This window comes from Burkholderia sp. IT-111MI5 (genome assembly GCF_949752865.1).
GTDB lineage: Bacteria > Pseudomonadota > Gammaproteobacteria > Burkholderiales > Burkholderiaceae > Burkholderia > Burkholderia pyrrocinia_C.
Genome location: NZ_CATKIF010000018.1, coordinates 1 through 55,099, shown reverse-complemented (window position 1 = coordinate 55,099; position 55,099 = coordinate 1). Strand labels below are relative to the sequence as shown.

The following is a 55,099-nucleotide window of genomic DNA, read 5'->3' as shown; positions in this document are numbered from 1 at the left end:
AACGGTGCTGTTCCTGTCGGCGTTCCCGAGCGCCGCGCTCACCGGCCAGTCGGTCGTCGTCAGCCACGGCTGGTTCATGCAGTAACGCGGGCGCGGGCGGCGTAGCTGCCCGCTGCGATGAACGGCACAAAAAAACGCGCTCCGGGGAGCGCGTTTTTCATTTCGGCGGGGCCGGCGGCGGCTGCCGCCTGCCGGTGCCGAGTTACTTCAGCACGGCTGCGATTGCATTGGCGACCGCGTCGAGGTTGCGCGTGTTCAGCGCTGCGACGCAGATCCGGCCCGTGCCGACCGCATAGATGCCGAACTCGTCGCGCAGGCGATCGACTTGCGCCGAGGTCAGGCCCGAATACGAGAACATCCCGCGTTGCGCGTTGATGAAGCTGAAGTCGCGATCGACGCCGCTCGCCTTCAGGCGCTCGACGAGACCATTGCGCATCGCGCGGATGCGATCGCGCATTTCACCAAGCTCCTGCACCCACGAAGCGTGCAGTTCCGGCGATGCGAGCACCGCTGCGACCACCGCGCCGCCATGGGTCGGCGGGTTCGAGTAGTTCGTGCGGATCACGCGCTTCAGTTGCGACAGCACGCGCGTGGCTTCTTCCTTGCTCGACGTGATGATCGACAGCGCGCCGACGCGCTCGCCGTACAGCGAGAACGACTTCGAGAACGACGACGACACGAACGCGTTCAGGTCGGCCGCGGCAAACAGGCGCACGGCGGCCGCATCGGCCTCGATGTTCTCGCCGAAGCCCTGATACGCCATGTCGAGGAACGGCACGAGGTTGCGCGCCTTCACGACGTCGACGACTTGTTGCCATTGCGCTTCGGTGAGGTCCACGCCGGTCGGGTTGTGGCAGCACGCGTGCAGCACGACGACCGTGCCTGCCGCATAGCCGTTCAGCGCCGACAGCATGCCTTCGAAGTTCACGCCGTTGGTGGCGGCGTCGTAATACGGGTACGCGACGACTTCGAACCCGGCCGCTTCGAACAGCGCGCGGTGGTTTTCCCAGCTCGGATCGCTGATTGCGACCTTCACGTTCGGGTTCACGGTGCGCAGGAAATCGGCGCCGATCTTCAGTGCGCCCGTACCGCCCAGTGCCTGGGCCGTGACCACGCGGCCCGCTGCGATCAGCGGCGAATCGTTGCCGAGCAGCAGCTTCTGCACGGCCGCATCGTAGGCGGCGATCCCGTCGATCGGCAGGTAGCCGCGCGGCAGGCCGGCCGCGACACGCACCTTCTCTGCTTCGCGAACCGCGCGCAGCAGCGGAATCTTGCCTTCTTCGTTCGTGTACACGCCGACGCCGAGGTTGACCTTGGTCGGACGCGCATCGGCGTTGAAGGCTTCGTTCAGGCCCAGGATCGGGTCGCGGGGAGCAAGCTGGACAGCGGAGAAGAGCGACATGATGATTCGGCAGTAGTGAAAAGAGGGTCAGGCTTTCAGCCGGCGGGCGGGCGCAGCGAACCGCGCGCCAACGGGCGCGACGCCGGAAAGCGCAGCAGCCTGACATTGTAGCGAATTCGCGCTGGCGGGGGCGCGCGATTCGGCGGCGAATCGCGATTTCGGGCGGCCGTCGCGCGTCAGGAGCCGACAGCAGTTCGCGCGGCCGCGAAGCGCTAGAATGCTTTCTTTGCCCTCGCTCCGGCCGCATTCCATGTCCGAACATCATGCCGAAGTCGGCGACGCGCTCGACGAATCCAAATTCGTCACCTTCGAAGGGTCGCCGTTCCAGCTGTATCAACCGTATCCGCCCGCAGGCGACCAGCCGACCGCGATCGACACGCTCGTCGAAGGCATCGGCGACGGCCTTGCCTTCCAGACGCTGCTCGGCGTGACGGGTTCGGGCAAGACCTTCACGATGGCGAACACGATCGCGCGGCTCGGCCGCCCGGCGATCGTGTTCGCGCCGAACAAGACGCTCGCGGCCCAGCTCTATGCCGAGTTCCGCGAGTTCTTCCCGCGCAACGCGGTCGAGTACTTCGTCTCGTACTACGACTACTACCAGCCTGAGGCCTACGTGCCGCAGCGCGACCTGTTCATCGAGAAGGATTCGTCGATCAACGAGCACATCGAGCAGATGCGGCTGTCGGCGACGAAGAGCCTGATGGAGCGCCGCGACGTGGTGATCGTCGCGACGGTGTCGGCGATCTACGGTATCGGCAACCCGTCCGAATACCACCAGATGATCCTGACGCTGCGCACCGGCGACAAGCTCGGCCAGCGCGACGTGATCGCGCGGCTGATCGCGATGCAATACACGCGCAACGAGCAGGATTTCCAGCGCGGCACGTTCCGCGTGCGCGGCGACACGATCGACATCTTCCCGGCCGAACACGCGGAAATGGCCGTGCGCGTCGAGCTGTTCGACGACGAGGTCGAGACGCTGCACCTGTTCGACCCGCTGACCGGGCGTGTGCGGCAGAAGATTCCGCGCTTCACCGTGTATCCGTCGTCGCACTACGTGACGCCGCGCGACACCGTGATGCGCGCGGTCGAGACGATCAAGGACGAATTGCGCGAACGCCTCGAATTCTTCCACCGCGACGGCAAGCTCGTCGAGGCGCAGCGCCTCGAGCAGCGCACGCGCTTCGACCTCGAGATGCTGCAGGAGCTCGGCTTCTGCAAGGGCATCGAGAACTACTCGCGGCATTTCTCGGGCGCGGCACCCGGCGAGCCGCCGCCGACGCTCGTCGACTACCTGCCGCCCGATGCGCTGATGCTGCTCGACGAATCGCACGTGCTGATCGGCCAGTTGAACGGCATGTACAACGGCGACCGCGCGCGCAAGGAAAACCTCGTCAATTACGGGTTTCGCCTGCCGTCGGCGCTCGACAACCGGCCGCTCAAGTTCCCCGAGTTCGAACGCAAGATGCGCCAGGTCGTGTTCGTGTCGGCCACGCCGGCCGACTACGAGAAGCGCGTGACGGGGCAGGTCGCCGAACAGGTCGTGCGGCCGACGGGGCTCGTCGATCCGGAAATCGAAGTGCGGCCGGCGAGTTCGCAGGTCGACGACGTGCTGACCGAGATCAACGCGCGCGTGAAGGCCGGCGAGCGCGTGCTGATCACCGTGCTGACGAAGCGCATGGCCGAACAGCTCACCGAGTTTCTGGCCGACCATGGCGTCAAGGTGCGCTACCTGCACAGCGACATCGACACGGTCGAGCGTGTCGAGATCATCCGCGATCTGCGGCTCGGCACGTTCGACGTGCTGGTCGGGATCAACCTGCTGCGCGAGGGCCTCGACATTCCCGAAGTGTCGCTCGTCGCGATCCTCGATGCGGACAAGGAGGGCTTCCTGCGCGCCGAACGCTCGCTGATCCAGACGATCGGCCGCGCTGCGCGGAACGTGAACGGCAAGGCGATTCTCTATGCCGACACGATGACCGAGTCGATGAAGCGCGCGATCGGCGAAACCGAGCGGCGCCGCGCGAAGCAGATCGCGCACAACGAGAAAATGGGCATCACGCCGCGCGGCGTCGTGAAGCGCATCAAGGACATCATCGACGGTGTCTACAACGCGGACGAGGCGCGCGCGGAGCTGAAGGAAGCGCAGCAACGCGCGAAATTCGAGGACATGTCGGAAAAGCAGCTCGCGAAGGAAATCAAGCGTCTCGAGAAGCAGATGGCCGATTACGCGAAGAACCTCGAGTTCGAGAAGGCTGCCGCGACCCGCGACCAGCTTGCGCTGCTGCGCGAGCGCGTGTTCGGCGCGAACGTCGGCGACCACGTCAGCGGCGGCCGGTAAATCTTTCCAAACGTCACCAAAACCTGTCAGTAACCGGTCTGTAAGCCTTGTCGGATCAGGGGTTTACACGGTATCCGGTTTGTTCGGAAACAGGTTCGGTGCTAAACTCCGCTATTATTGAGAATAGTTCGCATTAACGTTCTTCATTGCGTTAGTGTTTTCAGCGAGCCGCCCCGGCGGCGGCTCGGATGTCGTCAAGATAGTCAGACAAATAACAAGGAGTGTCCATGTTGGGTTCTTCGTTCATCCGCACGACGGTTGCGGTAGCGGCGGCGCTTGCCGCGATGTCGGCCTCGGCGGCCGAATATCCGATCGGCAAGCAGCAGATCCAGGGCGGCATGGAAATCGGCGCGGTGTACCTGCAGCCGATCACGATGGACCCGGAAGGGATGATGCGCAAGGCGTCGGATTCCGACATCCACCTCGAGGCCGACATCCATGCGGTCAAGAACAACCCGACGGGTTTCGCCGAAGGCGACTGGATGCCGTACCTGCAGGTCGCGTACAAGCTGACGAAGCAGGGCGACACGAAGTGGAAGGCTGAAGGCGACCTGATGGGCATGGTCGCGAGCGACGGTCCGCACTATGGCGACAACGTGAAGCTGAACGGCCCGGGCAAGTACCACCTGACGATGGTCGTCAAGCCGCCGATGCAGTCGGGCCACATGGCGTTCGGCCGTCACGTCGACAAGGAAACGGGCGTGGGTGCATGGTTCAAGCCCATTACGCTCGAGTACGACTTCCCGTTCGCCGGTATCGGCAAGAAGGGCGGTTACTGATCGGCGGCATCACGAACGGCGCGCTTCGGCGCGCCGTCGGCGTAGAGAATCCAGAATGAAAACTCCCCAGAAAATCATCGCCGCAGCCGCTGCGTTGTGGCTTGCAGGCGCAGCGCACGCAGCCGATCTGCCGACGTTCAAGCTCGAGATGGCGGACGGCAAGCTGAATCCCGCCCGCATCGAAGTGCCGGCCGGCCAGCGTTTCAAGATCGAGATCAAGAACACCGGCAAGGGCGCGGCCGAATTCGAGAGCGTGCAACTGCGCAAGGAGAAGGTGCTTGCGCCGGGTGCCGATTCGTTCGTGGTCGTCGCTCCGCTGTCGCCGGGCGAATACAAGTTTTTCGACGATTTCCACCAGCAGGCACAGGGCGTGATCGTCGCGAAGTAACGCGTTTTATCTGCGCGCGGGCATACCAGTCCGTTGCTTCGCGCGTCAGGAGGTATCGATGGGTCAGATCTTGTTCATCGTCTGGCGGGAGAGCGTCGAAGCGCTGCTCGTCGTCGGCATTCTCTATGCATGGCTGAAGAACGGCGACGACGACGCGCGCCGCGGCCTGCCTTTTCTCTGGGCCGGCGTCGGCGTCGGCTTGCTGATGGCGGTCGGCCTTGGTGCCGCGCTGGTCGGTTTCACCGAAGTGCTGTCCGGCGACGCGCAGGACTACTTCCAGACCGCGATGGTGCTGATCGCATGCGTGCTGATCGTGCAGATGGTGCTGTGGATGCGCCGGCACGGGCGCACGCTGAAGCGCGACATGGAGCAATCGCTGCAGCAGAGCACGCGCGATTCGAACTGGTGGGGCGTCGCCGTGCTGGTCGCGCTTGCGATCGCGCGCGAAGGCAGCGAGACGGTGATCTTCCTGTACGGCCTCGGATTCGGCCAGTCGGGCCACGTCGACGGCAGCCAGATGCTCGCGGTCGTGATCGGCCTCGGTCTCGCGTTCCTCACGTTCTATCTGTTGCAGCTCGGCGGCAAGTACTTCTCGTGGCGGCATTTCTTCCGCGTCACCGAAGTGATGCTGCTGTTCCTCGGCGCGGGCCTGTTCCAGACCGGCGTCGACAAGCTGATCGACAAGGAAATCCTGCCGCTCGGCATCTCGCAGGTGTGGGACACGTCCGCGATCCTCGATGATTCGGGCACGTTCGGCTCGCTCGTCGCGACGCTCACCGGCTATCGCGCGCACCCGGCACTGACCAACCTGGTCGCCTATGCGGTGTACTGGGCGGTTGTCTGGCTGCTGATGAAGCGCGCGAGCCGTCGTCCGGCCGTTGCAGCAGGCCGCGCGGCATGAGCGTTGTCGCCGCAGCCAAGCCGGGCTGGCTCGCGCAGGCCGGCCAGTGGATGCAGCGCCACGGTGCGCTGATCCGCGGCATCCAGTGGGGCGTCGTCGCCGTCTACGCGTTCCTGATCATCGTGCCGGCGGTGTTGCCGCTGCCGGACGATTCCGCGCATCTGTGGAACAACCTCACGCTGATCGCGCAATTCGCGTTCTGGGGCATCTGGTGGCCGTTCGTGCTGCTGTCGATGGTGATGCTCGGCCGCGTCTGGTGCGGCGTGCTGTGCCCGGAAGGTGCACTCACCGAATACGCGAGCAAGTTCGGCCGCGGCGGCCCGATTCCGCGCTGGATCCGGTGGGGCGGCTGGCCGTTCGTCGCGTTCGGGATCACGACGATCTACGGGCAGATGGTGAGCGTGTACCAGTACCCGCTCGCGGTGCTGTTCGTGCTCGGCGGCTCGACCGTCGGCGCGATCGTGATCGGCGTGCTGTACGGCCGCGAGAAGCGCGTGTGGTGCAAGTACCTGTGCCCGGTCAACGGCGTATTCGGGCTGCTCGCGCGGCTCGCGCCGATGCGCTACAAGGTCGACGAGGATGCGTGGCGCCGTTCGTACAAGAATGGCGAGCATGGCCATCGCGTGATTCCGATCAACTGCGCGCCGCTCGTGCCGTTGCGCAGCATGAAGGGCGCCGCGGCGTGCCATATGTGCGGCCGCTGCAGCGGGCACCGCGACGCGATCTCGCTGTCGTCGCGCTCGCCGTCCGACGAGGTCGTGAACCTCGGCGCGCAGCAGGCGAACCCGTGGGATACCGCGCTGATCCTGTACGGCCTGCTCGGCGTTGCGATCGGCGCGTTCCACTGGACCGTCAGTCCGTGGTTCGTGCAGATCAAGCAATGGCTCGCGGGCTGGCTGATCGACCGTGACATCACCTGGCCGCTCGAAACCAACGCGCCTTGGTTCCTGCTCACGCATTATCCGGATCGCAACGACGTGTTCTCCTGGCTCGACGGCGGGCTGATCGTCAGCTATATCGTCGGCACGGGGCTCGTGTACGGCACGGCGCTGCTGGTGCTGCTGGCCGGCGCCACGCTGATGCTTGGCCGCTTCGATCGCGTGCGGCTGCATCACCTCGCGCAGGCGCTGATCCCGATCGCGGGCGCGGGCGTGTTCCTCGGGCTGTCGGCAACGACGTTGTCGTTGCTGCGTGCCGAACACGTGCCGCTCGGCTGGGCAACGGACGTGCGCATCGCGATCCTGGTCGGGGCCAACGCATGGAGTGCGTGGCTCGCGTGGAAAGTGACCGGGCGTTATGCGGCGTGGCCGCGCCGGCTCGCGGCATTCGCGTGGTTCGCCGTCGGGCTTGCGGTCGTCGACAGCGCATGGTGGTTGATGTTCTGGGGTTTCTGAAGCGGCTCGTGTGCGGCCTCGGCTGCGGTTTCGGCTGTGGTGCGAAGCCGCGAGGAAACAAGCGCGGTTCAGCTTTCGGCATGCGTTGAGCGACAACGAACGTGGGCGACTAGCTTCACGCATTGGTCGCTCAAACAAAAAAGCGACACGTCGTTCGACGTGTCGCTTTTTTTCTTCCTTGTGCGAGAACCAAAAAAAAGTGGCTTGGCTTGCTGCAACGGCTGCTTGAGTGTGTTTGCACGAAGGGGTCTAGATCTCGCGTGCAAGCCGTTACGCTGGCTAATGCCCAACACCTCTCAGGGAGGTGGTCCCCACAATACTCGGTCGTTACTTCGTCAGGATCAGTTTGCCGAGCCGTGTGGCACGCAACTGATAGGTCTCTCCGTTATGCGCGATGCTGATGTGGCTGTGGCCTTGCAGCAGCGCATCGCTGCTGACGACCCGCGTGCCTGCATCGCGGTTGCCGGCGGGCTTCGCCGGCGTCGTGACCGCTGCCGTCTTTTGACGGCTGCTGCCTGCGGTGCCGGTCGTGCGGCGCAAGGTCAGCGTGGTCGGGCGCATGGTGTCGGTCATTCGGTTGATCGGTGACTGTCGATACGATGGAATGAATTCTAAATGATAACTATTCCCATTTACAAAAACTCTTTATCGATCGAAGCGGTGGACTTGATAGTTTGAATCAAAGGGCGGCCCGCAGGCCGCCACCGGGTTCAGTGCAGCGGATCGGGATCCTTGCGGCCCTGTGCGTATTCACGGATCAGGCGGACCGTGTCGATATCCGACGTGCGGTACGCTTCCTTGACGATTCCGTGCGTCTGCCGTGCTTCTTCGCTGTCGTCCGAGACGGTCAGCGTCGTGCGGTATTCGAAACGCAGGAACAGCTCGTGGTCTTCGCGCTCCTCGATCGTCATCGTCAGCGAGCCGCCGATCTCGCCATCGGCCGCGCGGATGTCGTAGCGGACCTGCTGGTTCGGCGTGAACGTGACGTGGTCGCGTACGGTCGCGTGGCCGTAGTGCAGTTCGCGTTCGAGCGTCGTTTCCGTCCGTTCGTGGACGACGCAGCTATCGAGGCCGAGCACGAACAGCTGCGGCTGTTCGGCGCGCAACACGAGGCCTTCCCAGAGCTGGTCGCGGGTGAGGGTCGGCACGGCCGGATCATCGGAGTTGATCTGGATCAGGTGTTCGAAGTTCAAGGGTACGGATTCCTTCTGGTGGTGGGCGGCCACATGGTTCAAGAAGTTATTGTGACGCAAAACCATCCGTTTCGCGGCACCTGCCGCCCCCGATCGGGCGTCAGGCTTCGATGCGGCCCATGCGGCCGGTCTGGTAGTCGATGACGGCCTGCCGGATCTCTTCCTCGGTATTCATCACGAACGGGCCGTAGCGGACGATCGGCTCGTTGAGCGGCACGCCGCCGATCAGCAGCAGGTCGAGCGGCGTGTCGCCGGCGGCGAACGTGACCGTGTCGCCGTCGTCGCCGTATACGATCATGTGCCGTGCATCGACAGCCTGCCTGTCGGGCCCGTAGAGGCCCGTTCCGTCGATCGGATAGGCAAACACGCGATAGCCGGCCGGCACGGGCTGCGTGACCGTCGCGCCCGGTTCCAGCGTGAAATGCTGGTAGAGGATCGGCGTGCGCGTCTCGATCGCGGCACGGACGCCGAACGCTTCGCCGGCGATGACGCGCACGCGTGCGCGGCCGTCCGGCGACGTCGCGCTCGGAATGCGGTCGGCGGGGATCTCCTGATAGCGCGGCGCGATCATCTTGTCGCGGCGCGGCAGGTTGACCCATAGCTGGAAGCCGTGGGAGCGGCCGCCCGCCTGCGCGAACGCCGGATCGGGCATCTCGCTGTGCACGACGCCTGAGCCGGCCGTCATCCACTGCACGTCGCCGGGGCCGAGCGTGCCGGCATGGCCGGACGAGTCGCGATGGCGGAAGCGCCCGTCGAGTGCGTAGGTCACGGTTTCGAAGCCGCGATGCGGATGGTCGGGCGCGCCCACGGCTTCGCCGGGGGCGTAGTCGACGGGGCCCATTTCGTCGAGCAGCAGGAACGGATCGAAATCCATCAGCAGCCGGGTGGGGAACGGGCGGTGAACCACGAAGCCGCCGCCTTCGGTCGTGCGAAGCGCGGGGTAGGTGCGGTCAAGCGAGCGAGCGGTCGTCATGCGGAAGCCCTCGAAATCATCGGAATAGCGTTATTTTTGAAACATAGCGCTATTATATTGGGCGTTTAACCGTTCGATTTGCGGCGGTTCGCAATGGATTGTTCTGAAATTGGAACGATGACATGAATATCGATGCGCATAACCTGAACGACCTGATGTACTTTTCGCAGGTCGTCGAACATGGCGGTTTCTCGGCTGCGGAGCGCGTGCTGGGCATCTCGAAATCGCGCCTGTCGCGGCGCCTGACCGAGCTCGAGGCGGCGCTCGGCGTGCGCCTGCTGCAGCGCTCGACGCGCAAGCTCGCGCTGACCGAGGCGGGGGAACTGTTCTACCAGCATTGCCAGGCGATGCTCGCCGAAGCGCAGGCCGCGATGAACGCGGTGCAGCAGCTGCGCGCGTCGCCGCGCGGCTCGGTGCGGGTCAGCGTGCCCGTCACGCTGTCGCAGACGATGTTGTCGCGCATCCTGCCCGAATTCCTGCGTCGTTATCCCGAGGTGAAGGTGCACGTCCGCGTGACGAACCGCGTGATCGACCTGTTCGAAGATTCGGTCGACGTCGCGCTGCGAGTTCGCTCGGAACCGCCGCAGAACGCCAACATCGTCGTGCGGCCGCTGTGGCGCACCGAGCAGATGCTGGTCGGCGCGCCGAACCTGCTGAGCCAGAATGCGCCGCCGCTGGTGCCGGACGACCTGACTTACTTCGAGACGCTCGATACGCCGAGCGTCGACGGGCGGCATGTGTTCAACCTGATCGCGCCGGACGGTACGCGTCATGTGCACGAGCACGACCCGCGGCTCGTGACGGCCGACCTGATGACGATCCGCGAGGCCGTGCTCGACGGCCTCGGCATCGCGGCGCTGCCGGAGATGATGTACGGCAACGCGCTGCGTGCGGGCCAACTGTCGCCCGTGATGCCGGGCTGGACGCTGCCGGTGCCGCAACTGTATGCGGTGTTCGTGTCGCGGCAGGGGATGCCGCCCGCGGTGCGTGCATTCGTCGACTACCTGGTCGAGAAGCTCGATCACGGCGCCTACAAGGAGCCGGGTTGCCCTGAGCGCGAAAAGAACGAAGCAGCGGCCGATGCTTCGGCGACCTGAACACGACGCGCACGACGAGGCAAATTTGTTTTGTCATTGAAGCGTCGCCGGCAATCGCAAGTTTCAATCGCCGGAACCTTGAATGCACGGGCGGGCGGGCCTATATTGAAATCCCATTTCGTGAAGGAAGTTTCTGAGCGAAATCAGGTGGCCGCATATATTGCGAGCCAGATAGGGCAGAACGCGCAGTCCGTGCAGACCACGGTAGCCGCATTTGCGTTGCTCGAGGCGCAACCGATACCGCCGAAGAGCCCGCCGCCCGAAGGCGCCCGCGTGCGCATGAAAAAAGGCCTTCATCTGGCGATGAAGGCCTTTTACTTTGGGGGCGGCCGGCTAGGTACGCCCGGTCAGGGGCGGCCGGCGAGGTACGCCCGGTTAGGGGCAGCCGGCGAGGTGCACCCCGCGAGGTGCGAAACGCGCGTGCGTTACTTCGCTTTCGCGCCCGGCTCCGTCACGAAGCCGAGCTTCGTCAGGCCGCCGGCCTGCGCATCCGACATCACTTCGGCCACATGCTCGTATGCAACCTTGCGGTCCGCACGCAGGTGCAACTCTGGCTGCGGCGTGCGTTTCGCCGCTTCCGCGATGCGTGCCTGCAACTGTTCGCGCGTGACGGTGTGGTCGTCCCACAGGATCGTGCCGTCGCCCTGGATCGCGACGTCGACCGTCTGCGGCTTTTCGTCGACGGGCTGGCTGCTGGCGTGCGGCAGGTCGATCTTCACCGCATGCTGCATCGCCGGGATCGTCACGAGAAAAATGATAAGGAGTACGAGCATGACGTCGACGAGCGGCGTCATGTTGATCTCGCTCATCACGGCATCGTCGTCATCGTCGCTGAAACCGGTGTTCATTGCCATGGTTCACCTCGCCTCAGCTGGCGCGCGTCGCGAGACGCAGGCCGTCGCGCGTCGACGACGATGCGAGGCTCGCGCCCGTCACGAAGTACGCGTGCAGGCCGTGCGCGAAGCGGCGCAGCTTGCTGACGACACCCTTGTTCGCGCGGGTCAGCGCGTTGTAGCCGAGCACGGCCGGGATCGCGACGAACAGGCCGAAGGCCGTCATGATCAGCGATTCGCCGACCGGGCCTGCGACCTGGTCGATCGACGTCTGGCCGGTTGCGCCGATCGCGAGCAGTGCGTGGTAGATCCCCCAGACCGTGCCGAACAGGCCGACGAACGGTGCCGTGCTGCCGATCGACGCGAGGATCGCGAGACCGCTCTGCATGCGCGAGATGCCTTCGTCCATCGTGTCTTTCAGGCAGCGCGTGACCCAGTCCGACACGTCCATGCGATCGTGCAGGTGCGGTTGCGTCTGGTGGTGGTGATCGGCGGCTTCCTTGCCCGACAGCGCGAGTGCGAGGAACGGGTTGTCGTTCGGCGTCGATGCGGCGAGGCCGAGCTTCTTGACGCCGTCGTCGAAATTGTCCGAATGCCAGAACGCCTGTTCGGCGTTCTTCGTGAGGCGGTTCAGGCGAATCACGTTCCAGCCCTTGATGACGATCACGATCCACGACAGGACCGACATCACGAGCAGCGTGATCGCGATGGCGCGCGTGACGAAATCACCTTGCGCCCAGACGTGCGCGATACCGTAGCTTTGCATTTTTTTGTTTCCTTTGAATCTTCCGGATGAGGCAGGTTAGTCGGTGAGCCCGAAGCTGTAGGGCTGTGTGCGGGCGGCGCGGATCGCCTGGCCGTTCTCGATGTACGGACGGCAGGTGGTCGAACGCATCGCGTCGAGTGCGGCATCGTCGAGGCGCGGGTAGCCGCTGCTCTTCTGCAGATCGATGCTTTCGATCTTGCCGGTCACGCCGACGACGAAGTGAACGTAGGCCGTACCCGATTCGCCGCGGCGGCGCGACATCGACGGGTAGTCAGGTTTCACGAAGTTGCATTGGAGCGTCGGCACGTTCTTCGGCGCGCTGACTTGCATCGTCTCGCGAGCCGGGCCGGGCGCGGCGGCCGGTGCTGCTGGAGCGGGCGCGGCGGGAGCGGGCGTCGGATCGGCGGCTGCCGGAGCGGGTGTCGGCGACGGGGCCGGCGATTGCGTAACCGGCTGAGGCGTCGGCTTTGCCGCTTTCGGCACCGGCTTCGGCTCGACCTTCGGCTTGACGCGCGGCACCGGCTTCGGCGGCGCGGGCTGCGGGATCGATTCGGCCGCGACCTGCTGGGCGATCGGTGCCGGCGTGATGAGTTGCGCGGTGATCGTCTGGACCTCGACCGATTTCGGCGGCGGCGCGTTGCGATGCAGCCAGGCGGCAGTCAGCATGACCGCGTGTGCGGCAAGCACACCGACCGCGACGACGATCACTCGGGGATTCATACGTGGTGCAGCCGGCAAGACGCCGGCAGGAGCGGAATGCGAAGCCTGCATGTTAGCTTGAAAGAACGATGTCGCACCCGGGGCGCGGCGGGTGAATCGGCATCACTTGCGGAAGATCAGCAGCGAGATGCAAACGGTGGTCACGAATCCGATCAGCAATTCCATCACAGGCTCCTTGGCAGGTAAGCCGCTGGCTCGCGTAGACGGTGGCTTGCTGACGGTCAAAACAAAAAATGCGGCCGGGGCCGCATGTGCACACTCGGCGCCGGTCAGGCGGCCTTGCGTTCGTAGAACGTGACCGGGATCGGGTGAGCGTGATGCTCGACACCGCACCGGCTCGCGCAGACGCCTTGCTCGGCCATGAGGTCGCGTACGGACTCCTCGCACTTGCCGCAGCACGTGGCCACGCCGAGCTCGAACTGGAGTTCATCGAAAGAGTTCACGCCCTCAGCGAGGGACGCGCGAATCTTGCGATCGGAAACAGACTTGCACACGCAGACGATCATGATGAGTTGCGATAGCTAACGTTAATGCGAATTATTATCATTAATTTTGCTGACGTTGACAAGTCTGGGTCGGGCTTTTTTTAAGGTCATCGGACCCTTGAAACGGCGGGGGCGGCGCAGCCGCATCGGGAGAGGGTGTACCGGCCCGCGTCAGGCGGTCGCGCAGGCGCGCGCGTTCGGCGAGGAAATGGTGACGGATTCGACCGGCGCATCGAGGCCGAGCAGCGTCGACGCGAGCGCCTGCAATTGCCGGCCGTCGCCGGTCGAGCAGAAGCGGGGCGACGCGACGGGCGTGCCGGCGGGCGCGCGCAGGCCGTGCTGGTCGAGCACGCGCGCGAGCTGGAGCGCGATCGCGTCGCTCGTGTCGATGATCGCCATGCGGTCGCCGACAATGTCACGAATCGTTGCGGTGAGAAACGGATAGTGCGTGCAGCCGAGGACGACCGTATCGGCGCCGTCGTCCAGCATCGGCTGCAGATAGCTGTCGAGCAGCGCGCGCAGCGCGGGCGAACCCGTGTCGCCGCTCTCGATTGCCTGCACGAGCCCGTGGCCCGGCTGGCAGATGAAGCGGCAGCCGGCGCCGTGACGTTCGAGCAGCGCCTGGAAGCGCGCGCTGCGCAGCGTGGCCTGGGTGGCGAGCACGCCGGCGACGCCGCTCGCGGACTGCTGGACGGCCGGCTTGATGCCCGGCTCGACGCCGACGAGCGGGATTGCGAGATGCTCGCGTACCGCCGCGATCGACTGGGCGGTCGCCGTATTGCAGGCGACGACGAGCGCCTTCGCGCCCTGACGGACAAACCATTCGCCGATCGCGAGCGTGCGCTCGGTGATGAATGCGTCGTCGCGTTCACCGTACGGGATGTAGCGCGTATCGGCCGTATAGACGAACGATTCGCCGGGCAGGTGCGCGCGCACGGCGCGCAGCACCGACAGGCCGCCGAGCCCCGAATCGAAGATTCCGACAGGGGCGGCGGCGTGCATCGCGGGAGCGGCTGGCTGGTTCGTCATCGTCATGCGGACGGCGCGGGGGGGGCGGGGCGATTACTCGGCCGAACCCATCATCGTTTGCTGATAGTTCTGCAGGCCGACCTTGCCGATCAGGTCGATCTGCGTTTCCAGCCAGTCGATGTGCTCTTCGGTGTCGTCGAGAATCTTTTCGAAGATTTCGCGCGACACGTAGTCACGAACCGATTCGCAGTAGGCGATCGCTTCCTTGCACGTGGTCTGCGAGATCTGCTCGAGCTTCAGGTCGCATTTCAGGATCTCTTCCGTTTCCTCGCCGACGAGCAGCTTGTGCAGGTCCTGCAGGTTCGGCAGGCCGTCCAGCATGAACACGCGCTCGATCAGCCAGTCGGCGTGCTTCATTTCGCCGATCGACTCGTCGTACTCGTGCTTGCCGAGCTTGTCGAGGCCCCAGTGCTTGTACATGCGCGCATGCAGGAAGTACTGGTTGATCGCCGTGAGTTCATTCTTCAGTTGGGCGTTCAGATATTCGATGACTTTCTTGTCGCCTTGCATGGCTGTTCCTTGTTCAGTGGGGCTTCAGAAACCGAACGATAATCGCTCGAACGAGAAAAGCCAAGCCTCGAAGCCTTGTCGGGCCTGCCTTTTGCGTGTAATGAGAATCAGCCTTGAAGAACCGGCTGCGCACAATAATGAGAACGAGAAGCAAAAAGGCCGGACTCCCGTCCGGCCTTTCGTGCGATCGAGCTTAAGCGGCTGCGACCGGGATCTTGCCGATCTTCGCCTGCCACTCCTTCGGACCGGTCTGGTGCACCGACGTGCCCGACGAATCGACGGCGACCGTCACCGGCATGTCCTGCACGTCGAACTCGTAGATCGCTTCCATGCCGAGGTCTTCGAACGCGAGCACCTTCGCGCCGCGGATCGCCTTCGACACGAGGTAGGCCGCACCGCCGACCGCCATCAGGTAGGCCGCCTTGTGCTTCTTGATCGCGTCGATCGCGACCGGGCCGCGCTCGGCCTTGCCGACCATCGAGATCAGGCCCGTTTGCGCGAGCATCGTCTCGGTGAACTTGTCCATGCGCGTGGCCGTCGTCGGGCCGGCCGGACCGACCACTTCGTCGCGTACCGGATCGACCGGGCCGACGTAGTAGATCACGCGGTTCGTGAAGTCGACCGGCAGCTTCTCGCCCTTCGCGAGCATGTCGGCGATGCGCTTGTGCGCGGCGTCGCGGCCGGTGAGCATCTTGCCCGACAGCAGCAGCGTCTGGCCCGGCGTCCAGCTCGCGACTTCTTCCGGCGTCAGCGTGTTCAGGTCGACGCGCTTGCTGGTTTCCGTGTTCGGTTCCCACTGGACCTTCGGCCAGGCGTCGAGCGACGGCGCTTCGAGCTTGGCCGGGCCCGAACCGTCGAGCACGAAGTGCGCGTGGCGCGTGGCCGCGCAGTTCGGGATCAGCGCGACCGGCTTCGACGCGGCGTGCGTCGGTGCGGCCATGATCTTCACGTCGAGCACGGTCGCCAGGCCGCCGAGGCCCTGCGCGCCGATGCCGAGCGCGTTGACCTTCTCGTGCAGCTCGACGCGCAGTTCCTCGACCCAGTCCTTCGGGCCGCGCGCGATGATTTCCTGGATGTCGATCGGCTCCATCAGCGATTCCTTCGCCATCAGCATCGCCTTCTCGGCGGTGCCGCCGATGCCGATCCCGAGCATGCCGGGCGGGCACCAGCCCGCGCCCATCGTCGGGACCGTCTTCAGCACCCAGTCGACGATCGAGTCGGACGGGTTCAGCATCACGAACTTCGACTTGTTCTCCGAGCCGCCGCCCTTCGCCGCGACCTGCACGTCGACCTTGTCGCCCGGCACGATCTCGTAGTGGATCACGGCCGGCGTGTTGTCCTTCGTGTTCTTGCGGGCACCTTCCGGCGGGTTGACGATCGACGCGCGCAGCACGTTGTCCGGGTGCGTGTAACCGCGACGCACGCCTTCGTTGATCATGTCGGTGAGGCCCATCGTCGCGCCGTCCCAGCGCACGTCCATGCCGACCTTCACGAAGATCGTGACGATGCCGGTGTCCTGGCAGATCGGGCGCTTGCCTTCCGCGCACATGCGGCTGTTCGTGAGGATCTGCGCGATCGCGTCCTTCGCGGCCGGGCTCTCTTCCAGCTCGTACGCGCGGCCGAGTGCCTGGATGTAGTCGAGCGGGTGGTAGTAGCTGATGTACTGCAGCGAATCCGCGATGCTCTGGATCAGGTCTTCCTGTTTGATGACGGTCATGGCTGAGACTCTGTGAGGACAGTGGGGAATACGTTTTATGCGTTGACGGCTGCTTCGACCGGCTGGCGGGACGCGGCCGCGGCGGGCGCATGCGTCTCGTGGAAATGGGCCGGGTGCGTGTGGGTCGTCAGGCGGTCGACCCACGCCATCACGAGCGCCGACACGAGGAACGACACGTGGATGATCACCTGCCACATGATCGCGTGCGTCGTGTGCTGGTCGGGGTTGATGAAGGTCTTCAGCAGGTGGATCGACGAAATGCTGATCAGCGCCATCGACAGCTTGACCTTCAGCACGCCCGCGTTCACGTGGTCGAGCCATTCGGGCTCGTCGGGGTGGCCTTCGATGCCGAGGCGCGATACGAACGTTTCGTAACCGCCGACGATCACCATGATCAGCAGGTTCGAGATCATCACCACGTCGATCAGGCCGAGCACCGCGAGCATCACGCTGACTTCGTCGAGGCCGGCTGCATGCGACAGCAGGTGCCAGACTTCCTTCAGGAACAGGAACACGTAGACGGCCTGCGCGACGATCAGGCCCAGGTAAAGCGGAACCTGGAGCCAGCGGCTCATGAAAATCAGCGCGGGAAGCGGGCGAAGCGGGCGACGGGCGGGGCGGCCGGGCGAATGCGGGGCGGACATGATGGCGGTGCGGGCGCGGTGCGCAGGTATCGGGGGTAATCTTGAAAAGGCGCGCTATTGTAACGCGTCGGCCGGCGCGACTGCAGCGACGCGCCGGCACTGGCGGGGACCGATCAGGATGCGGCCGCCGACACGCGTTTCACGCGCAGGCTCGCGAGCACGATGCCGGCGACGACGCACGCGAGCGCGATGCCGTGCGCGAGCGTCGGGCGCTCGCCGAGGAATGCGATCCCGTACGCGGCCGCGGCGATCGGCAGCACCGCGCTGAACACGCCGGCGAGGCTGCCCGGCACGTGCCGGATGCCTTTCATCCACAACCAGAACGAGAAGATGCTGGCCGACAGGCCATACCAGACGACGAGCGCCCACGTGCCGGCCGGCACGCTTGCGTAATCGAAATGCCACAGCGCCGTCGCGCCGAGCGGCAGCATCAGGAACAGGCCGAACAGGTGCGTGTACGCGCAGATGTCGATCGGCGCGAGCGTCTGCGTGAGCCGGCGCGACAGGATCACGTAGATCGATTCGCAGCACACCGCGCCGAGGATCAGCAGGTTGCCGGTCAGCGAGCCGGATGCGTCGCCGTGGGCGCCGTGCGCGGCCGCGCTGCCGTTGGCGAGGTTGATCGTCACGACGCCGGCGATCGCGAGCGCGATCGACACGAGCGCACGGCCGTTCGGTTTCTCGCGCAGGATCAGCCATGCGAACAGTGCGACGATCGCCGGGATCGTGCTCGTGATGACGCCGGCCGCCACCGCGCTCGTGCGCTGCACGCCGTTGAGCATCAGCAGCGTGAACATGAAGGTGCCGAAGAACGCCTGCAGGAACAGGTTCAGCCATTCGCCGCGCTTGACCGCGCGCATCTTCACGGGGCTGAACAGCGGCCACAGCACGGCGATCGCGATCACGAAGCGCAGCGTGGCGAGGATGGCAACGGGGACGAATGCAACGATGGATTTACCGATACCGACGTTGCTGCCGACGAACAGCATCGACAGGATGAGGAAGAGGGCGTAGCGATTCAAGCTGGAATCCGGGGGGCGAGTTCAGTTAGGATTGTAGGGTCGCGGTCGTTACGGCGCAAAGCGCCGCCCGGCGTGCGAAACGGCCATGCCGCGTAAGTGACGGGTAAGTTGGAGCGCTTATCGTGGAAATTGCCGCGCCGCACGTTCATCGTCGTGTGACGTGGTGCGGTGCAGCATCGCGCGCAGCCTTCACGGCCGCGTGCGGGTGGTGGGAGACAGCGGCGCGGATGCGCCGGCCAAGACGCGCGGCGCGCACGATCGCGCCGCCATGCAGAGGATTCATGTTCACCAAGGGGTTGTCGATGTCTGCGATTGAATCGGTTCTTCACGAAACCCGCCAGTTTGCGCCGCCCGCGGCGCTCGAGCAGGCGGCGGCCATTTCCGGCATGCCGGCCTATCGCGCGCTCGTCGCCGAGGCCGAGCGCGATTACGAAGGCTTCTGGGCGCGCCTCGCGCGCGAGGGCCTCGCGTGGCACAAGCCGTTCACCAAGGTGCTCGACGAGAGCAATGCGCCGTTCTACAAGTGGTTCGACGACGGCGAGCTGAACGCGTCGTACAACTGCCTCGACCGCCACGTCGAAGCCGGCAACGGCGAGCGCGTCGCGGTGATCTTCGAGGCCGACGACGGCACCGTCACGCGCGTCACCTATGCCGATCTGCTGGCGCGCGTGTCGCGCTTCGCGAATGCGCTGAAAAAACGCGGGATCGGCAAGGGCGACCGTGTCGTCATCTATATCCCGATGTCGATCGAAGGCATCGTCGCGATGCAGGCCTGCGCGCGCATCGGCGCGACGCACTCGGTCGTGTTCGGCGGCTTTTCCGCGAAATCGCTGAACGAACGGCTCGTCGACGTCGGCGCGGTCGCGCTCGTCACCGCCGACGAGCAGGCGCGCGGCGGCAAGACGCTGCCGCTCAAGAGCATCGCTGATGAAGCGATCGCGATGGGCGGCTGCGAGGCCGTTAAGAGCGTGATCGTCTATCGCCGCACCGGCGGCAAGATCGACTGGCATACGGGCCGCGACCTGTGGATGCATGAGATCGCGGACGGCGAGTCGGATCGTTGCGAACCGGAATGGGTCGGCGCCGAGCATCCGCTGTTCATCCTGTATACGTCGGGCTCGACCGGCAAGCCGAAGGGCGTGCAGCACAGCACCGGCGGCTACCTGCTGTGGGCCGCGCAGACGATGAAGTGGACCTTCGACTGGAAGCCGACCGACGTGTTCTGGTGCACGGCCGACATCGGCTGGGTGACTGGCCACACGTACATCACGTACGGCCCGCTCGCATGTGGCGGCACGCAGGTCGTGTTCGAAGGCGTGCCGACCTACCCGGACGCCGGGCGCTTCTGGAAGATGATCGGCGACCACAGGGTCAGCGTGTTCTACACCGCGCCGACCGCGATCCGTTCGCTGATCAAGGCGGCCGACGCCGATGACAAGGTGCATCCGAAGAGCTATGACCTGTCGAGCCTGCGCATCATCGGCACGGTCGGCGAGCCGATCAATCCGGAAGCGTGGATGTGGTACCACAAGCACGTCGGCCAGGAGCGCTGCCCGATCGTCGATACGTGGTGGCAGACCGAGACGGGCGGCCACATGATCACGCCGCTGCCGGGCGCGACGCCGACCGTGCCCGGTTCGTGCACGCTGCCGCTGCCGGGCATCATGGCGGCCGTCGTCGACGAGACGGGCCAGGACGTGCCGAACGGGCAAGGCGGCATCCTCGTCGTCAAGCGCCCGTGGCCGGCAATGATCCGCACGATCTGGGGCGACCCGGAGCGTTTCAAGAAGAGTTATTACCCCGAGGAGCTCGGTGGCACGCTCTATCTGGCCGGCGACGGCACGGTGCGCGACAAGGACACCGGCTACTTCACGATCATGGGCCGGATCGACGACGTGCTGAACGTGTCGGGCCACCGGCTCGGCACGATGGAGATCGAGTCGGCGCTGGTGTCGCACGAGCTCGTTGCCGAGGCGGCCGTGGTCGGCCGGCCGGACGACACGACGGGCGAGGCGGTCGTCGCGTTCGTGGTGCTGAAGCGTTCGCGTCCGGAAGGCGAGGAAGCCGCGGCGCTCGCGAAGACGCTGCGCGACTGGGTCGGCAAGCAGATCGGACCGATCGCGAAGCCGAAGGACATCCGCTTCGGCGACAACCTGCCGAAGACACGCTCGGGCAAGATCATGCGGCGCCTGCTGCGCTCGCTCGCGAAGGGCGAGGCGATCACGCAGGACACGTCCACGCTCGAGAACCCGGCCATCCTCGATCAGCTCGCCGAAGTGCGCTGATCTCACCTGTCGTGCGCCACGCGCGCATGAGCCCCTGCGCGGCAATCCCGATTGTCCGCGCAGGGGCTTTTTGCTAAACAACGGCATGACCGTTCCGACCCGTCCGGCGCCTGTCGCGCCGCCGCCCGTTCCCGAGCCGCTCGCGCGTGCCCACGCGCGCTACTGGCGCTTCAACGTCGCGTTGATCGCGGTGCTGATGGCGATCGGTTTCTCGGTGTCGTTCATCGTGCCGTTCTTCGGGCCCGCGCTCGCCGGGGTCCGGTTCGCCGGCTTCAGCCTGCCGTTCTATGTCGGCGCGCAGGGTGCGATTCTCGTGTATCTCGTGCTGATCGTCGTCTACATAGGGCTGATGCAACGCGCGGACCGCACGCTGCGCCGCGCGTACGACGACCATGCGGCGCGCACCGGCAATGCGCACGGCGGGCGCTGATTCATGCTGACGCATCGACTGATACGCGCATACGCGCTCTACACGCTCGGTTTTCTCGGGTTCGTGCTGCTGATGTGGCGGATCGAGCGCGCAACCGGCTCCGGTGTCTGGATCGGCTACGTGTTCCTGTTCGTGCCGATCGCCGTGTATGCGGTGATCGGGCTGCTGTCGCGCACGTCCGATCTCGTCGAGTACTACGTGGCCGGGCGGCGCGTGCCGTCCGCGTTCAACGGGATGGCGACGGCGGCCGACTGGCTGTCGGCCGCGTCGTTCATCGGCCTGGCCGGATCGCTGTACTCAACCGGCTACGACGCGCTGGCGTACGTGATGGGCTGGACGGGCGGGTTCTGCCTCGTCGCGTTCCTGCTCGCGCCTTATGTGCGCAAGCTCGCGCGCTACACGATTCCCGATTTTCTCGGCACGCGCTTCTCGAGCACGGCCGTGCGCGCGCTGGCGGCCGGCGCGGCGATCCTGTGTTCGTTCGTGTATCTGGTCGCGCAGATCCAGGGGATCGGCTTGATCGCGACGCGCTTCATCGGCGTCGATTTCGCGATCGGGATCTTCTGCGGGCTCGCGGGCATTCTCGTGTGCTCGTTTCTCGGCGGGATGCGCGCGGTCACGTGGACGCAGGTCGCGCAGTACATCATCCTGATCAGCGCGATCCTGATTCCGGTGTCGCTGATCGCGATGAAGAACGGGCTCGGCCCCGTGCCGCAGTTCAATTACGGCAAGCTGATGGAGCGCGTCGCGGCGCGCGAGGCGCAGGTGCGCGATGCGGCCGACGAGCAGCAGGTGCGCGACGCGTACCGTCGGCAAGCCGCGGATATCCAGACGCGGCTCGACCGGTTGCCCGCGTCCTATGCGGACGCGCGCAGGCATCTCGCCGACCAGCTCGCCGACTTGCGACGCCACAACGGGCCGCTGCGCGAGATCAGCCAGCGCGAGCGCGAGCTGGCCGACTTCCCGCGCGATCCGGCGGCGGCACGCGTGGCGTGGACGCAGACGCGCGACGATCTGCTGGCCCGTGCCGAGCCACCCGTGCCGATGCACGAGCCGTTTCCCGCCGCGAGCGACGACGAACGCAAGCCGCGCGAGCGGAATTTCCTCGCGCTGCTGCTGTGCCTGTCGCTCGGCACCGCGAGCCTGCCGCATATCCTGACGCGCTACAACACGACCACGTCGGTCGCGTCGGCGCGGCGCTCGGTCGGCTGGACGCTGTTCTTCATCGCGCTGTTCTACCTGAGCGTGCCGGTGCTCGCGGTGCTGATCAAGTACGAGATCCTGGCGAACCTCGTCGGGCGGCCGTTCGCCGAATTGCCCGCGTGGGTCACGCAATGGCATCACTTCGAACCCGACCTGATCAGCGTCGTCGAGGTGATTCGCGACGGCATCGTGCACTGGTCGGAAATCCAGATGCAGCCGGACATGGTCGTGCTCGCCGCGCCGGAGATCGCGGGGCTGCCGTATGTCGTGTCGGGGCTGATCGCGGCCGGCGCGCTTGCCGCGGCGCTGTCGACCGCGGACGGGCTGCTGCTGACGATCGCGAACGCGCTGTCGCACGACGTCTATTACTGCATGGTCGCGCCGGACGCGTCGAGCCAGCGGCGCGTGACGATCTCGAAGGTGCTGCTGCTGGGTGTCGCGCTGTTCGCGTCGTATGTCGCGTCGCTCAATACCGGGAAGATCCTGTTTCTCGTTGGCGCGGCGTTCTCGCTGGCGGCATCGAGCTTCTTTCCGGTGCTCGTGCTCGGCGTGTTCTGGAAGCGCACGACGACGCGCGGCGCGATCGCCGGCATGGTGACGGGGCTCACGGTGTGCGTGTACTACATCGTGTCGACCTATCCGTACTTCACGCAGCTGACGGGGTTCGCGGGGCACACGTGGTTCGGGATCGAGCCGATCAGTTCGGGCGTGTTCGGCGTGCCGGCGGGGTTTGCGGTGGCGATTGCGGTGAGTTTGTGCGATCGGCGGCCGGATGAATATACGCGGGCGTTGGTGGATTACATTCGGCATCCGTGATGCGGGAGGATGGGGAGGGTGTCGGCGCCCCAAACGCCCAAAACGAAAAGCCCCTTGATTTATCGGGAAATCAAGGGGCTTCAGGCATTCTGGCGGAGAGAGGGGGATTCGAACCCCCGATAGGCGATTAACCTATACACGCTTTCCAGGCGTGCGACTTAAACCACTCATCCATCTCTCCGGAAGACCGAGAGTATAGCAAACTCTGGCGGCGGGCCGCCACTCCCTTGCACACCCGTCAGAATTCAGAAGGAACACCACATCATGTCGCTCTCCGCCTTGCTCGCCTTTGCCCTGATCCTGTCCGTCGGCGTCGCGACGCCCGGCCCGACGGTGTTGCTCGCGATGAGCAACGGCTCGCGATACGGATTGCGTCACGCGATGGTCGGCATGCTCGGCGCCGTCACGGCCGACGTCGTGCTCGTCGCGCTGGTCGGGCTCGGCCTTGGCGTGCTGCTCGACGCGTCGGAAACGGCGTTCGTGACGATGAAGCTGCTCGGCGCGGCTTGGCTCGCGTATGTCGGCATCCGGATGCTGGTGTCGAGCGGTCATTCCACCGCGGCGCAGGAACCCGAACCGCCGACGCCCGATCGCCGGACTGCATTCCTGAAGAGCTTTTTCGTTGCGATGAGCAACCCGAAGTACTACCTGTTCATGTCCGCGCTGCTGCCGCAGTTCGTCGACCGGTCGCACGCGATCGCGCCGCAATACGCGATCCTTGCGGCGACGATCGTCGCGATCGACGTCGTCGGGATGACCGGTTACGCGCTGCTCGGCGTGCATTCGGTGCGCGTATGGAAAGCGGCCGGGGAGAAGTGGCTGAACCGGGTCAGCGGGTCGCTGCTGCTGATGCTCGCGGGGTACGTCGCGCTGTATCGCAAGACCGCGAACTGATGCGGCGATGCATCGGGAAAGCGGCACGCTGAAGTCGGCGCGGCAATGAAGCCGGTCGAGCGCTTTACGCTCGAAACGCATGATGGTCCGTACGAATCGTGGCCGTCACGCACGCATGTGCTCGTGGATGGCGTGCGCTGCGATCTCGCCATTTCCGGCTACGTGCTGCTTCGCCAGTTCGAGATGCCGGCCGCATATCTGCTCGTCACCGACTACGACTGCCCGTTCGAGGAAGCCGTCACGTTCACGCTCGTGTCGAAGGATCCGCTGAAGGTGCGCGCGCAGCGCACGGTCGGTGCGATGTACGCGTCGTGCCATCTGGACGACATCACGTGGGCCGACGACCGGCATTTCAGCGCGACGTTCGTGGATATCGACGGGCGATGGGATTTCAAGATTCGTGACCGATCCGTGCCGTTCATCCTGCCTCGGCTGGGCATGCATCGCGTACAGGATCGGTAGTGCGCGATCGACTGCCGCGAGCGCGTCATGCGTGCGTGTGCACCGTCTGAAATCCGCCAGAACCGGCGGTTTCATTTTTCTTTCGCATTGATCAGACATGTAAGTTTCGGCGCGCGCTGATCTTGCATGGTCCGGACGTATGGCGGCAGGAACGGCGATGTTCGGGTATCGCGTCCGCACGCAACATTACAAAATGAATGGCAATTGAAAGAATTCCTTCCCTTGACGCGATGCGCCCGTGCCATTTATTGTCCGTCTGCCGCCGTGAGAGAGCACGGCGGTTATCGCGGATGTGCGCGTCGCGCGCACGACAACACGTAGCAAAAAGCAGAAAAGGAAACGTGGTAGCCACATGAAGCCGCTATTCGACGACAAGAAATCCGATGCGGTCAGCGATCGTCCTTCCACCCCGTCTTTGTCACCCGTCGCGGTGCCTGCCGCCGCCGTCGTGCCGGCAGCGCAGCCGACGGAGCACGCGCGCCTGATCACCGTCGACGAGATCGACCAGCTCGGCGCGACGCAGGGTACGCGGATCGCCGCCTTCTCCCAGCAGATACTCGCGAGCGTCCGTGCGTCGGATGCCGACCAGTTCGGTGACAAGCTCAACGAACTGATCTCGACCGCGAAAGGACTCGACCCGCGCGGTGCCGACAAGGGCGGCTTCATCACGCAAGTCACGCGGCTGTTCCGCTCGACCAAGGAAAAACTGCTGTCGCAATACGAGTCGGTGAGCAAGCGGATGGATACGCTCGTCGTCGAGCTCGAAAACCATGCGCAGCGCCAGAAGGCCGGCATCGACGAGCTCGAGCGGATGTACAACGACAACTACGCGCTGCACCAGGAGCTCGCGCAGTCGAAGGCGCACGGCGAAACGGCGCTCGCGACGCTGCGCGCGCATCTCGCGGCCGGCCAGCAGCCGGCGGACGACGCGTTCGCCGCGCAACGCCTGCTCGACGTGAAGCGCAAGGTCGACGCGCTCGAAAGCAAGCTCGACGACCTCGACCGCGCAATGCTGATGTCGAAGCAGCTCGCGCCGCAGATCCGGATGGAGCAGGACCAGAAACGCACGCTGACGTCGAAGTTCATGACGATCAAGACCGTGCTGATCCCCGCGTGGACCAACGCGTTCGCGCTCTACCTCGAGCAGCTCGGCACGAAGCGTGCGGCGGCGCTCGCGAACGCGACGTACGACGCGGCCGACGAGGCGATCCGCGCGCAGGCCGACCTGAATCGCCAGAACGCGCAGGAAGTCGCGAAGCTCGGCCAGCGCCCGGTGATCTCGACCGACACGTTCGAATATGCGCAGCAGCAGCTGTTCGGCGCATTCGACGACGTCACGCAGATCATTGCCGACGGCAAGCGCCAGCGTGAGCAGGACGCGCCGCGCCTGCGCCAGCTCGAACAGGACCTGATCACCCGATTCGCTCCGAAGCATAACTAAGGAACACCGCATGATTACGCTTGAGAAACGCGCGGCGAAGGTCGCGATCGTCCTCGAAAAACGCCAGATCCTGAAGCCGCCCGTCGTGCGTGTCGGCGCGGCGCTCGACATCTCGGGCTCCGCGAAGCCGCTTTACCAGTCGGGCGTGATCCAGGAGACGCACGACCGGATCCTCGGCATCGCACTGAAGTTCGACGACAACGGCGAAGTCGATACGTGGACCTTCACCGAAGGCTACGACCGCCTGCCGACCGCGACACCGGACAACTACGGCTCGTACATCTCCGATCACGTGCTCGAAGCCCGGATCGACAAGTGGGGCGGCACGCAGTACGCGCCGGTGATGAACGACATCGTCGACTTCTTCTTCCGCGCGCCGGAGCCGAAGCGCGAAGAAAAGCGCGGCTTCCTGAGCCGGCTGTTCGGCGGCGCGGACGAAGCACCCGCGCCGGCCGCCTCCGCGCCGGTGAACGGCCACCTGCCCGCATGGGTGCTGTTCGTCACCGACGGGCAGAACCCGAAGAACGACCGCAAGCGCGTGCGCCAGTTGATGGCCGAGTCGCAGCACTTTCCGCTGTACTGGTCGCTCGTCGGCGTCGGCGATCCGAACGAATTCGGCTTCCTCGCGGAAGTCGCGGACGAAATGCCGAACGTCGGGTTCCTGCATCTCGAGTCGCTCGATCTCAGCGACGAACAGATCTACGAACAGTTGATCACGCAGGAATTCTGCGACTGGGTGCGCGCGAAGTAAGCGCGGCCCGCATGCCCCTTTTTCAAAACTCGATTACCCCATCATGTTGAAAGACTTCAAGATCCCGCTGTCGCTCACGGTGCTCGCGCTGGTCGCGGCTTATTTCCTCGGCGGCGTAAAGGACATGCTGATCGTCGCGGTCCTGTGTGTGCTCGAAATTTCGCTGTCGCTCGACAACGCGGTCGTCAATGCATCGGTGCTCAAGAACTGGTCGGAGAAGTGGCGCAACCGCTTCATGGTGTTCGGCCTGCCGGTTGCCGTGTTCGGCATGCGGCTCGTGTTCCCGCTGCTGATCGTCGCGGTGATCGGCCACATCGGAATGTGGGATGCGTTGACGCTCGCGATCGAATCGCCGGAGAAGTACGCGGCGATTCTGACCTCCGCGCATCACCAGGTGTCGGCGTTCGGCGGCGCGTTCCTGCTGATGGTGTTCTTCAAGTTCATGCTCGACACCGAGAAGGACGAGCACTGGATCGGTTTCCTCGAAGGCCCGATGCGCCATCTCGGCCGCATCACGGCGCTGGAAGTGGCGCTGACGCTCGCGATCGTGATCGTCGCGTCGTTCTACGTGCCGGCGGCCGAGCAGGTCAGCTTCCTGCTCGCGGGCGCGTTCGGCGTGATCAGCTTCGTGATTGCGCACGGCATCGGCGACCTGATCGGCGGCGAGGACACCGGCACGCGCGTGGTGCGCGAAGGTGTCGCGGGCTTCATGTATCTCGAAGTGCTCGATTCGTCGTTCAGCTTCGACGGCGTGATCGGTGCGTTCGCGTTGTCGAACAACATCTTCCTGATCGCGCTGGGCCTCGGCGTCGGCGCGGCCTACATCCGGGAGATGACGCTCGTGCTGCTGAAGAAGGGCACGCTCGCGCAGTATCGCTTTCTCGAACACGGTGCGTTCTGGGCGATCGGTGCGCTCGCAACGATCATGTTCCTCGGCGTGAAGTTCGAGGTGCCCGAGGTCGTCACGGGCCTGATCGGCGCGGCGATGATCGCGGCGGCCGTGTGGTCGTCGATCGTCGTGCAACGCAAGGAAGACCGGACCGCCGTGGCGAGCAAGTAATACACGCGGCACGGAAACCATCAACGAGGGGCCGCGCACGGCGGCCCGGCATTGCCGCCGGCGCAATGGCGGTTCCAGCAGAAGAGGTTCAGATGATCAATTTGTCGAAAGGCGGTCGCGTCAACCTGTCGAAGGAAGCGCCCGGCACGCAGAAATTCCGCATCGGTCTCGGTTGGGACGCAAACGCGACGGACACGGGCACGGATTTCGATCTCGACGTGTCGGTGTTCCTGTGCAAATACGATGCGCAGACCAATCCGAAGCTGATCTCGGATCAGCACTTCGTGTTCTACAACAGCGAAGTGCGCACGATGGACCGCAACGAAACCTTCATCCAGCCGGGCGACGATTTCCCGAAGCGCGGGATGCCGGCGTCGAAGTGCATGGGCGTCGTGCATAGCGGCGACAACCGCACGGGCAGCGGCGGCGGCGACGACGAAGTGATTTTCATCGACATGACGAAGCTCGCGGCCGACGTCGAGGAAATCTCGGTGGTCGTGACGATCGACCAGGCCGAAGCGCGCCGCCAGAATTTCGGGCAGATTCGCAACAGCTACATCCAGATCGCCGACGAGGTGACGGGTGCGGTGATCGCGAAGTACGCGCTCGAGGAAGACTTCTCGATGGAGACGTCGGTGCAGGTCGGCAGCTTCTATCGCCGCGATGGCCACTTCATGTTCAAGGCGGTCGGCGCCGGCTACAACCGCGGCCTCGGCGACTTCGTTCGCGCGTACGGCGGCGCGGTCTGACTGGCGGCAGCCCGGCGTGCGGGAAACCGCCGCGCCGGGCAGGATGCGGCGATGACGAATCCGTCCGACGAGCCGAAGCGGCTCGAGTTCGATACGACGCCCGAGCGCACGCCCGGGCGTCTTGCGTTCGACGCGCCGCCTACGGCCGGTGTGCCGGCCGCGCGTGTGCCCGAGCGGCCGGCGCCGCAGGCGCTCGATTTCGGGCCGGCGCCCGACAAGGCCGTGCACGCGGCGCCCGCCGATGCGGTCGGCCGCGCGCTGTTCGGCGAATCGAATCACCCGCTGCTCGAATCGTGCTTCCGCGCCGCGCAGGCCAGCTTCCCGAATCTCTATCCCGACTACGCGCCGCGCATCGAGCGGCACATCCGGCAACTGGTGCCGCTCAAGCTTGCGACGGTCGCGACGATCGGCGACGGTGCGCTGGAGGCGGCGGGCAACCTCGTCGAAGCCGTCGCGGCGACGACGCGCGAATTCAACGAACTCGGCGCGGCCGACATGATGGCCGGCATGCTCGCGCAGGCGACGCGCAAGGCCGGCATGTTCGAACGCTGGTTCGGCGCGGCGTCGAGCCAGGTCGACTACCGCGCGGCGCTCGGCGCGCTCAAGCAGTCGCTCGGCTTCTTCCCGCGTCGCACCGAGGAGCTTGCCGCGAAGGTTCGCCATGCGGAAGAAAACCTCGTGGTCGTGCTCGCGGCGCTGAGCGCGGTGGCGGACGTCGTGCGCGTGCCGGACGACGCGGGCGTCGAGCGCACGCTGTTCGACCGCCGCAACATCGTCGGGCAGGCCGTCCAGCAGATCCGGATGCAGCCCGCGCAACTGCGCGGGCTCGACGAGCGCGTGACCGATCTGCTGTCGCGCGCCGACCACCTGATGAACGTCGTGCTACCTGCGGCACTGGCGGCGCGGCCGCAGCGCTGAGCGAACGGCACGACGGCCACGCGCGCTTCGGCGCCCGTGGTCGCTGCCTGGGCCACGCTTCGTCACGCCGTTTCGCGCGTGCCGCCGCGAGTCTGCTATCTTCCCGGGCATCTCATCGCTTTCCCGCCGATTCTCCATGACTGACCGCATCGTCGCCGCATTCGATTTCGACGGCACCATCACGACTACCGACAGCTTCCGCCATTTCGTCCGCTACGCGGTCGGCACGCCGCGCTTCGCGTGGGCCGGGCTGCGCGCACTGCCGTGGATCGTCGCGATGAAGGCCGGGCTGCTGTCGCGCGGCGACGCGAAGGCGAAGTTCGCGTGGTTCGCATTCGGGCCGGTTCGCGAGGACGCGCTCGACGCTCGGGCGCGCACGTTCGTCCACACGTATCTGCCGAACTTCGTGCGTCCGGAAATGCTCGAGCGGATTCGCGAGCATCGGGCGCGCGGGCATGAAGTCGTGCTGGTCAGCGCGTCGCCGTCGCTGTATCTGGAGAAGTGGGCGAAGACGGCCGGTTTCGACGCCGTGCTCGCGACGCGGCTTGCGTTCGAGCGCGGCGCGTTCGCCGGGCGGCTCGACGGCGAGAACTGCTGGGGGCCGCAGAAGGTCGTGCGGCTGCGCGGGTGGTGGGGCAACCGGCCGCCGAAGCAGTTGTTCGCATACGGCGACAGCCGCGGCGACAAGGAAATGGCCGAACTCGCGAACTGGTCGTGGATCCGCGGGCAGGGAGCGATGCCGCCGATCGGCGATTGATGCGGCGCGCTGCCGGCGCTGGTATTACGCGTCGACCTGCGCGTGACGCGTGCCGCGCGAAGGACGATAAGCACCCCAGCGATTCGCACGCGCGAACGTGCCGACGTCGTTGAAGCGCACGCCCACTTCGCGCAGCGCCGCATGCGCGGTTCGCGCGGTCAGTTGCCGGATGTAGAACGGGTCGCGCACGACGAAGTGATGGATCGCGTGCGTGCTGCCGAAGTTGAAGCAGAACAGCTGGAACGGCAGCATCCACCACGGGTTGAGTACCTGCGTCTGCTGGATCACGTTGCGCGAATCGATGTCGCCGAAGTAGTGCATGTTCGAGCTGACGAAGTTGATGCAGAAGCTGCGCACGAAGTTCGGCCCGAGCCACACGACCGCCAGGAAATCGACGACATCCATCACACGCTCGACCAGGGCCGGCACCGTCACCGCATAGCCGAACGCGTGCAGCGCGAACAGCCCGATGTGATAGACGATGAACGCATGCCACAGCGCGTAGTACACGTGACCGACCGGCATGTATGACGACACCTGCTCGACGCGCAACTGCATACGCTCGGCCGGATCCTGCACCGGCTGCGCGGCCACGTACTGCTTCACCTTGCGGCGCATCGCGGCCGGCCGCAGCACGACGGCGAGCATCCCGTCCGCGATCATCAGCAGGCGCTTCACGCCCCAGCGCTCGCCGTTGGTGATGCCGAATTCCTCGAGATCCGATTCGCCGCCCGACACCTTGTGGTGATGCAGGTGCATGCGCCGCCGCGTCCACGGGTTGATCGTGCCCGGCCGCGTGAGCCAGCACAGCGCCATCATCAGGTGATAGGCCCACGGCGTCTTCTTGAAGTACATCAGGTGGATCAGGTCGTGCTCGAGTTCGTGGATCAGCGACGTGACGAACGCGGCGAGCGGCAGCGCGACGTACCACGCGATCGTGCCGCGTGCATACAGCCACGCGATCGCGAGCATCGCGGCGACCGACACGGCCATCACGGTCGCGCCGACGAGGTTCTGGTTGTCGAGCAGCGGAAAGCGCGCGCGGATCGCATCGCTCGCGGCATTGACCTCGCGGCGGACGTACGCGACCTTGTCTGCGTCGTTGCGAAAGACGGCTCGTGCGGGTTGGCTCATCGACCGGAATCCGTGCGGAAAGAGTGGGGCACTGGGGGGCGTTATGCCGATGTGACAAGCATAGGCGGGCGCCGCACCGTACGCGAGGGCCGCCGGTGCCAATGGTGGTGTCATTTCGGGCCATGATGGCCGGCGAGCGGGGGCCCGATCGCGCGCCGCGAGGCTAGAGTCCCGCCGCGGTGTCATTGCGGGCCAGCGGCGCTACAATCCGCCGAAATCGCTCCGGAGTCCGCCGCATGGCCCTGTCCGCCCCGGATGCCGCGCGCCAGTTGAACAAGGCGACGGTGTCGTCCGCGTATGCGCTGTTCATGCTGATGCTGGCCGAGGAGCGCGGCATCGATAGCGGCCGCATTCTCGCCGGCTCGGGCGTCGAGCGCGAGCGGCTCGCGCAGCCCGATGCGCGCATCACGCCGCTGCAGCAGGCGGCGATCGTGTTCAACCTGCTCGACGCGACCGACGATCCGTCGATCGCGATCGAGATCGGCCTGCGCAGCAGCCTGACGAAAGCGGGGCTGATCGGTTTCGGGCTGATGAGTTGCGCGACGCTCGGCGAGGCGATCGCGCTCGGCATCCGCTATCTGCCGACGCGCGTGCCGTTCTTCTCGGTGCGGCTCGCGCAGCTCGACGGGATCGTCGACATCGACGTGCTCGAAGCGTTTCCGCTCGGCCGGCTGCGCCAGTTTGCAGTGGAGAACTTCCTGGTCGAGACCGCGATCCTGTTCAATTCGTTGCTGTATCCGGCGCCGGGGCGCACGCTGCAGTCGCGCGCCGAACTGCACTTCGAATGGCCCGAGCCGCCGTGGTTCGAGCGTTATCGCGCGCGGCTGCCGCGCTGTCATTTCGACGCGAGCGCGAACCGCATCCGTTGCGACGCCGCGCTGCTCGACGAGCCGATCGGCACCGCGAACGCACAGACCGCGCAGATGATCGTCCAGCAGTGCGAGGCCGAACTCGCGCGGCTCGGTTATGCGGAGAGCATCGTCGAGCGCGTGCGCAACCTGCTGATTTGCGGCGATGGCGGTTATCCGTCGGTCGACGACGTCGCGCGCGAGCTGCACGTGTCGGCGCGCACGCTCAAGCGCAAGCTCGCCGAGTACGGCGCGACCTATTCGGCGCTGCTCGACGAGATCAGGCTGCGCGATGCGCTGCGGCTGCTGGAGGGCACGCGGCTGCCGGTCGACGAGATTGCGGCGCGCGTCGGTTATACGGACCGCGCTAACTTCACGCGTGCGTTCAAGCGCTGGACGGGTGTTGCGCCGAGCGAGCGGCGCTGAGCGCGGGGTCGAACGGATCTTTGCTGCGGCCTTCCCGATCCTGCGCCCGGCGCCGCTTCGTCAGACGATCTCGACCCAGTTCGCGCCGCGCCCGCCTGCTGCACGCGCGTGCAGCGACAGCGCGCCGTCGTCCGGCGCGATCGCATACACCGACACGTATTCCGACTGCTCGCCGCACGCGACGAGCCAGCGCCCCGACGGATCGAGCGCGAACCCGCGCGGCTGTGTCTCGGTGGCCGTCGCGTGCGCGGGCTCGAACGTGCCGTCGGCGGTGCGGCGATAACAGAGCAGTTGGCTCGAAGTGCGTTCGCTGACATACGCGAAACGCTCGTCGGGTGTCAGGTGCAGGTCGGCGGCCCATACCGAAGGTTCGGCAGGCGCGGGCGGCCGCGCATGGCCTTGCGCGAGTTCAGCGACGGCCGGGTGGCGCGCGCTCACGTGCGCGTCGCCGAGCCGGCCGCTGTCGGGATCGCGCGCGAACGTCGCGAGCGTGCCCTGGAATTCGCTGACGACGACGAGCGCGCGGCCGTCGCGCGCGAATCGCAGGTGACGCGGGCCGAAGCCGGCCGGTACGCGCGTTTCGCCGTGTTCGGCCAAACGCGGGCCGGCCGCGTTCTCGACGAGCGCGAAGCTGAACACGCGATCCGAGCCGAGCGAACTGACGTACGCGAAACGATTGTCCGGCGACACGATCACTGCGTGCGCGTTCGCGATGCCGCCGGCCACCTGCAGCGGCGCGCCGTCGCCGTCGCGCACGCGCGCGGCATCGTAGAGGCTCAGCGAATGCCCGCCGTACGACGCACCGAGCAGCCAGCGGCCGCTGCGGTCGAGCGACAGGTACGCGTGGCTCGCATCGATCGCGGTCGCGCCGATGCGTGCGAGCGCGCCCGTGGCCGCGGCGACGCGGAACGCGACGATCGTCGGCTGCTCGCCGCGCGTCGCGACGTAGAGCCGCGCGCGGTCGGCCTGCACGGCGATCGGCATCGCGACGTCGGCGGCCGGGTAGCGGGCGAGCGGCGCGAGCGTGCCGTCGCTCGCGAGGGAGAACGTGGCGAGGTCGCCGTCGGCGGCATTCGAGACGACGACGGTGAAGCGGTCAGTGTTCGGCATGGCGGAGCATCGTGGCGTTCGTGAAGGACTCGTCGGCCGGCAGGCCGCGCGGCGGATCGCTGCGCCGGTGCGTGCGCGCGAACAGCGCGGCGACCGCGGCGACGAGGGACGCGATCGCGAGCGCATACAGCCCGCCCGTGATCGAACCCGTATGTTGCTTCAGATAGCCGAATGCCGTCGGCGCGACGAAGCCGCCGAGATTGCCGACCGAGTTGATCAGCGCGATCACGGCCGCGGCCACGCGCGTGTTGAGGTAACCCTGCGGGATCGGCCAGAACAGCGACGCAGCGGCCTTGAAGCCGAGCGCGGCGAAGCAGATCGACGCGAACGACCACACGGGATCGTGCGATGTCGACGCGAACAGCCCGCACGCGGCGAGCACGAGCGCGAACGCGAGCCAGCGCTGCGGATGCTTCCATTTCGCGGACAACACCGCGAAACCGTACATCGCGCCGATCGCGATCATCCACGGAATCGTGTTGTACAGGCCGACCTGGAAATCGCTGAGGCCGCCCATCTTGCGAATGATCGTCGGCAGCCAGAACGTGGCCGCGTAGATCGTCAGCTGGATCGAGAAGTACAGGAAGCAGAACAGCATGATCTGCGGATCGCGCAGCAGCGCGGTGGCGCGCACGGGCACGTTCGAGCGTACGTCGCGCGTCGCGCGCTCCTCGTCGAGCGCCGTTTCGAGCGCCGCGCGTTCGTCGGTGGTGAGCCACGTCGCGTCGCGGATGTGCGATTTCAGCAGCAGCCAGCTCGCGCCGCACAGCGCGACCGAGAACAGCCCTTCGATCAGGAACATCCATTGCCAGCCTTCGAGGCCGAAGCCGCGGATCGACAGCAGCGCGCCGGTGACGGGCCCGGACAGCACCGACGCGAACGCGGAGCCGCCGAGGAAGATCGCCATCGCCTTGCCGCGCTCCTGCGGCGGCAGCCATTGCGACAGGTACAGCACGACGCCGGGGAAGAAGCCGGCCTCGGCCGCGCCGAGCAGGAAGCGCAGCACGTAGAACGACGTGTCGTTCCACACGAACGCCATCGCGGCCGCGACGATGCCCCACGTCGCCATGATCCGCGCGAGCCACACGCGTGCGCCGTAGCGCTGCATCAGCAGGTTCGACGGCACTTCGAACAACGCATAGCCGACGAAGAACAGCCCGGCGCCGAGCCCGTACGCGGCCGCGCCGATGCCGATCGACGCTTCGAGGTGGCGATCGACGAAACCGACGTTCACGCGGTCGATGTAGTTCGCGATGAACATGATCAGCACGAGCGGCAGCACGTGCCACTTCACTTTCGAGACGGCGGACGCGAGCGGGTCGCGGCCGGGCAGCGTGGGCGGGTTCAACGGTGTCTCCGGTCGGTCGGCGAACGGGGCGGCAGCCCGCGTCGGCGTCTGGGTGGTGGCTTATGTAGTATGTCGTCGTATGACATGGTACGCCTGAGTGTTGATGGAGGCGTCACGGGTTTACCCGGAAATTTCCCGGATATTGGTGAATTTCATGAGATCGGTTGGATATTCGATCATGTCTGATGACGTATGACTGTCGTGGGCATGTGCGCTGCAAGCCATTTGCAGGTGAATCCGGCTACGCTGTATCGAGAGCGCGCGCGGTTGCGGCAAAATACCGGGCTCGCGCGCTCGGTGTGCATGGCATGTGCGCGAACGGCGGCGATTTCATGCTGAAGACGGAGCGACGGAACATGCAGGACAACCACCATGGACGGCACTTCTTCGCGTTCAACGGCGATGCGGACGGCCTGTGCGCGCTTCAGCAACTGCGGCTCGCGGAAGGCGTGCGCGGCACGCTCGTGACCGGCGTGAAGCGCGACATCCGGCTGCTCGAGCGGATCGATGCGCGGGCCGGCGATCGTGTCACCGTGCTCGACGTGTCGCACGATCAGAACCGCGACGCGTGCGCGCGACTGCTGCGCGAAGGGGCGACAGTCCGCTATTTCGATCATCACTTCGCAGGCGAGCTACCCGCCGATCCGGGCTTTCACGCGCATATCGACACGGCGGCTGATGTCTGCACGAGCGCGCTCGTGAACCGCCATCTCGGCGGCCGGCATGTGCGCTGGGCGATCGTCGCGGCATTCGGCGACGAACTGCCGGCGCTCGGCGACGCGCTCGCGCGCGAGCAAGGGATCGACGACGCCGAACGCTGCACGCTCGCCGAACTCGGGCTCTACCTGAACTACAACGCATACGGCGATTGCATCGGCGATCTGCACTTCGATCCGGCGGCGCTCGCCGACGCGATGTTGCCGTGCGTCGATCCGCTCGATTTCGTGCGCGGGACCGCCGTGTTCGCCGCACTGCGCGACGGCTACCGCGACGACATGGCGCGCGCATGCGCGCTTGCGCCGCTGCGCGAAGTGCCGGGCGCGACGTTAGTACGGATGCCTGATCAACCGTGGGCGCGGCGCGCGACCGGGATGCTCGCGAACGAACGAATGCGCAACGCGCCGCATGCGGCGCTCGCGGTGCTGTCGCCGCGCGCCGATGGCGGGCTCGTCGTCAGCGTGCGCGTGCCCGACGGCCGGCCGCTCGGCGCCGACGAGTTCTGCCGCGGCTTTGCGACCGGCGGCGGGCGCAAGCGCGCGGGCGGCATCAACCATCTGCCGGAAACCGAGTTCGACGCATTCGCCGCGCGTTTCGAGGCGGCGTTCCGGCTCGATTGACGAAGCGATCGGCGACGCGCGCGCCGTGGCCTGATCAGCCGAATCACCCGTCGCACCTGCGAACACGGCCGGCACGTACCGCGCATCGCGGTGCAGATGCACCCGACATCGAGCGTAGGCCGGCGGACGCGGCGAAGAATCGTCGGAATGGACTAACGCGTTTCACCGGGCACGCGACGCGGTGCGATGGCCGTCGCCGTCATCGGCACGTCGGCATGTCGAGCGTCGACACCGTGTGGCATAGCCGCGACAATACGCATCCTGTTCCGCTTTCCGCATCGAGGTGCCCGTGCCCGCCAAGTCGTCCGTTGCTCCCGCGATCGTCTGGTTTCGCGACGATCTGCGCGTGACCGACCAGCCCGCGCTGACGCGCGCGGTCGAGTCAGGCCGGCCGCTCGTGTGCGTGTTCGTCGACGATACGGGCGCCGGTTCGGGGCGCCCGCCGGGCGGCGCAGCGCGCTGGTGGCTGCACGGGTCGCTGGCCGGGCTCGACGCCGCGCTCGCGCGTCACGGCGGGCGCCTGCTGCTGTTGCGCGGCGACGCGCAGCGCGAGATCGAGCGCGTCGTACACGACACGGGCGCGGCCGCCGTGTACTGGAACCGCCGCTACGCGCAGCCGCAACGCGACGCCGACGCGGCGCTGAAGGCGTCGCTCAAGGCACGCGGCGTCAAGGTCGAGAGCAGCAACGGCAGCCTGCTGAACGAGCCGTGGGAGGTGCTGACGGGCAGCGGTGCGCCGTACCAGGTGTTCACCGCGTACTGGCGCGCGGTGCGCCGCGACCGCACGGTCGCCGCGCCGCTGCCGGAGCCGGAACGGATCGTGTTTCAACCATGGCCTGAAACCGTGCGTGGCCGTGCGCTGGCGCTCGACGCGCTCGCATTGCGCTCGCCCGTGCCGGACTGGGCCGGCGGCCTGCGCGACGCATGGCCCGCGCCCGACGAGGCCGGTGCGCATCAACGGCTCGACGCGTTCCTGACGGCGTCGCTTGCCGGCTACGCGGATGCGCGCGATCGTCCCGACCGGCCCGCGACGAGCCGGCTGTCGCCGTTCCTGCGCTTCGGCAACGTATCGCCGCGACAGGTGTGGCACGCGGTGCAGGGCGCCGCGAATGCAGGCGGCGCGGCGTACGTTGCGGGCGCCGACAAGTTCCTGAGCGAGCTCGGCTGGCGCGAGTTCAGCTACGCATTGCTGTATCACTTCCCGGCGCTCGCGACCGACAACTTCCGCGCGCAGTTCGACGCGATGCCGTGGCGTGACGATTCCGCGGCGCTGCGCGCGTGGCAGCGCGGCCGGACCGGCTATCCGCTCGTCGATGCGGGCCTGCGCGAGCTGTGGACGACCGGCTGGATGCACAACCGCGTGCGGATGGTCGTCGCGTCGTTCCTCGTCAAGCATCTGCTGATCGACTGGCGCGCGGGCGAAGCATGGTTCTGGGACACGCTGGTCGACGCCGATCCCGCGAACAACGCGGCGAGCTGGCAGTGGGTAGCCGGCTGCGGCGCCGACGCCGCGCCGTATTTCCGCATCTTCAATCCGGTCGCGCAGGGCGAGAAGTTCGACCCGGACGGCGCGTACGTGCGGCGCTGGGTGCCCGAACTCGCGGGCCTCGACACCGCGTCGATCCACGCGCCGTGGGAAGCGTCGCCGCTGCAGCTCGACGCGGCCGGCATACGGCCCGGCATCGACTATCCGGCACCGCTCGTCGATCACGCCGCCGCGCGCGTTCGCGCGCTCGACGCGCTGGCCGCATTGCCGAAACGTCGCTGATCGTCTGCCCGCGCGGCACGGTTCGCCGCGTCAGTTGCAGAACGCGACGCGTTCGAGCAGCGCGTACGCGATACCCGAATCGAAGTAGGCCGCGCCGCACCACGCGACGAACGCGAGCGTGCCGGCCGCCAGCGCCGCGCGGATCATGCCCATGCCGCGTTGCCCGATGCCGGGCGCGCGACACGCGCGTCGTCGATCGGCAGGTGCAGAAGCGCTGCGAGCACGCCGAGCGCGATCGAACCGATCCACAGCGGCAGGTACGAATGCGTCGCGTCGTACACGATCGCACCGAGCCAGACGCCGAAGAAGCTGCCGAGCTGGTGGCCGAAGAACACGAAACCGAACAACGTCGCGATGTAGCGCACGCCGAACACCTGCGAGATCACGCCGTTCGTCAGCGGCACCGTGCCGAGCCAGGTGAACCCCATCACGGCCGCGAACACGTAGACGCTCGCGGGCGACAGCGGCACGACGACGAACGCGGCCATCGCGAATGCGCGCACGAGGTACAGCACCGACAGCACGTACTTGCGCCGCAGCAGCCCGCCGAGATGCCCGCATGCATAGGTGCCGGCCACGTTGGTCAATGCGATCAGCGCGAGCGCGACGCTCGCGTGGCGCGCCGGCAGCCCGTGGTCGAGCAGGTACGCGGGCAGATGCGTCGCGATGAACGCGAGCTGGAAGCCGCACGCGAAGAAGCCCGCATTCAGCAGCCAGAAACCGCGATGCGCGAACGCCTCGCGCACTGCTTCGCCGATCGACTGGTCGGGGCCGGCGGCGGCGGCCGTATGCGCGGGCCGGTCGCGCAGCAGCACGGCGAGCGGTGCGAGCAGCGCCGCGACGAGCGCCAGCGCGACGAATGCGTGCCGCCAGCCGATACCGCTGATCAGTTCCTGCGCGACGGGCACCATGCAGAACTGGCCGAGCCCGCCGATCGCGCCGGCAACGCCGAGCGCCCAGCCGCGCCGGTCGGGCGGAAACAGGCGGCTCAGCGCGCCGTAGATCGACGCGAACGCCGAGCCCGACAGTGCGATGCCGATCACGAGCCCGGCGCCGACCGTGAACATGCCGGTCGACGCCGCGTGCGCCATCGTGACGAGCCCGGCCGCATACAGCAGCATCCCGGCGACGATCACGCGCACCGAGCCGAAGCGGTCGGCGACCATCCCCGTGAACGGCTGCGCGACGCCCCAGATCAGGTTCTGCAGCGCCAGTGCGAGCCCGAACGCTTCGCGCGACCAGCCATGGTCGAGCGATACGGGCGCGAGGAACAGGCCCTGCACATGGCGGATGCCGAGCGCGGCGCCCATGATCAGGCCGCCCGCCAGCACGGGCAGCCAGCGGCGCCGGACTTCCTGCTCGATCGGGGTCATGCGTGTCTCCGGATGTAGGCGCGCGGCGAAACGGCCGCGCTCGATCCGATTAGACGATCGGGTACGGCGTCGCTCAAGCGATCATTCGGTCAGGTTGGCATGCGTGTAGGGAATGTGACGGGGTGCGGCCGGGCGAGGTGGCGGCGGCCGGCCGTGGTCACGGTCATCCGGAAAGCCTGCGCCGGCTTACGTCGACGCCATGTCGTGCGCGCGCATCGCGGTAGCACATTCGGCCGCTTCGGCGAGCATCCAGTCGCGCACGTCGGCGACTTCGCGGCGCGGGGCCGGATCGTGCTGGAACAGCCAGTAGCCGTACGCATCCGACAGCGCTTGCGTGTGCGGCCCGAGCACCGCGAGCCGCCCGTCCGCGAGCATCGGCGAGACCAGCGCGAGCCGGCCGAGCGCGACACCCTGGCCCGCGATCGCGGCCTGGATCACCTGGTCGTACTGGTTGAAGCGCAGCACGCCTTTGGGGCGCGCGTCGCCGAGCCCGGCCGCGTGCAGGTGCGTGCGCCACTGCAATTGCGGTTGCGGCGGCCCGTCGAATTCGAGCAGCACGTGGTCGGCGATCGCGGCCGCGCTCGTGACCGGCCGCGCGGCGAGCGCGGGATGCGCGACCGGCACGACGATCTCGTCGAACAGGCGCAGCGCGCCGGCCGGCGCGCGGTCGCGCGGGCAATAGCGGATGCCGAGGTCGATGCCCTCGGCGCGCAAATCGAGTACCTTGTCGTTCGCGGCGACGCGCAGGTCGATCTCCGGCAGGCGCGCCTGCAGCCGCCCGAGTCGCGGCAGCAGCCACAGCGCGGTGACGCCGATGCTCGCGGTGATCGTGACGGGCTGGCGTTCGCGCGAGGCGGCGAGCGACGCGACGGTGTCCTGCAGGCTGTGCAGCGCCGCATCCGCGACGCGGAACAGCCGTTCGCCTTCCGGCGTGAACGCGATCTTCCGGTAGCCGCGCTGCAGCAGCACGACGCCGAGATGCGCTTCGAGCGCATGCACCTGGCGGCTGACCGCCGACTGCGTGACGCACAGGTCCTGCGCGGCGAGCGTGATGCTCATGCGGCGGCCGACGGCGACGAAACCGCGGACCAGGTCGAGCGACGGGAGACGGATGAGAGGCGTTGACATGCGCGTGACTCATGCGAACGGAGCAGGAAGATTGGTTGAGGACGCGGCACGCGTCAAGTTCAATGGAGGCTGGCCGATGGGCGCGGGCGGTGGCTCGCGCCGGCTCGGAGCGTGAAGCACGGGGCCGGAGCGGGCGCTGAAGCGCTGACTCTGGCCGACCGCAAAGCATGGGACCAGAGTAAGCGCTAAAGCGCTAACTCTGGTCGACCGCGAAGCATGGGATCGCAGTAAGCGCTAAAGCGCTAACTGCGATCGACAGGAGACAGGATGACGATTTCGAACGAAGGAGACGGAGCGGCACCGGGCAGTCGCGCGGCGGGCGCGTTGCCGCCCGAGCCCGTGACGCTGCGCGCGGCCGACGGTTATGCATTGCGCGGCCATGTGTGGCGCCATCGCGGCGGCGGTGCGGCGCGGCCCGTGACGGTCGTCAATTGCGCGACGTCGGTGCGCTGCGACTATTACTTCCGTTTCGCGGCCTGGCTGTTCGCGCAGGGGCGCGACGTGCTCGTCTACGACTATCGCGGCATCGGCGGGTCGCGCCCGGCGCGGCTCGCGAAGCTGCGCGCGAACTGGCTCGACTGGGGGCAGCTCGATTGCGAGGCCGCGCTGCAATACGCACGCGACGCGTTTCCGGGCCAGCCGATCGACGTCGTCGCGCACAGCATCGGCGGCTGCGTGCTCGGGCTCGCGGCATCGAACGTGCACGTGCGGCATGCGGTGACCGTCGGCGCGCAGTATGCGTACTGGCGCGATTACCTGCCGGCCGAGCGGCGGCGCATGTGGTGGAAGTGGCATGTCGCGATGCCGGCGCTCGCGGCCGTGTTCGGCTACGTGCCCGCGAAGCGGCTCGGCTGGATGGAGGACACGCCGCGCGGCATCGCGCTGTCGTGGGCGCGTTCGCGGCCGCGTTTCGAGGACGGCTACGTCGGCGGCCTGTTCGAGGACGGAGCCGTGAGCCGTGCGGCGCTGCCCGCGCGCTTCGCGGGGCTGTCGGCACCGATGCTCGCGATCGGTACCGATGACGACGCGTTCGGCACGATCGACGCGATCGAGCGGCTGGTCGGTTACTACACGGGCAGCGACGTCACGCACCTGCGGATTGCGCCGGCCGACATCGGCGTCGACGCGATCGGCCATTTCGCGTTTTTCCACAGCCGTTTCACCGACACGCTGTGGCCCGTCGCGCTGTACTGGCTGCAACACGGCGTGCTGCCGGCCGATGCGCCGGGCAGCGTGCACGCGCTGCATCCGGCGTCGCGTGCTCGGTTGACGGGTGGCGGCGTGCCGGGCGTTGCCGCGAACGGATGAAGCGGGGCGGCCGCGCAATGGGGTGCCTACGCGGCACGTTGTTGCGCGCGGCCTTCGAGTGTCGTTCGTGAAGCATCCGTCGTTCGGTACCGATCGCGAGCATCGGTGCCGACAGCCCCGCGAAGCGCGCGGGCAGCGCCGTGCGGCTCACGGCACCTTCCTCGAGCAGTTCGATGCGGGCGCGGCAATCCGCGCACATGCCGGTTCGTGCGCCGGCGCGATCGATTAACATCGGACGTTTCATTCCACAGCCCAGGCTGCCGCGTGCCGATGTCCATTCCGTCCGATTCCGCTTTCCCGGTCGACACCCCCCGTGCGTGGCGCATGCATGCGCTCGACGTGCCGGCCGCCGCGTCCCGCGCCGGCGTGCGGATCGCGCGCATCGATTTCGACTGGCGCGTGCCGCTGGCGTCGCCCGCGTATGCGGCGCTCAGCGATGCCGAGCGTGCACGGGCCGCACGCTTCATGCGGCACGAGGATGCGGTGCGCAGCGCCGCGACGCGCGCCGCGCTGCGCGACGTGCTCGGCGCGGCCCTCGGTGTCGCGCCGCACGCGGTCGCGATCGTCGTCGACGAAGCGGGGCGGCCGTCGCCGGACCCCGCGCATGGCACGACGCTCGATTTCAACGTGTCGCACGCGGGCGATCATGCACTGCTCGCGTGGGTGCCCGCGGGCCGTGTCGGCGTCGACATCGAATCCTGCAGCCGCACGACCGACTGGCGTGCGCTGACGAGCGAAGTCTGCGCGCCGGCCGAGGCCGCGTATCTCGACGGCCTGCCGCCCGACGCGCGCGCCGGCGAATTCATGCGAGTCTGGTCCGCGAAGGAGGCGCTGCTCAAGGCGCTCGGCACCGGCATCGGCGGCGGGCTGCGCGCGTTCGCGGTCGTGCCGCCGCGCGATGCGGCGACACCGGCGACGACGATCGTCGAGCCGGCCGCGCCCGCCGCCGGCGTCGCGGCGTTCGACGCGGCGTGGGTCGACGCGGCGCCCGGCTACGCGGCATGCGTCGCGTGGACGCGCGCGTGAACCGGCGTCAACGAGCGGCGTTCATTCGAGCGGCGTGTCGTTCGGCGCCGCGTAGCGCGCCCTGATCACGTCGCTCATCGGGAAGTCGAACGACAGCCCCTTCGGCGGCACCGGCTTCATGAACCACTTGTCGTACAGCGCGTCGATCTCGCCGCGCTTCATCAGTTGCACGAGCACGCCGTCGACGAGCGCCTTGAACTGCGGATCGTCCTTGCGCAGCATGAACCCGTAGGCTTCCGACGACTGCGGCGTGCCGACGATCTGCCAGTCGGCCGGCTTCGCGGCGAGCTGGCGCACGCCCGCGAGCAGCACGTCGTCCATCATGTACGCGGCCGCGCGGCCCGATTCGAGCGTGAGGCGTCCTTCGCCGTAGTCCTTCGCGCTGATGACCTGCATGTTCAGCTTCTTTTCCTCGTTCATCTTGCGCAGCAGGCGTTCGGACGTCGTGCCCTGGTTCGTCACGACCGTCTTGCCGGCGAGGTCGGGGAAGTCGCGGATGCCCGACGTCGTGCGCGTCAGCAGGCGCGTCGTCGCGACGAAGAAGGTGGTCGAGAACGCGACCTGCGCATGGCGCGCGGCCAGGTTCGTGGTCACGCCGCATTCGAGGTCGACGGTGCCGTTCTGCACGAGCGGGATGCGGTTCTGCGACGTGACCGGGATGAAGCGCACCTGCAGGTCGGGCTTGCCGGTGCGCGCCTTCACCGCGGCGATCACGCGGTCGCACAGGTCCTGCGAGAAGCCGATCACCTTGCCGCCCGCGTCGACATAGGAGAACGGCACCGACGTTTCGCGATGGCCGATCGAGATCAGGTTGCTCTGCCGGATCTTCTCGAGCGTGCCCGACAGCGGCTCGGCGGCGAGCGATGCGCCGCACGCGAGCGTGCACGCGGCGACGAGCAGGCTGCGGCGGAACAGGGCGGCGAACCGCGGTGGGAAGGTCATGGCGGGGCTCCTTGGCGAATGGTGATCCGTATGTTGCCAAAGACAAAATAATTGCAACATATGTTAATGCCCGGGTTCTTCGGGCGGCCCGTCAAGGCCACGCCGGACATCAGGGAAACTCCCAAGTCGAAATCGGCGAAAAACGGGTTGTCTAGACAAGTTTGGCTGGCTACACTTCAATCCATTCCGAACTTGTCTAGACAGGATTGCTCACATGATTACGTTGACCCCCGGCCATCTGACCCTCCCGCAACTGCGCCGGATCGCACGCGAATCCGTGCAACTGACGCTCGACCCGGCCAGCTTCGCGAAGATCGACGCCGGCGCGAAGGCCGTTGCCGACATCGCTGCGAAGGGCGAGCCGGCCTACGGCATCAACACGGGCTTCGGCCGCCTGGCCAGCACGCACATCCCGCACGACCAGCTCGAACTGCTGCAGAAGAACCTCGTGCTGTCGCACGCGGTCGGCGTCGGCGAGCCGATGGCGCGTTCGTCGGTGCGCCTGCTGATGGCGCTGAAGCTGTCGAGTCTCGGCCGCGGCCACTCGGGCATCCGCCGCGAAGTAATGGACGCGCTGATCAAGCTGTTCAACGCGGACGTGCTGCCGCTGATCCCGGTGAAGGGCTCGGTCGGTGCGTCGGGCGACCTCGCGCCGCTCGCGCACATGTCGGCCGTGCTGCTCGGCGTCGGCGAAGTGTTCATCCGCGGCGAGCGTGCCAGCGCGCTCGACGGTCTGCGCGTCGCGGGCCTCGCGCCGCTGACGCTGCAGGCGAAGGAAGGCCTCGCGCTGCTGAACGGCACGCAGGCATCGACCGCGCTGGCGCTCGACAACATGTTCTCGATCGAAGACCTGTATCGCACCGCGCTCGTCGCGGGCGCGCTGTCGGTCGACGCGGCAGCCGGCTCGGTGAAGCCGTTCGACGCGCGCATCCACGAACTGCGCGGCCATCAAGGCCAGATCGACGCGGCCGCGTCGTACCGCGACCTGCTCGAAGGCTCGCCGATCAACCAGTCGCACCGCGACTGCGACAAGGTGCAGGATCCGTACAGCCTGCGCTGCCAGCCGCAGGTGATGGGCGCGTGCCTGGACCAGATGCGCCATGCGGCCGACGTGCTGCTGATCGAAGCGAACGCCGTGTCGGACAACCCGCTGATCTTCCCGGACACCGGCGAAGTGCTGTCGGGCGGCAACTTCCACGCCGAGCCGGTCGCGTTCGCAGCCGACAACCTCGCGCTGGCCGCAGCGGAAATCGGTGCGCTGGCCGAGCGCCGCATCGCGCTGCTGATCGACGCGACGCTGTCGGGCCTGCCCCCGTTCCTCGTGCGGGACGGCGGCGTGAACTCGGGCTTCATGATCGCGCACGTGACGGCCGCCGCGCTGGCGTCGGAAAACAAGACGCTCGCCCATCCGGCGTCGGTCGACTCGCTGCCGACTTCCGCGAACCAGGAAGACCACGTGTCGATGGCGACGTTCGCCGCGCGCAAGCTCGCCGACATCGCGGACAACACGAAGCACATCCTCGCGATCGAACTGCTGGCCGCCGCGCAGGGCGTCGACCTGCGCGCGCCGTATCACACGAGCCCGAAGCTGGCGCCCGCGATGGAAACGATCCGCAGCAAGGTCGCGCACTACGAGCTCGACCACTACTTCGCGCCGGACATCGCGGCGATCGCGCAGCTGGTCGGCGAACGCGCGTTCGCGAAGATCAGCCCGTTCTCGTTCGCATCGGAACAGTAAGCCGATGAGCGCGCCGGTCTACCAGGAGATCAAGGATTTCATCCTGGGCCGCATCCACGCCGGCGAGTGGGAGGAGGGCGACCAGGTGCCGTCCGAGAACGAGCTGGCGCGCGAGTTCAAGGTTGCGCGCATGACCGTCAACCGCGCGCTGCGCGAGTTGACGGCCGAGCAGGTGCTCACGCGCATGAAGGGCGCGGGCACCTACGTCGCGCGGCCGAAGTACGAGTCGACGCTGGTGGCGATCCGCAGCATCTCGGAGGAGGTCGGCGCGCGCGGGCATGCGTATCACGCCAGCGTGCTCGGCCTCGAGACGATCCGCGCCGACGAGGCGCTCGCCGACGAGATGCAGGTGGCCGTGCGCACGAAGCTGTTTCATTCGCAGGTGCTGCACTTCGAGAACGACGAGCCGGTGCAGCTCGAAGAACGATGGGTGAATCCGGCGGTCGCGCCGGATTACGCCGAGCAGGATTTCACGAACACGACGCCGAACCTGTACCTGATGCGCGCGGCTCCGCTGCAGCGCGTCGAGTACCGGATCGAAGCGGCGGCGCCGGCGCCGGAGCGGCGCGAGCAGCTGCGGATGGACGACGTCGAGCCGTGTCTGGTTTTACATCGGCGCACCTGGTCGCAGGGCGTCGTCGCCTCGGTGGCGAATCTGTGGCATCCCGGCAGCCGTTATCGCTTCACCGGGCATTTCTGATTCCTATTTGATATTCATTTTCCTTCGGGAGCAGTCGTCATGAACCATCCGAAACACATCGATCCCCGTCTCGATCCGACGCGCACGATCCGCGCGCCGCGCGGCAGCGAGAAGACCTGCAAGACCTGGCTGGCCGAAGCGGCCTACCGGATGATCCAGAACAACCTGGATCCGGAAGTCGCCGAGCATCCGCACGCGCTCGTCGTGTACGGCGGCATCGGCCGCGCGGCGCGCAACTGGGAATGCTACGACCAGATTCTCGCGTCGCTGAAGGATCTCGAAGAGAACGAGACGCTGCTGATTCAATCGGGCAAGCCGGTCGGTGTGTTCCGCACGCACAAGGATGCGCCGCGCGTGCTGCTCGCGAACTCGAACCTCGTGCCGCACTGGGCGACGTGGGATCACTTCCACGAGCTCGACCGCAAGGGCCTGATGATGTACGGCCAGATGACGGCCGGCAGCTGGATCTACATCGGCAGCCAGGGCATCGTGCAGGGCACCTATGAAACGTTCTTCTCGGTGGCGAACCAGCACTTCAACGGCGATCCGTCGGGCCGCTGGATCCTGACGGGCGGCCTGGGCGGGATGGGCGGCGCGCAGCCGCTGGCCGCGACGATGGCCGGCTTCTCGATGATCGCGGTCGAATGCGACGAGACGCGCATCGACTTCCGCCTGAAGACGCGCTACGTCGACAAGAAGGCGACGACGCTCGACGAGGCGCTCGGCATGATCGACGAAGCGAAGCGCACGGGCAAGCCGGTGTCGATCGGCCTGCTCGGCAATGCGGCCGACGTGTTCGCGGAACTCGTCGAGCGCGGCATCACGCCGGATTGCGTGACCGACCAGACGAGCGCGCACGACCCGATCAACGGCTACCTGCCGCAGGGCTGGACCGTCGCGCAATGGCGCGAAGCGCAGAAGGTCGATCCGCAGAGCATCGTGAAGGTCGCGAAGCAGTCGATGGCCGTCCAGGTGCGCGCGATGCTGGCATTGCAGGACCGTGGCGCGGCGACGCTCGACTACGGCAACAACATCCGCCAGATGGCGCTGGAAATGGGCGTCGAGAACGCGTTCGACTTCCCGGGCTTCGTGCCGGCGTACATCCGCCCGCTGTTCTGCGAAGGCAAGGGCCCGTTCCGCTGGGTCGCGCTGTCCGGCGATCCGGAGGACATCTACAAGACCGACCAGAAGGTGAAGGAACTGATCCCCGACGATCCGCACCTGCACAACTGGCTCGACATGGCACGCGAGCGCATCGCGTTCCAGGGCCTGCCGGCACGGATCTGCTGGGTCGGCGTGAAGGATCGCTACCGCCTCGGCCAGGCGTTCAACGAGATGGTGAAGAACGGCGAACTGAAGGCACCGATCGTGATCGGCCGCGACCACCTCGACACGGGTTCGGTCGCAAGCCCGAACCGCGAGACGGAATCGATGAAGGACGGTTCGGACGCGGTCAGCGACTGGCCGCTGCTGAACGCACTGCTGAACACGGCAGGCGGCGCATCGTGGGTGTCGCTGCACCATGGCGGCGGCGTCGGCATGGGCTTCTCGCAGCACTCGGGCGTCGTGATCGTCGCCGACGGTACGGCTGAAGCGCACGAGCGTCTCGGCCGCGTGCTGCTGAACGACCCGGCGACGGGCGTGATGCGCCATGCGGATGCCGGCTACGAACTCGCGCAGCAGACGGCCCGCGAAGCCGGCCTGAAGCTGCCGATGCTCGGCCGCTGAGCATGACGGCGCTCGCTCAGGCGCCGGTGAACGCGACGCTGGCCGCCGCGATGATCCGCGCAGCGGATCTCGTCGCGTCGACGTGGAAGAACGGCGGCGGCGTGACGCGCGAGATCGGTGCATTCCCGCCCGGCGCCGCGCTCGACGCATTCGCGTGGCGCGTGAGCGTCGCGGACGTCGGCGCGGCCGGGCCGTTCTCGCGTTTCGACGGGATCGACCGCACGCTCGTGCTGCTGTCCGGCGCGGGCATGACGCTTGTCGAAGCGGGCGGTGCACGCCACGTGCTCGATACGCCGCTGGCGCGCGCGGATTTCGCGGGCGAGACGGCGATCGACGCGACGCTGCACGACGGCGCGACGCGCGACTTCAACCTGATGACGCGCCGTTCGGCCGCGCGCGGCGCGCTCGACGTATGGCGCGCAGGCGCGCATCGCATCGAGCGTGCCGATACCGTGCTGCTGTTTTGCGCGACCGGTGCCGTCGGCGTCGAAATCGACGGCACGCACTACGCACTGGAAGAAATGGACACGCTGCGGCTCGATGGGCCGCGGCGTGCGTTTGACGTCGTCGTGAGCGGGGGCGGCGCGCTGCTTGCCGTCTCGCTCGCCGTCGGCGAACGAGGCTGAACGCATGAAACCGACTGTCTGGCATCACCTGAGGCTGTGTCCGCACGGCCATCCCGACGAGACGATCGACGATGCGGCGATCGCCGTCGACGAAACCGGCACGATCGCCTGGCTCGGCGCGTTGTCCGCGCTGCCGCACGATCATGCGCACTGGCAGCGCGAGGATCTGCACGGCGCGTGGGTGACGCCGGGCCTCGTCGACTGCCATACGCACCTCGTATACGGCGGCACGCGCGCTGACGAATTCGCGCAGCGCCTCGCGGGCGTAAGCTACGAGGAAATCGCACGGCAGGGCGGCGGGATCGTGTCGACGGTGCGCGCGACGCGCGCGGCCGACGAGACGACGCTGTTCGTGCAGGCCGCCGCGCGCCTGCAGCCGCTGCTCGCCGAAGGCGTGACCGCGATCGAGATCAAGTCGGGCTACGGGCTCGACCTCGCGAGCGAGCGCAAGATGCTGCGCGTCGCGCGCCAGCTCGGCGAACGCTTCCCGGTCAGCGTCTACACGACCTTCCTCGGCGCGCATGCGCTGCCGCCCGAATATGCGGGCCGCGCGGATGCATACATCGACGAAGTGTGCGAACGGATGCTGCCGACGCTGGCCGACGAGGGGCTCGTCGACGCGGTCGACGTGTTCTGCGAACGCATCGGCTTTTCGCTCGCGCAGACCGAGCGCGTGTTCGAGGCCGCGACGCGGCGCGGGCTGCCGGTGAAGCTGCATGCGGAGCAACTGTCGAACGCGGGCGGCACGGCACTTGCCGCGCGCTACCGCGCGCTGTCCGCCGACCACCTCGAATTTCTCGACGAAGCCGGCATCGAGGCGATGAAGGCGGCCGGTACGGTCGCCGTGCTGCTACCCGGTGCGTATTACTTCATCCGCGAAACGCAAATGCCGCCGATCGAGCTGCTGCGCAAGCACGGCGTGCCGATCGCGCTCGCGACCGATCACAACCCCGGCACGTCGCCGCTCGAATCGCTGCTGCTGACGTTGAACATGGGCTGCACGCTGTTCCGCATGACGGTGCCCGAGGTGCTGCAGGGCGTCACGCGCCATGCGGCCGCGGCGCTCGGCCGCGCGGATCGGCACGGTGCGCTCGAGGTGGGGCGTCAGGCCGACTTTGCCGCGTGGTCGGTCGGTTCGCTGTCGGAGCTCGCCTACTGGATCGGCCGGCCGCTGTGCGAGCAGGTCGTGCGCGGCGGCGCGACCGTGTTTCGCCGGATGAACGGATAGATTTGCATGGGACCGGACCAGGCGCTGAAGCACGTGCGGTCCGGTCGACTGCAACGGGGCACGAGCCAGCGCCGATGCGCCGGCACCTGCCAACCGTGGAATGGGATCGGATCGAACGCTGGAGCGTCGATTCCGGTCAATGAGGACTCGCAATGACCGACACCATGTTGTTCGCGGACCATGCCTACCTGCCCGATGGCTGGCGCCGCAACGTGCTGCTGCGCTGGGACGCAGCCGGCACGCTGACCGAAGTGACGCCCGACACCGACGCACCGGCAGGCGTCGCGCGTGCGGCCGGGCCGGTGCTGCCCGGCATGCCGAACCTGCATTCGCACGCATTCCAGCGCGCGATGGCAGGGCTCACCGAATACCGCGCGAATCCCGCCGACAGCTTCTGGAGCTGGCGCGACCTGATGTACCGTTTCGCACTGAAGATCACGCCCGACGCGCTCGCGGCGGTCGCGCGCTGGCTGTATGTCGAGATGCTCAAGTGCGGCTACACGTCGGTGTGCGAATTCCACTACGTGCATCACGCGCAGGACGGTTCGCGCTATCCGCAGATCGCGGAACTCGGCACGCGCGTGGTCGACGCCGCGCGCTCGGCCGGCATCGGCATCACGATGCTGCCCGTGTCGTACCAGTTCGCGGGCTTCGGCAACAAGCCGCCGCGCGACGACCAGCGCCGCTTCATCAATACGCCCGAAGGCCTGCTCGAACTGCTCGACGCCATGCGTCGCGCCGCGCCCGAGCACGGCGGGCTGCGCTACGGCGTCGCACCGCACTCGCTGCGCGCGGTGTCCGAGAACGGGCTGCGCGCACTGCTCGACGGGCTGCCCGACGACGCGCCCGTGCATATCCATATCGCCGAGCAGACGGCCGAAGTCGACGACTGCGTCCGCACATACGGGGCGCGCCCCGTGCAATGGCTGCTCGATCGCTTCGACGTCGATGCACGCTGGTGCCTCGTGCATGCGACGCACATCGACGCGGCCGAAACCGCAGCGCTCGCGAAGCGTCGCGCGGTCGCCGGCCTGTGCCTGACAACCGAAGCAAACCTCGGCGACGGTGTGTTCCCGGCTGTCGACTATCTCGCGCAGGGTGGCGTGATCGGCGTCGGCTCGGACAGCCACGCATCGGTCGACTGGCGCGCGGAACTGCGCCTGCTCGAATACGGGCAGCGGCTCGTGCACCGCGCGCGCAACGTGCTGGCGAGCGACACGCAGGCGCATGTCGCCGATCGCCTGTTCGATGCATCGCTCGCGGGCGGCGCGCAGGCCAGCGGGCGGCGCGTCGGTGCGCTGCGCGAAGGCTGTCGCGCCGACTGGCTCGTGCTCGATCCCGATCATCCGGCGATCGCCGAGCACGGCAGCGCGTCCTGGCTGTCGGGCATCGTGTTCGCCGAGCAGGGCGAGACGCCCGTGCTCGACGTCTACACGGGCGGCGAGCGCGTCGTGAGCGGCCGCCGCCATCGCGACGAAACCGTCGCGTATGCAGACTACCGCGCCGCGCTGGCGCAACTGCTGCGCTGACGCGCGGCAACCGGCGCACGCCGCCCGCGTGCGCCGGCAGACTCTAACGGTGATGCGACATGACTGAACAACCGGCTGTAATTACGCTGAAGCAGGGCACGCTGCCGCTGCTGATCTCGATTCCGCACGCAGGCACGCACATCCCCGACGACATCGCCGCGACGATGACGCCCGACGCGCGCTTCGTCGACGATTGCGACTGGCATCTCGAGCGGCTGTACGGGTTCGCGGCGGGCCTCGGCGCGTCGATCCTCGTGCCGTCGCATGCGCGTTACGTCGTCGACCTGAACCGTCCGCCCGACAACGAGAACCTGTATCCGGGGCAGGACACGACGGGGCTCGTGCCGGTCGATACGTTCGACAAGGCGCCGCTGTATCCGGCGAACGCGCTGCCCGGCAACGACGAGATCATGCGTCGCCGCGACCGCTACTGGCGTCCGTATCACGACGCGCTGCAGGGCGAAGTCGCGCGCCTGAAGCGCGAGCACGGCCGCGTGCTCGTGTGGGAGGCGCATTCGATCCGCTCGCACGTGCCGCGCTTCTTCGAAGGCCGCCTGCCGGACTTCAACTTCGGCACGTCGGGCGGCGCGAGCGCAGCACCGGGCCTCGCGGAGGCGCTGGCCGAGCGCGTGCTCGCACATGGCGGTTATACGGCCGTCGCGAACGGGCGCTTCAAGGGCGGCTACATCACGCGTCACTACGGCGTGCCCGACACCGGTGTAGAAGCCGTGCAGCTCGAGCTGTCGCAGATCACCTACATGGAAGAGACGCGTCCGTACGCGTACGACGAAGCGCGTGCAGCGCGGATCGTGCCGCTGCTGCAGACGCTCGTCGAAACCGCGCTCGCGTATCGCTGAGCACGGCCCGCCCGCTTGCGGCGGCGCGGCGGCGCGGCGGAGCAGCGGGCGACAGCCCGCCGGCGCGCAGTATCCGCGCCGACGCAATGCACAACACGGCATCGATCCCGGCGATCGATGCCGTTTTTTTGTCTGATCGATATCGTCATCGGGACCTGAAAATTTGACGCAATTTTTAGGTGATATAAGCTGAATGTCAGGAAGTCGTCTCGCACGCGCACCGGCGGCGGAGCCATCGATCATGGTTGCACCGTGCCGGAATCCGTTGCGAGACACCTTGCCGACGTGTCGCCGCGCGGCATTGCCGCATGCGCTTCATCGCGACACGTGTCCTGCATCCGTCAGTCAGTCGAGTACGATCGTGAAAGCCGCCAGCCCTTCGATACGCCGGATCCGAAGTCCGTCGGCGGGCGCGCCGCCTCAGGCCGGGTCGATCCGGCATGCTGATCGCGGCACGCGTGCCGCCCCTTTACGCGAGCCTCGTTTCTTCGCTGTTTCCCATCGCGGCCTGCGCCGCTACAACCTCGTGACCGCGCAAGTGTTCAGCGCGGTGCAGTGCGACGGCAGCGCATCGTTGTTGCCCTAGCGTCCTTTTCCGCTTTCGTCCCGGGCCGCATCGCCTGTTGCCGCATCGTCCGCGCGGCGGGATCGCGCATGCCCATGCGTCGCGTCGTGGTGCGCGCGTGCGGTGCAACCGCGGACCCTTGTCGTCCCGCGCGCGAACGAGTTGCGCACGATCACCGGAGAAACGCCCATGCGTGTGCGCCCGATCGTAGCCGTCACCGCCGACCGCATCCTGCGCGGTGCGCATCCGAATCACACGGCGGGCGAGAAGTACCTTGCCGCGCTCGTCGACGGCGCAGGCGCGCTTGTGTTCGTGCTGCCCGCGCTCGGCGCGCGCCAGCCGGCCGATGCGATTGTCGCGGCGGTCGACGGGCTGCTGTTTACCGGCAGCTACTCGAACGTCGAGCCGCATCATTACGGCGGCACTGCGAGTGCGCCCGACACGCTGCACGATCCCGCGCGCGATGCGACCGCGCTGCCGCTGATCCGCGCGGCGATCGACGCGGGCGTGCCGGTGCTCGCGATCTGCCGCGGCATGCAGGAGCTGAACGTCGCGTACGGCGGCACGCTGCATCAGCGGCTGCACGCGACGACCGGCTTCGACGACCATCGCGAGCGGGCGGCCGATCCGCTCGAACGGCAGTACGGCCCCGCGCACGTCGTGCAGCTCGCGCCGGGCGGCCTGCTGCAGCGGGTCGCGCGCGGCGCGCACGAGGCGACGGTCAATTCGCTGCACGACCAGGGCATCGAGCGTCTCGGCGCGGGGCTCGTCGTCGAAGCGAGCGCGCCCGACGGACTGGTCGAGGCCGTCAGCGTGCGCGGCGCGCGCGCATTCGCGCTCGGCGTGCAGTGGCATCCCGAATGGCGTTTCGCGGAACAGCCGCTGTCGCGCGACATCTTCGCGGCATTCGGCGCGGCGTGCCGCGCGCGCATGACGCATCGCATTCATGCGGCCGGCGGCGCGACGCCGTCGCCGGCCGCATCCGACGTCGACTGAAAGAGGCCGATCATGCAACCCGAACTGAGCGAATTCCTGCGACAACACCGCATCACCGAGGTCGAGGCGATCATTCCCGACATGGCCGGCATCGCGCGCGGCAAGATCATCCCGCGCAACAAATTCGAATCCGGCGAATCGATGCGGCTGCCGCAGGCCGTGATGGTGCAGACCGTCACCGGCGACTATCCGGAGGACGGCTCGCTGACCGGCGTGACCGATCCCGACATGGTGTGCGTGCCCGATCCGTCGACGATCTGCCTGATTCCGTGGGCTGTCGATCCGACCGCGCAGGTGATCCACGACTGCGTGCACTTCGACGGCTCTCCGGTCGAGATCTCGCCGCGCTACGTGCTGCGCCGCGTGCTCGAGCTGTACGACGCGAAGGGCTGGAAGCCCGTGGTCGCACCGGAACTCGAGTTCTATCTGGTCGACATGAACGCCGATCCCGACCTGCCGCTGCGTCCGCCGGTCGGCCGTACGGGGCGCGCGGAGACCGGCCGCCAGTCGTATTCGATCGAGGCCGTCAACGAGTTCGATCCGCTGTTCGAGGACATCTACGAGTACTGCGAGATGCAGGGCCTCGATATCGAGACGCTGATCCACGAAGTCGGCGCCGCGCAGATGGAGATCAACTTCGTGCACGGCGACGCGCTGCCGCTGGCCGACCAGGTGTTCCTGTTCAAGCGCACGGTGCGCGAGGCTGCGCTGCGGCACAACATGTACGCGACGTTCATGGCCAAGCCGATGGAAAACGAGCCGGGGTCCGCGATGCATATCCACCAGAGCCTTGCCGATGCGCGCACGGGGCGCAACCTGTTCGCCGACGAAGACGGCGCCGTGTCGCCGCTGTTCCACAGCTATCTCGCGGGGCTGCAGAAATACACGCCGGCGCTGATGCCGATCTTCGCGCCGTACATCAACTCGTATCGCCGGCTGTCGCGCTTCATGGCCGCGCCGATCAACGTGCAGTGGGGCTACGACAACCGCACGGTCGGCTTCCGCATCCCGCAGTCGAGCCCGGTGGCGCGACGCATCGAGAACCGGATTCCGGGCGTCGACTGCAACCCGTACCTCGCGTTCGCGGCGACGCTCGCCGCCGGTTATCTCGGCATGACGCAGCAGCTCGCACCGACCGAGCCGATCGCATCGGACGGTTACGACCTGCCGTACCAGCTGCCGCGCAATCTCGAGGAGGGCATCTCGTTGATGGCCGCGTGCGAGCCGCTCGCCGGCATCCTCGGCGACAAGTTCGTGAAGGCCTACCTGGCGTTGAAGGAAACCGAATACGAAGCGTTCTTCCGCGTGATCAGCTCGTGGGAACGCCGCCATCTGCTGCTGCACGTATGAGCGTGCGGCACTGCTTTACGGAGGAAACATGACCGACCGAAACGAAGCCGTTTCACCGCGACCGGCCGCGCACA

General features: G+C 67.0%; 51 protein-coding genes, 1 tRNA gene and 1 pseudogene. 32 read left to right on the top strand and 21 right to left on the bottom strand.

Translation table 11 applies throughout. The features are described from left to right. Positions 1–85 (top strand): annotated as a pseudogene (locus ACM6JT_RS17660) (3-hydroxybutyrate dehydrogenase); the annotation flags it as partial. Between the two features lie 117 nt (positions 86–202). On the opposite strand, the gene ACM6JT_RS17655 reads toward ACM6JT_RS17660, so the two are convergent. After that, the gene (locus tag ACM6JT_RS17655; protein ID WP_414856934.1) at positions 203–1,402 is read right to left on the bottom strand and encodes an amino acid aminotransferase; all 1,200 of its coding nucleotides are present in this window, start codon (positions 1,400–1,402) and stop codon (positions 203–205) included. Between the two features lie 250 nt (positions 1,403–1,652). On the opposite strand from ACM6JT_RS17655, the gene uvrB reads away from it, so the two are divergent. The 5 genes from uvrB to ACM6JT_RS17630 all read left to right on the top strand — a co-directional run bounded on the left by uvrB (position 1,653) and on the right by ACM6JT_RS17630 (position 7,205). Beyond that, entirely contained in the window at positions 1,653–3,743 is a 2,091-nt protein-coding gene (gene uvrB, locus ACM6JT_RS17650; RefSeq protein ID WP_175750381.1) for an excinuclease ABC subunit UvrB, read from the top strand. A gap of 227 nt (positions 3,744–3,970) precedes the next feature. Beyond that, positions 3,971–4,522, top strand: a complete 552-nt coding sequence (locus ACM6JT_RS17645) for an iron transporter (RefSeq protein ID WP_034183484.1) — start codon at positions 3,971–3,973, stop codon at positions 4,520–4,522. Between the two features lie 55 nt (positions 4,523–4,577). Beyond that, positions 4,578–4,910, top strand: coding sequence for a cupredoxin domain-containing protein (locus ACM6JT_RS17640; RefSeq protein ID WP_034183485.1), 333 nt, complete (start codon positions 4,578–4,580; stop codon positions 4,908–4,910). 58 nt (positions 4,911–4,968) lie between these two features. Next, positions 4,969–5,811: an FTR1 family iron permease gene (locus tag ACM6JT_RS17635; RefSeq protein ID WP_027784952.1), complete on the top strand. Its 843-nt coding sequence runs from the start codon at positions 4,969–4,971 to the stop codon at positions 5,809–5,811. Then, positions 5,808–7,205 (top strand): 4Fe-4S binding protein, encoded by a 1,398-nt coding sequence (locus ACM6JT_RS17630; RefSeq protein WP_034183486.1) that lies wholly within the window; start codon positions 5,808–5,810, stop codon positions 7,203–7,205. Before ACM6JT_RS17635 ends, ACM6JT_RS17630 begins: the two co-directional genes overlap by 4 nt. A 327-nt stretch (positions 7,206–7,532) precedes the next feature. Here ACM6JT_RS17630 and hemP read toward each other — a convergent pair whose 3' ends face one another. From hemP to ACM6JT_RS17615, 3 genes are all read right to left on the bottom strand, one after another. Continuing rightward, positions 7,533–7,778, bottom strand: a complete 246-nt coding sequence (gene hemP, locus ACM6JT_RS17625; RefSeq protein WP_034183487.1) for a hemin uptake protein HemP — start codon at positions 7,776–7,778, stop codon at positions 7,533–7,535. Between the two features lie 137 nt (positions 7,779–7,915). Continuing rightward, positions 7,916–8,398 (bottom strand): SRPBCC family protein, encoded by a 483-nt coding sequence (locus tag ACM6JT_RS17620; protein ID WP_034183488.1) that lies wholly within the window; start codon positions 8,396–8,398, stop codon positions 7,916–7,918. A 100-nt stretch (positions 8,399–8,498) separates the two neighbouring features. After that, positions 8,499–9,371 carry a pirin family protein gene (locus tag ACM6JT_RS17615; protein ID WP_414856933.1) on the bottom strand — a complete coding sequence of 291 codons (873 nt, stop codon included), beginning with the start codon at positions 9,369–9,371 and terminating at the stop codon, positions 8,499–8,501. Positions 9,372–9,493: 122 nt separating this feature from the next. Between ACM6JT_RS17615 and ACM6JT_RS17610 the strand changes: the two genes are divergently transcribed. After that, positions 9,494–10,468, top strand: a complete 975-nt coding sequence (locus tag ACM6JT_RS17610; RefSeq protein WP_105391869.1) for a LysR family transcriptional regulator — start codon at positions 9,494–9,496, stop codon at positions 10,466–10,468. 425 nt (positions 10,469–10,893) lie between these two features. Here ACM6JT_RS17610 and ACM6JT_RS17605 read toward each other — a convergent pair whose 3' ends face one another. The 9 genes from ACM6JT_RS17605 to ACM6JT_RS17565 all read right to left on the bottom strand — a co-directional run bounded on the left by ACM6JT_RS17605 (position 10,894) and on the right by ACM6JT_RS17565 (position 18,194). Beyond that, positions 10,894–11,322 (bottom strand): ExbD/TolR family protein, encoded by a 429-nt coding sequence (locus ACM6JT_RS17605; protein WP_006478310.1) that lies wholly within the window; start codon positions 11,320–11,322, stop codon positions 10,894–10,896. A gap of 13 nt (positions 11,323–11,335) precedes the next feature. Next, a complete protein-coding gene (locus ACM6JT_RS17600; protein WP_131945917.1) occupies positions 11,336–12,067 on the bottom strand; it encodes a MotA/TolQ/ExbB proton channel family protein in 732 nt (243 codons plus the stop codon). A gap of 36 nt (positions 12,068–12,103) precedes the next feature. Further along, the gene (locus ACM6JT_RS17595) at positions 12,104–12,838 is read right to left on the bottom strand and encodes an energy transducer TonB (RefSeq protein ID WP_034183492.1); all 735 of its coding nucleotides are present in this window, start codon (positions 12,836–12,838) and stop codon (positions 12,104–12,106) included. A 218-nt stretch (positions 12,839–13,056) separates the two neighbouring features. Next, positions 13,057–13,293, bottom strand: coding sequence for a bacterioferritin-associated ferredoxin (locus ACM6JT_RS17590; RefSeq protein ID WP_039370093.1), 237 nt, complete (start codon positions 13,291–13,293; stop codon positions 13,057–13,059). A 150-nt stretch (positions 13,294–13,443) separates the two neighbouring features. Continuing rightward, positions 13,444–14,307, bottom strand: coding sequence for a glutamate racemase (murI, locus tag ACM6JT_RS17585; RefSeq protein ID WP_034183494.1), 864 nt, complete (start codon positions 14,305–14,307; stop codon positions 13,444–13,446). A gap of 27 nt (positions 14,308–14,334) precedes the next feature. After that, positions 14,335–14,811, bottom strand: coding sequence for a bacterioferritin (gene bfr / locus ACM6JT_RS17580; protein ID WP_006762677.1), 477 nt, complete (start codon positions 14,809–14,811; stop codon positions 14,335–14,337). Between the two features lie 193 nt (positions 14,812–15,004). Then, entirely contained in the window at positions 15,005–16,528 is a 1,524-nt protein-coding gene (locus tag ACM6JT_RS17575; protein ID WP_034183495.1) for a fumarate hydratase, read from the bottom strand. A 35-nt stretch (positions 16,529–16,563) separates the two neighbouring features. Then, a complete protein-coding gene (locus ACM6JT_RS17570; protein ID WP_034183496.1) occupies positions 16,564–17,172 on the bottom strand; it encodes a TIGR00645 family protein in 609 nt (202 codons plus the stop codon). Positions 17,173–17,285: 113 nt separating this feature from the next. Further along, complete coding sequence (locus ACM6JT_RS17565) at positions 17,286–18,194, bottom strand: DMT family transporter (protein WP_414856932.1); 909 nt, start codon at positions 18,192–18,194, stop codon at positions 17,286–17,288. Positions 18,195–18,496: 302 nt separating this feature from the next. On the opposite strand from ACM6JT_RS17565, the gene acs reads away from it, so the two are divergent. The 3 genes from acs (at position 18,497) to ACM6JT_RS17550 (ending at position 22,928) form a co-directional block, all read left to right on the top strand. Beyond that, positions 18,497–20,479: an acetate--CoA ligase gene (gene acs, locus ACM6JT_RS17560; RefSeq protein WP_414856931.1), complete on the top strand. Its 1,983-nt coding sequence runs from the start codon at positions 18,497–18,499 to the stop codon at positions 20,477–20,479. Positions 20,480–20,564: 85 nt separating this feature from the next. Beyond that, positions 20,565–20,909, top strand: a complete 345-nt coding sequence (locus tag ACM6JT_RS17555) for a DUF4212 domain-containing protein (protein WP_034183498.1) — start codon at positions 20,565–20,567, stop codon at positions 20,907–20,909. Positions 20,910–20,912: 3 nt separating this feature from the next. Next, positions 20,913–22,928 carry a sodium:solute symporter family protein gene (locus tag ACM6JT_RS17550; RefSeq protein ID WP_105391871.1) on the top strand — a complete coding sequence of 672 codons (2,016 nt, stop codon included), beginning with the start codon at positions 20,913–20,915 and terminating at the stop codon, positions 22,926–22,928. Positions 22,929–23,018: 90 nt separating this feature from the next. Here ACM6JT_RS17550 and ACM6JT_RS17545 read toward each other — a convergent pair. Continuing rightward, positions 23,019–23,109, bottom strand: a tRNA-Ser gene (locus ACM6JT_RS17545). 83 nt (positions 23,110–23,192) lie between these two features. Between ACM6JT_RS17545 and ACM6JT_RS17540 the strand changes: the two genes are divergently transcribed. The 8 genes from ACM6JT_RS17540 (at position 23,193) to ACM6JT_RS17505 (ending at position 29,960) form a co-directional block, all read left to right on the top strand. Beyond that, positions 23,193–23,822 (top strand): LysE family translocator, encoded by a 630-nt coding sequence (locus ACM6JT_RS17540; RefSeq protein ID WP_243564732.1) that lies wholly within the window; start codon positions 23,193–23,195, stop codon positions 23,820–23,822. Between the two features lie 45 nt (positions 23,823–23,867). Continuing rightward, on the top strand, positions 23,868–24,284 hold the full coding sequence (locus ACM6JT_RS17535) for a hypothetical protein (protein ID WP_243564731.1): 417 nt from the start codon (positions 23,868–23,870) through the stop codon (positions 24,282–24,284). A gap of 352 nt (positions 24,285–24,636) precedes the next feature. Beyond that, complete coding sequence (locus ACM6JT_RS17530; RefSeq protein ID WP_407970735.1) at positions 24,637–25,725, top strand: toxic anion resistance protein; 1,089 nt, start codon at positions 24,637–24,639, stop codon at positions 25,723–25,725. Between the two features lie 10 nt (positions 25,726–25,735). Beyond that, positions 25,736–26,476 (top strand): VWA domain-containing protein, encoded by a 741-nt coding sequence (locus ACM6JT_RS17525; RefSeq protein WP_034183503.1) that lies wholly within the window; start codon positions 25,736–25,738, stop codon positions 26,474–26,476. Between the two features lie 43 nt (positions 26,477–26,519). Beyond that, positions 26,520–27,536 (top strand): DUF475 domain-containing protein, encoded by a 1,017-nt coding sequence (locus ACM6JT_RS17520; protein WP_034183504.1) that lies wholly within the window; start codon positions 26,520–26,522, stop codon positions 27,534–27,536. Between the two features lie 92 nt (positions 27,537–27,628). Next, positions 27,629–28,285: a TerD family protein gene (locus tag ACM6JT_RS17515; RefSeq protein WP_243564730.1), complete on the top strand. Its 657-nt coding sequence runs from the start codon at positions 27,629–27,631 to the stop codon at positions 28,283–28,285. 51 nt (positions 28,286–28,336) lie between these two features. Continuing rightward, the gene (locus tag ACM6JT_RS17510; protein WP_243564729.1) at positions 28,337–29,203 is read left to right on the top strand and encodes a hypothetical protein; all 867 of its coding nucleotides are present in this window, start codon (positions 28,337–28,339) and stop codon (positions 29,201–29,203) included. Between the two features lie 136 nt (positions 29,204–29,339). Continuing rightward, positions 29,340–29,960 (top strand): HAD family hydrolase, encoded by a 621-nt coding sequence (locus tag ACM6JT_RS17505; RefSeq protein ID WP_034183507.1) that lies wholly within the window; start codon positions 29,340–29,342, stop codon positions 29,958–29,960. 24 nt (positions 29,961–29,984) lie between these two features. Here ACM6JT_RS17505 and ACM6JT_RS17500 read toward each other — a convergent pair whose 3' ends face one another. Continuing rightward, the gene (locus ACM6JT_RS17500; RefSeq protein ID WP_407970734.1) at positions 29,985–31,094 is read right to left on the bottom strand and encodes a fatty acid desaturase; all 1,110 of its coding nucleotides are present in this window, start codon (positions 31,092–31,094) and stop codon (positions 29,985–29,987) included. A 236-nt stretch (positions 31,095–31,330) separates the two neighbouring features. On the opposite strand from ACM6JT_RS17500, the gene ACM6JT_RS17495 reads away from it, so the two are divergent. Continuing rightward, entirely contained in the window at positions 31,331–32,368 is a 1,038-nt protein-coding gene (locus ACM6JT_RS17495; RefSeq protein ID WP_217589329.1) for an AraC family transcriptional regulator, read from the top strand. Positions 32,369–32,428: 60 nt separating this feature from the next. On the opposite strand, the gene ACM6JT_RS17490 is transcribed toward ACM6JT_RS17495, so the two are convergent. Further along, positions 32,429–33,478 (bottom strand): lactonase family protein, encoded by a 1,050-nt coding sequence (locus tag ACM6JT_RS17490; RefSeq protein WP_414856930.1) that lies wholly within the window; start codon positions 33,476–33,478, stop codon positions 32,429–32,431. Beyond that, positions 33,465–34,826, bottom strand: coding sequence for an MFS transporter (locus ACM6JT_RS17485; RefSeq protein ID WP_414856929.1), 1,362 nt, complete (start codon positions 34,824–34,826; stop codon positions 33,465–33,467). Before ACM6JT_RS17485 ends, ACM6JT_RS17490 begins: the two co-directional genes overlap by 14 nt. A gap of 356 nt (positions 34,827–35,182) precedes the next feature. Here ACM6JT_RS17485 and ACM6JT_RS17480 point away from each other — a divergent pair, with 356 nt between their 5' ends. Further along, complete coding sequence (locus tag ACM6JT_RS17480; RefSeq protein WP_217589334.1) at positions 35,183–36,163, top strand: acetyltransferase; 981 nt, start codon at positions 35,183–35,185, stop codon at positions 36,161–36,163. Between the two features lie 289 nt (positions 36,164–36,452). Continuing rightward, entirely contained in the window at positions 36,453–37,931 is a 1,479-nt protein-coding gene (locus tag ACM6JT_RS17475) for a cryptochrome/photolyase family protein (protein WP_414856928.1), read from the top strand. 30 nt (positions 37,932–37,961) lie between these two features. Here ACM6JT_RS17475 and ACM6JT_RS17470 read toward each other — a convergent pair whose 3' ends face one another. The 3 genes from ACM6JT_RS17470 to ACM6JT_RS17460 form a co-directional block, all read right to left on the bottom strand. Next, complete coding sequence (locus ACM6JT_RS17470) at positions 37,962–38,084, bottom strand: hypothetical protein (RefSeq protein ID WP_034183512.1); 123 nt, start codon at positions 38,082–38,084, stop codon at positions 37,962–37,964. Further along, positions 38,075–39,304 carry an MFS transporter gene (locus ACM6JT_RS17465; RefSeq protein WP_258170567.1) on the bottom strand — a complete coding sequence of 410 codons (1,230 nt, stop codon included), beginning with the start codon at positions 39,302–39,304 and terminating at the stop codon, positions 38,075–38,077. The genes ACM6JT_RS17470 and ACM6JT_RS17465 overlap by 10 nt, the downstream gene beginning before the upstream one ends. 186 nt (positions 39,305–39,490) lie before the next feature. Beyond that, a complete protein-coding gene (locus ACM6JT_RS17460) occupies positions 39,491–40,432 on the bottom strand; it encodes a LysR substrate-binding domain-containing protein (protein WP_414856927.1) in 942 nt (313 codons plus the stop codon). Positions 40,433–40,699: 267 nt separating this feature from the next. Between ACM6JT_RS17460 and ACM6JT_RS17455 the strand changes: the two genes are divergently transcribed. Both ACM6JT_RS17455 and ACM6JT_RS17450 read left to right on the top strand, forming a co-directional pair. Further along, a complete protein-coding gene (locus ACM6JT_RS17455; protein ID WP_414856926.1) occupies positions 40,700–41,740 on the top strand; it encodes an alpha/beta fold hydrolase in 1,041 nt (346 codons plus the stop codon). A 270-nt stretch (positions 41,741–42,010) separates the two neighbouring features. Then, the gene (locus ACM6JT_RS17450) at positions 42,011–42,766 is read left to right on the top strand and encodes a 4'-phosphopantetheinyl transferase family protein (RefSeq protein WP_258281452.1); all 756 of its coding nucleotides are present in this window, start codon (positions 42,011–42,013) and stop codon (positions 42,764–42,766) included. A gap of 21 nt (positions 42,767–42,787) precedes the next feature. Here ACM6JT_RS17450 and ACM6JT_RS17445 read toward each other — a convergent pair whose 3' ends face one another. Further along, the gene (locus tag ACM6JT_RS17445) at positions 42,788–43,708 is read right to left on the bottom strand and encodes a glutamate/aspartate ABC transporter substrate-binding protein (RefSeq protein WP_175749869.1); all 921 of its coding nucleotides are present in this window, start codon (positions 43,706–43,708) and stop codon (positions 42,788–42,790) included. Between the two features lie 214 nt (positions 43,709–43,922). Between ACM6JT_RS17445 and hutH the strand changes: the two genes are divergently transcribed. The 9 genes from hutH to ACM6JT_RS17400 all read left to right on the top strand — a co-directional run bounded on the left by hutH (position 43,923) and on the right by ACM6JT_RS17400 (position 55,025). Continuing rightward, positions 43,923–45,446, top strand: a complete 1,524-nt coding sequence (hutH, locus tag ACM6JT_RS17440) for a histidine ammonia-lyase (RefSeq protein WP_034183518.1) — start codon at positions 43,923–43,925, stop codon at positions 45,444–45,446. Positions 45,447–45,450: 4 nt separating this feature from the next. Beyond that, positions 45,451–46,146, top strand: a complete 696-nt coding sequence (gene hutC, locus ACM6JT_RS17435) for a histidine utilization repressor (protein ID WP_105391883.1) — start codon at positions 45,451–45,453, stop codon at positions 46,144–46,146. 39 nt (positions 46,147–46,185) lie between these two features. Continuing rightward, positions 46,186–47,874 (top strand): urocanate hydratase, encoded by a 1,689-nt coding sequence (gene hutU / locus ACM6JT_RS17430; RefSeq protein WP_034183520.1) that lies wholly within the window; start codon positions 46,186–46,188, stop codon positions 47,872–47,874. A gap of 2 nt (positions 47,875–47,876) precedes the next feature. Further along, a complete protein-coding gene (locus ACM6JT_RS17425) occupies positions 47,877–48,500 on the top strand; it encodes a HutD family protein (RefSeq protein ID WP_414856925.1) in 624 nt (207 codons plus the stop codon). A 4-nt stretch (positions 48,501–48,504) separates the two neighbouring features. Then, complete coding sequence (gene hutI, locus ACM6JT_RS17420; RefSeq protein ID WP_407970725.1) at positions 48,505–49,728, top strand: imidazolonepropionase; 1,224 nt, start codon at positions 48,505–48,507, stop codon at positions 49,726–49,728. A gap of 152 nt (positions 49,729–49,880) precedes the next feature. After that, on the top strand, positions 49,881–51,257 hold the full coding sequence (locus ACM6JT_RS17415; protein ID WP_034183522.1) for a formimidoylglutamate deiminase: 1,377 nt from the start codon (positions 49,881–49,883) through the stop codon (positions 51,255–51,257). 59 nt (positions 51,258–51,316) lie between these two features. Beyond that, complete coding sequence (gene hutG / locus ACM6JT_RS17410) at positions 51,317–52,114, top strand: N-formylglutamate deformylase (protein ID WP_072436964.1); 798 nt, start codon at positions 51,317–51,319, stop codon at positions 52,112–52,114. A 754-nt stretch (positions 52,115–52,868) separates the two neighbouring features. Further along, a complete protein-coding gene (locus ACM6JT_RS17405) occupies positions 52,869–53,675 on the top strand; it encodes a gamma-glutamyl-gamma-aminobutyrate hydrolase family protein (protein WP_407970723.1) in 807 nt (268 codons plus the stop codon). Between the two features lie 12 nt (positions 53,676–53,687). After that, positions 53,688–55,025, top strand: coding sequence for a glutamine synthetase family protein (locus ACM6JT_RS17400; protein WP_105391888.1), 1,338 nt, complete (start codon positions 53,688–53,690; stop codon positions 55,023–55,025). The last annotated feature ends 74 nt before the right edge of the window (positions 55,026–55,099 follow it).

What these genes read in the sequence shown, in the direction of transcription:
- ACM6JT_RS17655 (WP_414856934.1), bottom strand. Translation starts at nt 1,402, where the DNA reads ATGTCGCTCTTCTCCGCTGTCCAGCTTGCTCCCCGCGACCCGATCCTG.
- uvrB (WP_175750381.1), top strand. Translation starts at nt 1,653, where the DNA reads ATGTCCGAACATCATGCCGAAGTCGGCGACGCGCTCGACGAATCCAAA.
- ACM6JT_RS17645 (WP_034183484.1), top strand. Translation starts at nt 3,971, where the DNA reads ATGTTGGGTTCTTCGTTCATCCGCACGACGGTTGCGGTAGCGGCGGCG.
- ACM6JT_RS17640 (WP_034183485.1), top strand. Translation starts at nt 4,578, where the DNA reads ATGAAAACTCCCCAGAAAATCATCGCCGCAGCCGCTGCGTTGTGGCTT.
- ACM6JT_RS17635 (WP_027784952.1), top strand. Translation starts at nt 4,969, where the DNA reads ATGGGTCAGATCTTGTTCATCGTCTGGCGGGAGAGCGTCGAAGCGCTG.
- ACM6JT_RS17630 (WP_034183486.1), top strand. Translation starts at nt 5,808, where the DNA reads ATGAGCGTTGTCGCCGCAGCCAAGCCGGGCTGGCTCGCGCAGGCCGGC.
- hemP (WP_034183487.1), bottom strand. Translation starts at nt 7,778, where the DNA reads ATGACCGACACCATGCGCCCGACCACGCTGACCTTGCGCCGCACGACC.
- ACM6JT_RS17615 (WP_414856933.1), bottom strand. Translation starts at nt 9,371, where the DNA reads ATGACGACCGCTCGCTCGCTTGACCGCACCTACCCCGCGCTTCGCACG.
- ACM6JT_RS17610 (WP_105391869.1), top strand. Translation starts at nt 9,494, where the DNA reads ATGAATATCGATGCGCATAACCTGAACGACCTGATGTACTTTTCGCAG.
- ACM6JT_RS17605 (WP_006478310.1), bottom strand. Translation starts at nt 11,322, where the DNA reads ATGGCAATGAACACCGGTTTCAGCGACGATGACGACGATGCCGTGATG.
- ACM6JT_RS17600 (WP_131945917.1), bottom strand. Translation starts at nt 12,067, where the DNA reads ATGCAAAGCTACGGTATCGCGCACGTCTGGGCGCAAGGTGATTTCGTC.
- ACM6JT_RS17595 (WP_034183492.1), bottom strand. Translation starts at nt 12,838, where the DNA reads ATGCAGGCTTCGCATTCCGCTCCTGCCGGCGTCTTGCCGGCTGCACCA.
- ACM6JT_RS17590 (WP_039370093.1), bottom strand. Translation starts at nt 13,293, where the DNA reads ATGATCGTCTGCGTGTGCAAGTCTGTTTCCGATCGCAAGATTCGCGCG.
- murI (WP_034183494.1), bottom strand. Translation starts at nt 14,307, where the DNA reads ATGACGATGACGAACCAGCCAGCCGCTCCCGCGATGCACGCCGCCGCC.
- bfr (WP_006762677.1), bottom strand. Translation starts at nt 14,811, where the DNA reads ATGCAAGGCGACAAGAAAGTCATCGAATATCTGAACGCCCAACTGAAG.
- ACM6JT_RS17575 (WP_034183495.1), bottom strand. Translation starts at nt 16,528, where the DNA reads ATGACCGTCATCAAACAGGAAGACCTGATCCAGAGCATCGCGGATTCG.
- ACM6JT_RS17570 (WP_034183496.1), bottom strand. Translation starts at nt 17,172, where the DNA reads ATGTCCGCCCCGCATTCGCCCGGCCGCCCCGCCCGTCGCCCGCTTCGC.
- acs (WP_414856931.1), top strand. Translation starts at nt 18,497, where the DNA reads ATGTCTGCGATTGAATCGGTTCTTCACGAAACCCGCCAGTTTGCGCCG.
- ACM6JT_RS17555 (WP_034183498.1), top strand. Translation starts at nt 20,565, where the DNA reads ATGACCGTTCCGACCCGTCCGGCGCCTGTCGCGCCGCCGCCCGTTCCC.
- ACM6JT_RS17550 (WP_105391871.1), top strand. Translation starts at nt 20,913, where the DNA reads ATGCTGACGCATCGACTGATACGCGCATACGCGCTCTACACGCTCGGT.
- ACM6JT_RS17540 (WP_243564732.1), top strand. Translation starts at nt 23,193, where the DNA reads ATGTCGCTCTCCGCCTTGCTCGCCTTTGCCCTGATCCTGTCCGTCGGC.
- ACM6JT_RS17535 (WP_243564731.1), top strand. Translation starts at nt 23,868, where the DNA reads ATGAAGCCGGTCGAGCGCTTTACGCTCGAAACGCATGATGGTCCGTAC.
- ACM6JT_RS17530 (WP_407970735.1), top strand. Translation starts at nt 24,637, where the DNA reads ATGAAGCCGCTATTCGACGACAAGAAATCCGATGCGGTCAGCGATCGT.
- ACM6JT_RS17525 (WP_034183503.1), top strand. Translation starts at nt 25,736, where the DNA reads ATGATTACGCTTGAGAAACGCGCGGCGAAGGTCGCGATCGTCCTCGAA.
- ACM6JT_RS17520 (WP_034183504.1), top strand. Translation starts at nt 26,520, where the DNA reads ATGTTGAAAGACTTCAAGATCCCGCTGTCGCTCACGGTGCTCGCGCTG.
- ACM6JT_RS17515 (WP_243564730.1), top strand. Translation starts at nt 27,629, where the DNA reads ATGATCAATTTGTCGAAAGGCGGTCGCGTCAACCTGTCGAAGGAAGCG.
- ACM6JT_RS17510 (WP_243564729.1), top strand. Translation starts at nt 28,337, where the DNA reads ATGACGAATCCGTCCGACGAGCCGAAGCGGCTCGAGTTCGATACGACG.
- ACM6JT_RS17505 (WP_034183507.1), top strand. Translation starts at nt 29,340, where the DNA reads ATGACTGACCGCATCGTCGCCGCATTCGATTTCGACGGCACCATCACG.
- ACM6JT_RS17500 (WP_407970734.1), bottom strand. Translation starts at nt 31,094, where the DNA reads ATGAGCCAACCCGCACGAGCCGTCTTTCGCAACGACGCAGACAAGGTC.
- ACM6JT_RS17495 (WP_217589329.1), top strand. Translation starts at nt 31,331, where the DNA reads ATGGCCCTGTCCGCCCCGGATGCCGCGCGCCAGTTGAACAAGGCGACG.
- ACM6JT_RS17490 (WP_414856930.1), bottom strand. Translation starts at nt 33,478, where the DNA reads ATGCCGAACACTGACCGCTTCACCGTCGTCGTCTCGAATGCCGCCGAC.
- ACM6JT_RS17480 (WP_217589334.1), top strand. Translation starts at nt 35,183, where the DNA reads ATGCAGGACAACCACCATGGACGGCACTTCTTCGCGTTCAACGGCGAT.
- ACM6JT_RS17470 (WP_034183512.1), bottom strand. Translation starts at nt 38,084, where the DNA reads ATGGGCATGATCCGCGCGGCGCTGGCGGCCGGCACGCTCGCGTTCGTC.
- ACM6JT_RS17465 (WP_258170567.1), bottom strand. Translation starts at nt 39,304, where the DNA reads ATGACCCCGATCGAGCAGGAAGTCCGGCGCCGCTGGCTGCCCGTGCTG.
- ACM6JT_RS17460 (WP_414856927.1), bottom strand. Translation starts at nt 40,432, where the DNA reads ATGTCAACGCCTCTCATCCGTCTCCCGTCGCTCGACCTGGTCCGCGGT.
- ACM6JT_RS17455 (WP_414856926.1), top strand. Translation starts at nt 40,700, where the DNA reads ATGACGATTTCGAACGAAGGAGACGGAGCGGCACCGGGCAGTCGCGCG.
- ACM6JT_RS17450 (WP_258281452.1), top strand. Translation starts at nt 42,011, where the DNA reads ATGTCCATTCCGTCCGATTCCGCTTTCCCGGTCGACACCCCCCGTGCG.
- ACM6JT_RS17445 (WP_175749869.1), bottom strand. Translation starts at nt 43,708, where the DNA reads ATGACCTTCCCACCGCGGTTCGCCGCCCTGTTCCGCCGCAGCCTGCTC.
- hutH (WP_034183518.1), top strand. Translation starts at nt 43,923, where the DNA reads ATGATTACGTTGACCCCCGGCCATCTGACCCTCCCGCAACTGCGCCGG.
- hutC (WP_105391883.1), top strand. Translation starts at nt 45,451, where the DNA reads ATGAGCGCGCCGGTCTACCAGGAGATCAAGGATTTCATCCTGGGCCGC.
- hutU (WP_034183520.1), top strand. Translation starts at nt 46,186, where the DNA reads ATGAACCATCCGAAACACATCGATCCCCGTCTCGATCCGACGCGCACG.
- ACM6JT_RS17425 (WP_414856925.1), top strand. Translation starts at nt 47,877, where the DNA reads ATGACGGCGCTCGCTCAGGCGCCGGTGAACGCGACGCTGGCCGCCGCG.
- hutI (WP_407970725.1), top strand. Translation starts at nt 48,505, where the DNA reads ATGAAACCGACTGTCTGGCATCACCTGAGGCTGTGTCCGCACGGCCAT.
- ACM6JT_RS17415 (WP_034183522.1), top strand. Translation starts at nt 49,881, where the DNA reads ATGACCGACACCATGTTGTTCGCGGACCATGCCTACCTGCCCGATGGC.
- hutG (WP_072436964.1), top strand. Translation starts at nt 51,317, where the DNA reads ATGACTGAACAACCGGCTGTAATTACGCTGAAGCAGGGCACGCTGCCG.
- ACM6JT_RS17405 (WP_407970723.1), top strand. Translation starts at nt 52,869, where the DNA reads ATGCGTGTGCGCCCGATCGTAGCCGTCACCGCCGACCGCATCCTGCGC.
- ACM6JT_RS17400 (WP_105391888.1), top strand. Translation starts at nt 53,688, where the DNA reads ATGCAACCCGAACTGAGCGAATTCCTGCGACAACACCGCATCACCGAG.